This window comes from Nocardioides sp. IC4_145, assembly GCF_011250565.1.
GTDB lineage: Bacteria > Actinomycetota > Actinomycetes > Propionibacteriales > Nocardioidaceae > Nocardioides.
On sequence record NZ_JAANMS010000036.1, the window covers coordinates 1 to 48,945 of the forward strand.

Below are 48,945 nucleotides of genomic sequence, written 5' to 3' on the forward strand. Positions count from 1 at the left end.
GACGTCGCTGCCGATCGCCTCGAGCCGCTTGTCCACCTCGGCGTCCACGCGGGAGACGAAGAACGACGCCACCGAGCGGATCGTCGACAGGTCGTGACCGGCGTCGCGGGCCTGCTCGAGGCCGGTGCGGCGTACGGAGTTGGGGGCGCCGGCGGTGTGGCCGGCGGTGTTGGTGGCGGCGGCCCAGTTGAGGGGGTCGTTGTTGTCGAGGGTGGGGTCGATGAGCTCGAGGGAGGGGCCGGTGCCGTCGGCGCGGACGGGCCAGGGGTCGTCGGTGGCGTAGGTGACGGTGTCGATGGTGGTGCCGGTGGCGTCCTTGAGGGCGACGGTCTCGCCGCTGTTGGAGAGGTTGCCGCCGTAGCCGGCGGCGGGTGCGAAGCCGTAGCGGGTCTGGAACTGGGTGGGGTCCTTGGCCATGACGAGGCGGGCGCCGGGGGCGATGGTGGTGCCGGTGGGGACGGTGAGGGTGATGCCGGAGAAGGTCCAGCCGGAGAGGTCGACCGGTGTGGTGCCGGTGTTGGTGAGCTCGAGGAAGTCGTCGCCGTCGAGGTCGGAGGCGGCGTGGTACATGAGCTCGGTGATGACCACGTCGGTGGCGGCTGCGTGGGCTGGTGGTCCGGTGAGGGTGACGGTGCCGAGGGTGGCGGTGACGGTGGCGGCGGTGGCTGCGAGTGCGGCGAGCCGGGTGCGTGGTGTGGTCATCGGGGTCCCCCGGGGAGTGGCTGGTGGCGGGCTGGTGGTGGGTGGCGGCTGGTGGTGGGTGCGTGCCGCGGCTGCCCTGGTGTCGGCGACGCTAGGCGCGGGCCGGCCCGCCCACATGCCCGATATCGATGAGGTCCGCGGGGCGGTCAGGCCGCCGCGGCGGTCCGGGGCGCAGCGACCGCCGCGCGTCGACGCAGCACCGAGGTGAAGACCTCCAGGCCCAGCACCCGCCGCAGCCGCCAGGTCCCGAACGCGTGGACCGGGACGGCGACCCCCAGCAGGGCCAGGCCGACGAGCGTCCCGGCGCCGGTCGCCAGCACGACGACGTCCGCGGCGCCGTAGCAGGCGAGCGCCAGCAGCATCACCCTCGTCGTCGGCCCGGTCACCGGCCACAGCCCGAGGTCGCGACGCACCTGGAGCAGCGGCAGCAGGTTGCGCACCACGATCGCCACGGACCAGGCGACCGCGGCTCCGCGGATGCCGTGGGAAGGGATGAGGACGAGGTTGAGGCCGATGTTCACCGCGAGCGCGACGACGCTGTTGCGCAGGCTCAGCCAGCTGCGGCCGGCCATCAGCAGCACCGAGTCCACGGGGCCGCAGGCGGTGGCGAGCAGCATGGTGAGCGACAGGACGACGACGACGTCGGACGCGACGTCGTACCCCTCGCCGAAGACGCGCATCAGCACCGGCGAGAAGCCGGCGAGCACCAGGTAGAACGGCCAGGCGGCGACCACGCTCCAGGTCGTCGCCGCCCGGAACACCGAGCCGGCGGCGTCGCGGTCCCCGCGGGCGAGGAGCGCGCTGACGTGGGGCGACAGCGCCTGCTGCACCGACTGCACGAAGAGCTGGCCCACGACGATCAGCCTGGTCGCCGCCGTGTAGAGCGCCGCCTGGGCGGGTGAGGACAGCGCCGCCACCAGGACGATGTCGGAGCGCTTCAGGGCGGTCTGGGTGATCCGGGCGATCGCGCGGGGAGCGGTGAAGGACCAGAACTCGACGGCGACGGGCCGCCAGCCGCCGTCGTCCCCGCCGGCCGGCGGGTCTGCGGCCGACCGGGGGCCGACCAGGGACCGCAGCCAGGCGGCGGCGGCGACCAGGCCGAGCAGGTAGGGCAGCGCCCAGGCCAGGGCCAGCGCGGATGGGCCGCCGCCGGCGAGCAGGACGCCCAGGACCGCGACCGCCTGCAGGCCGAGGCGACCGATGTTCTCGACCACCACGGTGGGACGCATCGACCCGGTCCCGCGGGTGGCCGCCACGACGAGGTCGTGCAGGGCCGCGACGGGCAGCAGGGGGGCCAGCGCGTGCAGCATGCCGGTCATCGCGGTCGCCGAGGCGGAGCCGACGAGGTACGGCGACAGCTGCTCCGCCGACGCGTGCAGGACGACCGCGGCCGCGATCGAGGTGGCCGCGACCGGCGCCGCCGCGACCGCGAGCGTCCGCGGCACCTCGTGGCCCCGACCGGACGCGAGCTGCGCGGGCAGCTGCTTGACCAGGCCGGTGTCGGTGCCGAGCAGCGCGACCGACTCCAGCACGAGGAACACCGAGGTCGCCGCGAAGAGGGTGCCGGCCGTGCTCGCCGGGAAGCCGTTCGTGACGACGACGACGAGCAGGACGCCGAAGACCGCGCTGCACGCCGCTCCGGCGACGCTCGCCGTCCCGTGGCGGGCGAGCCGCTCCAGGTGGCCTCGCACGGGGGCCCGCGCCGGCCCGCCGACCGCTGCCCCGCCCGGCGTCATCGCCCGGCGCTGCTCGTGGTGTGGACGGCGGACGTGTCGGCGTGCCGCGGGCCGGCCTCCGCGGTGGAGAGCTGGTCGCGCCGCGCTGCCGACCCCGGGGCCAGGACGACCGCGCCGACCGGGGTGGGCGCCGGGGGTGCGCTGCGGACGACCCCCGCCACCACCGATCGGCGGGTGCGACCGATGGTCGCCACGACGAGGGTGAGGTCCGCAGCCGCGGTGACGACCTGCCCCTCCGCGCTGTCCAGGGCGGGGGACTCCACGACGACGAGGTTGCCGGCGCCGACCAGCTCGGCCACGACCATCCGCAGCCGCTCGACGGTGAACAGCTCCTGGGACGCCGACGTCTGCCGGCCGGCGGGCAGCACGCCGAGCATCGGCTCGACCGTGGGCCGGAGCAGTCCCTGGACACTGAGCCGCTCGTAGGTCAAGGCCTGCGCGAGGCCCTCCTCGACCACCAGGTCGTCCGAGTCGGCCTCGGCACAGGTGCGGACCAGGACCACCCGGTGGCCGCCGCGGGCGAAGGACTCGGCCAGTGCCTCGGCGACGGCGGCGACCGGCTCGCCGGGCCCGGCTGGGGCGACGGCGACGCTGTCCGGCCGGGGGTCGAGGCCGAGGAGCGTGCCCCGCAGCCGGCGGACCATCTGCTCGAGCTGGTCGGGCTGGTCGCCGCGGCCGCGTCGGAGCACGGCGGTCGGCACCGCTGGGGTGACCCGGGCCACGACCGGGACGCCGAGCTCCTCGACCTCCGCGGCGGACCGGACGCGGCCGCGGGTGCGCTCCAGCAGCACCGCGAGCAGGCAGGCCAGCGCGAGCCCGGCCAGCGCCCCGCCGACCGGCGCGACGGTGGCCACGAGGTCCGCGGGTCGCTGGGCCGCCGTCGCGGGGGCGATGACGGAGTCGGCAGGCGCCTCGCTCGTCTCCAGAGCGGACCGCTGCGCCCGCAGGTTGACCAGCTGGTTGCGCAGGGCGGTCGCCAGCTGGGACTGGAAGAGCCGCTCGGCGGCGCTGCCCCGCTGCGCGGCGGCCGTCGCGGTCTTCAGGTCGGCGAGCACCCCGATGGTCTGGTCCTCGACCTGCTCGACCCGCCCGGCGGTCACCGCATCCGAGCGCCGTTCGCGGTTGGCCAGGTAGGCGCGCGCGACCTCCCCCGCGACCCGCTCGGCCGCCCGGGGGGACGACGAGGTGAAGGTGATCTGCAGGACCTGGGTGTTCGGCGGGACGGTGACCTGCAGGCCGCGCTCGATCTCGCGCAGGTCGAGGTCCGGCTCCTTCTCGTCGACCGCGGCCAGGACCTCCGCGGACCGCGCCACCTGGGCCTCGGTCTCCAGGCTCGTGGGCTCGTCCTGGCGCACGGCGGACGGCGTAGGGACGAACGGGTTGCCGCTCGCCGGGTTGATCAACACGCTGGCCGAGCTGGACCAGGCGGCGGTGGCGGAGCCGGCGTACCACCAGCCCCCGGCCGCTCCCAGCACCACGAGCAGCACCACGAGGACGAGGTGGTGCCGGACGGCGCGGCTGGTCGGGACGGCGGGCGCGGTGCTCTCATGCGACATGGCGGTGGTCCTGGTTCTGGTCGAGGACGCGCGGCAGGCCGCCGCGTCGGGGGTCGGTGGACGAGGTGGCCCCGGCGCGGCGGCCGGCACGGTCGGAGGCGGCGCCGGCGAGGCAGCCGACGAGCAGGCCGAGCATCGCGCCGGAGACGAGGGGCACCTCGGTGTTGGCGTAGTCGGCGCGCTGGGGGGCCTCGGCCGGCGTGATCGCCTCGAGCGGGCGGTCACGTCCCTCCTCGAGCTGGGCGAGACCGGCATCGAGCTCGAGGAGCTGGGCGGTGAGGTCGTCGTAGGCCGGGACGACGACCTCGTCCGCCCGAGTGCTCGCGAGGTCCTGCTCGTGCTCACGGACCAGGCCCTGCAGCCGGCGTACCTGGTCGTCCGCGAGCGACCCCAGGACCTCGCGGCGCACCTCGCCGAGGGCCGCGACCGCGGCGTCCGCCCCGGCTGCCGCGGCACCGGGGGAGGACGCGGAGACCGTGACGTGCAGGACGCGGGTGCGCGGGGAGGCGGTGACGCCGATGTGCTCGGCGGCGGAGCCCAGCGGCACGCCGGCCGCGTCGGCGACGGCTCCGAGCACCGGGGGCGACCGCAGCAGCTGGGCGTCGGTGTCGATCGTCACCGCCGGCGCGACGAGCTCGATGGTCGAGGCCGTGACGTACTTGGGCACGGGGGTCAGCACGACCGAGGCGGTGGCGGAGTACGACGGCGGCCGGCCGAGCGACCAGCCGAACCCGGCCAGGAGCCCCACCGCGACGAGCGCACCCAGCAGTGCCCGGTGGCGCCGCACGAACGCCGGGTAGTCCGACCAGGGGGGCAGGCCCGGCGGTGCGGCGGCCCGGCTCATGCGTGCCACGCCGGCCGGCGGCCGAGCATCTCGGCCAGTGCGTCGTCGTGGGCGGCGAAGTGCTCCCGCAGCCGCCCTCGGGTCTCGTCGGCCATCGGCGCGCTCGGACGGCCGTTCCAGCGGTCGAACCGCTCGGGCATGACCGGGGGCAGTCCGAGGAAGTCGAGGAGGGCGCGGTACGTCGGCTCGGGGTCGGTGAAGAACGACTCGCTCTCCACGACGTGGATGTGCTCGGCAGGGAAGTGCTCGCGCAACCGCAGCAGCTGCTCGTGGTACTGGCCGCGCCGCACGTAGGCGTGGTGCCGGTGGTGGGTGCTCTGGTAGCCGGGGTACGTCGTCATCCGCTCGACCTCGCCCTCGAGCCGGTTGTCCTCGAGGTCGAGCGCGGCCTGGAAGCTCGCCCACTCGAAGCCGCGGGCGTGCTCGTGCTTCCAGGCCGAGTAGGCGCGCTCGACCGGGTCGCGCAGCATCGCGACGATGCGGACGTCCGGCAGGTGCTGCGCCATGCGCGCGGCGGCGCGGGGGTGGAACATGTAGTAGCCGCTGGCCTCGAACGTCACCGGGTCGCCCTCGACGCCGTGGGCCCGTGCCCGGCGCTGCAGGTGGCCGGTCGTCGGGAAGTGCCCCTGGTACCACGCGGGGCCGCGGTGGTGGTTGACGTCGAAGTAGTTGACGCCCTTGTGGTAGTTCGCGCCGTGGACGAGCGGGTGGGACACCAGCGCACGGAAGAGGGAGGTCGTGCCCGCCCGCTGCGCGCCGACCAGGACGAACGACGGCAGCTGACGGCGGTCCGCCGTGGCGGAGCCGACCCGGATGGACACGGCACGCCCGATCGTCTTGACGGGGTGCGGGGCAGCGGAGCGAACAGTCATCGTCGGCCTTCCAGGAGGGAGTGGGACGAGGGCTCGGCGAGCCTCTCGAGCAGGGACAGCACCCACGAGGTGCGGCGGCGCAGGGCCGGGGTGTCGCCGTGGGTGAGGGCGTCGAGGTAGCGGACGGCGACCTCGAGCAGGTAGAGGCGCAGGGTGAGCGCGTGGTGCCGCGTCGGCACGTCGGCGGTGGCGAGGACGGTGGGCACTGCCTCGAGGAACGTCCGCTCCTGCCGCGCGGCGTCGCGCTGGCCGGGCCGGACGGCCTGGGCGGCGAAGTGCAGGCCGTCGAACCCCAGGGGGACGGCGGGGTCGTAGCGCTCCCAGTCCCAGACGTTCAGCACGCCGTCGCCGAGCCCCATGTTCCAGGCCCCCCAGTCGCCGTGCCACCCGCCGAGGCGCACCGGCTCGGCGCCGTCGGAGGCGGCGACCGCCTCGAGGGCCGCGGCGACCCGGTCGCCCCCGGGCTGCGCGGGCAGCACGGCCGCGGACGCACTGAGCCGCTGCCAGAACGGCCCGGCGGCCAACCGGGGCGCGCTGGTGCCGGCGAGCCCGGCGAGCTCGTGGGCGGCGGCGTCCCGGACACGGGCGGGCACCGGTCCGTGCCCGACGGTGAGGGGGGAGAGGACCAGCACCTCCAGCCCGGCCCAGGTGCCGTGGTGCAGCAGCTCGGGGACGCGGAACGTCCTCGGTCGGCACCCGGCGAGCGCAGCCAGCGCAGCCGCCTCGCGGCGGACGAGCCCGGCGGTCAGCGGGTTGTGCCCGACCTTCGCGTAGGCGCACAGCCGTCCGTCGGCGCGGTAGACCTGCAGCACCGGCTTCTGGTTGACCCGCCGGGTGCCCAGGAGCACCCCGACCCGCACCGGCTGCTGCAGGCAGCGGGACAGGTGGTCCTCCACCGAGTCGATGCCCCCCGCTGCCGGCACGCGCACGACGGGCCAGCGGAGCAGCGGCAGGACACCGGCCCGCACCGAGCCCTCGAGCACCCGGCGCGCGGGTCGGGCCAGCGTGGACCCGCCGCCCAGTCGCCGGACCATCGGCGCGGACCCGGGCACGTCCGCCGGCACCAGCATCCGCGGCCGCCGACCGCTCGGCAGCACGAGCACGTCCCGGGAGCCGGCACCGCGGACGTCCCGGGTGCGGGTGAGGTACGGCGTCGGGCGCGGCGCCGGCCACAGCAGGCGCGCGACCTCCACGGCGTACGACGCGTCGGTGGTGGCGGTCATGTCGCCACCTCCCGGTGGGACACGTCGGGCAGGTCGGCCCGTGCCATCAGCCCGACGGCGATCATCACGGTGAACATCGCCGAGCCGAGCGAGTCGTAGACGAAGAAGCACAGGACCGCGACGAGCAGCACCGTGCAGGTGGTGACGTCGAGGGGGTCCGGCCCCCGGGCGCGGCGGAGGAACTGCACGACGAAGAACGACAGGCACAGCAACGTGCCGACGAAGCCGGTGGTCAGCACCAGCCGCCACATGAACCCCTGCGTGCCGAGCGGAGGCGCGGCGCACTGGTGGCAGGACTCGGTCTCGCCGCCGGCGAGGGAGCTGAAGCTGCCCTGCATCGTGCGTGTCGTCCCGTAGCCGACGAGGGGCGATCCCGCCGCCGTCGTGGCGATGACGGTCTGCGCCGTGCCGGCCCGCCGGTCGTTGCTGTGCGGGGTCTCGACGCGCAGCTGCAACGTGTCGTAGAGCGGGGAGGACACGAACGCGATGCCGCCGACGACGACCGCGGCCGTCAGCGCCTGCAGGGCCCGCCCGCGACCGTTGACCGCGAGCCGGACCGCGGCGTAGACCGCGGCGAGCGCCAGCGACAGCCACAGGCCGCGGTTGAGGGAGAACGTGATCGGGAAGATCGCGGCGGCGAGCACCACGACGCCCACCGGTCGGCGCCAGCCGGCGCCCCGGCCGAACCAGGCCAGGACGAAGAACGGCAGGTACAGCGCGAGGTTGTTGCCCCAGGCGTTCGAGTAGGGGAACGGCGCGGTCGGGCGCGGCTGGACGTAGCCGAGGAAGTCGCTGGAGGACGACAACGACGGGTGGACCAGGGTGCGGACGAAGTTGGTCGAGACCAGCGACTGGGGCAGGACCGCCTCCACCGGCGACTCGAACTCCAGCGTCGGCGCGATCACGGCGAGGACGCCGAAGGTGGTCGTGACGACGAACATGTAGGCCAGCAACCGGACGACCCGCTGGGTCGGGACCTCACGGGCCGTGTTGGCGACGTAGAGCATCGCCACGGTCGCGGTGACGTACCACAGCGCCCAGACCGAGAAGTTGGCCAGGCGCCCGATGCCGCCGCCCGGCACGGTGCCGGGCGCGGTCGCGTGGAAGAGCAGCGCTCCGGCGCACATCCAGACGAGGAACAGCAGCCAGGGCGTGAAGCCGCGCGGCACGAGCAGCGAGCCCTGGCGGCGCAGGATGACCGCCATCGCGAGAGCCATCGCGAAGAAGATGACCTGCGCCAGGCCCAGCGCCCACCACAGCGGGAAGCCGATGAACAGGACGCTCAGCGGCCAGCCCGGCCCGAGCAGCCGCCTCGGCGTCCGGGTGGGGGCGAGGGGCCGCAGCAGGGCGGCGTCGGTGGCCGACGACATCAGGCCGCCCGTCCCGCGACGTGGCGGCGACCGACGTACCCGTGCCCGATCAGCTGCGGCAGCGTCAGGGCGGTCACGACGCGGCGGGCGCCGGTCGGCATGGCCGAGCGCCACGCGTCGTCGGGGCGCAACGCGATGTGGCCGGCCACGAACCGGGTGCGGCTGCCGGCCACCCCGTGGCTGCGGCCCAGGACCACGCTGCGCCGGCCCACGTGGACGAGGTCCCCCTCGTCGGCGGGCAGGCCCACCTCGCCGAGCGCCTGCCGGAGCGTCGCCCGCGGTCGGTCGACGAGGTCCTCGTAGCGGACGTGGGCGGTGCGTGGGGAGGAGGCGGCGAGGACGCTGCACTCCAGCTCGAGCGCGGTCCAGAGCGCGGCGAGCCTGGGCGGGGAGTAGGTGCCCATGGCGTCCCCGGTCCGGGACTGCGGCTTGCGGATCCCCTGCTTGCCCCACGAGTGCGCGACGCCGCGCGGGTCGCGCACCAGGTGCAAGATGCGCAGGTCGAGGTCCGGCACCCGCCGGAGGGCGAACAGCTGCGCGGTGGACTTGCTGGCGTCCACGACGACCTCGGCGCCCGACACCGCGGCGATGGCGCGGTAGAGGCGGTCGTGGGCGTCGAGGTACTCGTCGAGGTCGCGGAGGTACGCCGCCGGGGCGACGCCGGTCGCGAGCCGGGGCACGTGCCGCTGGCGCACCACCCGGGGCTGGAGCTCCGCCATGCGGGCGCTCACCGCGCCCCAGCCGCCGAACGCCTCCTCGCCGACGGCGGTCCAGAAGCGGCAGCGGCTGATGGGCTGCTCGCAGCCGCACCGCTGGTCCTGCGGGACGACCCGGGAGAAGATCGCGTTGAGCTCGCCGGCGTTGACAGCGCCGGGCAGGGCGCCGAGCATGCGTTCGAGCAAGGTGCTGCCGGAGCGGCCGACACCTGCGATGTACAGCACCTTCACGATGACTCCTGTGAGTTCCTGGACGACGGCCGCCCCACTGGGCCGGTCAGGTGTCGGACGCTAGGTGGGGTCACCCGGGCCACGACCGGGATCGCCGGAGCCGTCCCCAAATCGGGGTAGGAGGGCGGCGACCACGCTGAGGACGGAGGACACGTGCGACGGAGAGGATCCTGGCGAGCGCTCGTCCCGACGCCCGTGGCCAGCGGGGTCCTGGTGCTCCTGGTCAGCCTGGCGCCCGCCGTGGTCGGGTGCCGGAGCTCCACCGACCCGGGCGTCGGCCTCGCGCCGACCACCGGCGCCCCGACCGCGACCGGCCCGGCGGCCGCCGCCCTGTGGCTGTCCTTCGACGAGCCGACGACCGGCTACGACGGCTCGACCGCGTACGCCGACGCGCAGGGCGGGCCGCTCGCCGGCCGGGTGGTGACCGGATCCCGCGGCGGCGTACGACGCGTGGCGGGGCCACCCGGCCGCGGTTCCGCCCTGGCTTTCCCGCCGCGCTGCTCCGCCTCGACCGGGTGCCCGCGGGCGATGGTGGAGGTGCCGCCGAGCCCGTTGCTCGACGCGGGGACCGGCGCGCTGCGGTTCGGCGCCACGGTCCGGCTCGCGCCCGGCCAGACGACCGCCGGCTCCAACATCGTCCAGAAGGGCCGCTACGGCACCGCCGGCGGTCAGTGGAAGCTCCAGGTCGACAGCGACGAGGGGTTCCCCAGCTGCATGGTCCGCACCGCGGAGGAGGTGCTCACGGTGCGCTCGCGCGTCTCGGTCTCCGACGCGTCCTGGCACCGGGTCTCCTGCCGACGCGACGCCGACGGCCTGGTGATCGAGGTGGACGGCACCGCCGACCGGCGGGCCGGTGGCGTCGGGTCGGTCGACAACGACGAGCCCGTGCGGATCGGCAGCCCCGGGGTCGGCGACGACGACGACCAGTTCCACGGCAGCATCGACGACGTCTTCGTCCGCGTCGGCGGTTGAGCGGCCCCGGCCGTCTTCAAGTCACCCGCGCCACCCACGGCGCGGCGAGCAGCTCGGCGAAGGTCCGCTCGGTGTCGCCCTGGAGCTCGAGCGTGCCGTCGGGGGCGTTGACGCCGGAGTTGAAGTAGGACATCGACACGATGGGGCGCCGGCGCGCGTAGTCGACCGCCGACCGCAGCCAGTCGCTCGCGACGCCGGGGTTGTCGGGGTCGTCGCGACAGCCGAACTCGCCGATCGCGAGGGGACGCTCGCCGATCCAGGCGAAGACCTCGTCGATCCGCGCGCCGAAGCTCAGCCAGCGCTTGCCGTTCGTCGGCGACCACGGGTTGTAGACGTCGACCCCGAGGACGGCTGCCTCGTCCACCACCCAGGCCATCGGGTCGATGCGGCCCCGCAGCGGCTCGAAGCTCCAGTGCTGGATGACCGGGACGACGGTGACGAGGGGGGCCGCGCGGCTGGCGGCGTCGATCACGCGGCGCTGCATGGCGACGAAGTCGGGCGCCTCCATCGCGACGCCGCCGGCGTCGTTCTCCGGCTCGTGGTGGACGGTCAGGAAGACCGGCGCCTCCACCCGGCCCAGCGCTCGCACGGTCTGCGTCAACCAGTCGTCGTGGTAGCCGGTCGCGACGTCCCGCCACGATCCCGGCGTCTTGGTGGAGACGTGCGGGAGGCGGTGATGGGCGTGGTCCGCGCGGCAGCGGCGCAGCATCTGCACGGTCTCGTTGGCGTCGGGCCGGAAGTAGGACCGGTGGACCGACAAGGTGGTGCCCAACGAGCGCTCCCACGGGCGCAGCGGCCGGTGGTAGGGCAGCGACGCCCCGAAGTAGAGGTGGCCCGGCGCCGGCTCGCCCGGGTACGCCGCCCGTCGGGGCGAGTGCGACGGCGACGGCGAGGGGTCGGCGATCGCGGAGCGGGAGCCGGACGCGGACGGCGCGGTGCGAGGCGGGTCCTGCGCGGATCGACACGACGACGTCGCCGCGGACAGCGCGGCGGCGGCGCCGAGGCCCAGGAGGGTGCGGCGGGAGGGCATGCCGAGGAACCTAGGTGGGCCTCGGGCCGCCGCGGGCGGCTGAGCGGACGTCGTACCCGATCCGGGGGAGGCGCACCCTGACAGCTCCCTGCGTCGGTCGGTGTGCACGGCCCACCCCCCAATTTTGGGGGAAGGCCGTCGGGTTGCGCCGGGCCGCTCCGGCCGCGACACCACGATCCGGGGCATGACGACTTCCACCCCGCCCGTGCCGACCGGGTCCGCGGGCCCCGGCCCGGTGCTGCTGGTGACCACGCAGGGAGGGCACCTCGCACACCTGCTCGCGCTGCGTTCCTGGTGGACCCGGCACGACCGGGTCTGGGTCTGCCCCCGGACGCCGGACGTGGAGGATCGCTTGGCGGGCGAGCGCGCGATCTGGTCCCACTCGCCGACGACGCGCAACCTCCCCAACCTGGCTCGCAACTCCGTGCTGGCGCTGCGGCTGATGAGGCAGGAGCGACCCGCGATCGTCGTGAGCGCGGGCGCCGGGGTGGCGGTGCCGTTCTTCGCGGCTGCCTGGGCACTCGGCGTCCCCACCGTCTTCATCGAGGTCTACGACCGCGTCGACACCCCGACGATGACCGGTCGCCTGTGCGGCCCGTTCACGACCCGGCGCATGGTGCAGTGGCAGAGCCAGCTCGCGTTCTACCCGGACGCGCACCTCGTGGGACCCCTGCTGTGAACGCCCTCGTGGTCGCGATGGTCGGCACCGACCACCACCCTTTCGAGCGGCTCGTGACGTGGATGGACGCGGCCGCGGTGCAGCACCCCGACGTCCACTTCGTCGTCCAGCACGGCGTGTCACCGGCACCGGTCGTCGCCGAGGGGCGCGCCTACCTCGCGCACGGCGAGCTGGAACGACTGCTCGCCCGCGCCTCGGTCGTCGTCTGCCACGGCGGTCCGGGGATCGTGACCGAAGCGCGCGAGGCCGGCCACCTCCCGCTGTGCGTGCCCCGGGACCCCGGGTTCGGCGAGCACGTCGACGACCACCAGCAGCGCTTCGCCGACCTCGTCGGCAGGGTCGGCGTCGTCCGGGTGGCTCGGACGTTCCAGGACTTCGGCCGGGAGCTCGACCAGGCCCTGGCCGGCCCTCCCGGCCTCGGCGACGACCTGGCCGGTCGCGACGCCCGCGACGCCGCCCGGGCGCGGGCGGCCGCCGGGCTGGAGGAGCTGTTCACGGCGGGACGCCAGCACGTCCTGGGACGGCGCAGCCATGCGCGCTCCTGACCGCACCGGCGCGTCCACCGGCTCCACGACGTACGCCGCGACACCTCACGCGTCCGCCGCCACTCCGACCGACCGGCCTACCGTCGTCTACCTCGGCGGGTTCGGCAGGTCGGGCTCGACGCTCGTCGAGCGCGTGCTCGGCGCGGTGCCCGGATGGGTCAACGTCGGCGAGCTGGTCGACCTCGCCCGCTCGGTCGCGCCCGCCGACGAGCGCTGCGGGTGCGGGGAGCCGTTCTCCCGCTGCCCGGTGTGGCGCACGGTCGGCGAGGAGGCGTTCGGCGGGTGGACCGAGCAGGTCCTCGAGCGCCTGGTGGCCGCGCACCGCGCCGCCGCCCGGCAGCGGCACCTGCCCCGGCTGCTGCGCGGCGGGGCGAGGCCGTCACCGGCCCTGGCCGAGCTGCGCGAGCTGCACACCCGGCTCTACCGCGCGATCGCGGCCGTCACCGGCGCCTCCGTCGTGGTCGACGCGTCCAAGGGGCCTGCCCTCGGACAGGCCCTCGCCGGCGCGTCCGACCTCGACGTGCGGCTGCTCAACGTCGTGCGCGACCCCCGCGCGGTCGCCTGGTCGTGGAGCCGCAGGGTGGAGCGCCCGCACGCCACGGCGGGGACGGCAGAGATGTGGCGCATCCCCGCGTCCCGCTCGGCCGCCCAGTGGGCCGCGCTGCAGCTGGAGATGGGCGCGATCGCGGCCTGGGGTGGTGTCCCCGCGGCCCGGCTGCGCTACGAGGACTTCGCCGCCGACCCCGTCGCGGCGCTCGTGGCCGCGACCGCGGCGATCGGCCTGCCCCTGCGCCCCGCCGACCTCCGCGCCGTCGCCGCGGGCCGCGTGCGGCTGGGCCCGAGCCACGGGTTGTCCGGCAACCCCGGGCGCTTCCGCTCCGGCCTGGTGACCGTCCGGCGCGACGACCGGTGGGTCGACGAGATGCCCGTCCGGGACCGCGCCCTCGTCACCGCCCTGACCGCCCCGCTGCTCCTGACCTACGGCTACCCCGCGACCGGCCCGACCGGTCGCCACGACATCGAGAGGCACTCGTGAACACACCCGGAGGAACCACCGGCGAGCCGCCCACGGCGAGCCAGCGACCACTCGTCAGCGTCGTCGTCCCGACGCGCGGGCGACCCGCCCTGCTGCTGGAGACCCTGGCCTCGATCGTCGACCAGGACTACCCGGGCCCGATGGAGGTCTTCGTGGTCCACGACCGGGAGGCGGTCGACGGCTCCCTCGCCGAGCTCTCCCGCCCGGACCGTCGGGTCGTCCCGATCGTCAACAGCCGCACCGGCGGGCTCTGCGGGGCGCGCAACACCGGCGTGCTGGCCTCGCACGGGATCTTCGTCGCAAGCTGCGACGACGACGACCTGTGGCACCCCACGAAGGTCCGGCTCCAGGTCGACCGCCTCCTCGCCGATCCCGAGCTGCTGGCCGTCGGCGCGGGCATCCGCCTGCTCATGGGCAAGCGCGGCATCGTCGACTGGCCCGCCCGGGACGAGGTCGTCCCGCGTGAGCGGCTGCTGCGCAACCGGGTGAAGGAGCTGCACAGCTCGACGCTGATGATGGGCCGCAACGCCTTCGAGGTGGCCGGGCTGTACGACGAGCACCTGCCGCACGGGTACGGCGAGGACTACGACTGGCTGCTCCGCGCGAGCAGGGTCGGTCGGGTCGGGGCCGTGCCGGTGATCCTGGCCGACATCCGCAAGGACGTGCCGTCCTGGTTCCGCGACCGTTCGCTCAACACCGCCGACGCCCTGGAGTACCTCCTCGGCAAGCACCCGGACCTCCGCCGCGACCGCCGCGGCCACGCGAGGGTGCTCGGGCAGATCGCCTACGCCCTGGCGACCGCCGGCCGGCGGCGCACCGCGCTCGGGGTCGTCGGCCGCGCCCTCCGCCGCGACCCCGTCGCCCCCCACGTCTGGCTCGCGCTCGTCGCCGTCGTCGCCGGGCCTCGGATCGAGCCCCAGCGCATGCTCGCCGCGGCGCGCCTCGTCGGTCGGGGGCTGTCATGAGCCGGCTGCCGAACTTCCTCTACGTCGGGCCGGACAAGGCCGGGTCCTCGTGGCTCCACGAGGTGCTCGTCAAGCACCCCGAGGTCTACCTGACGCCGGCGAAGGACCTCTACTACTTCGACCGCTACCACGATCGCGGGATCGAGTGGTATGCCTCGCAGTTCCGCGACGCGCGCGGCGAGTCGGTCGTCGGCGAGGTCTGCCAGGACTACCTGTTCCACCCCGAGGCGGCCGCCCGGATCCACGACACGCTCGGCCCGGTCAAGGTGATGGTGTGCCTGCGCGACCCGGTCGACCGGGCGTGGTCGTCGTACCTCTACATGCGCAAGCACGGCATCGGCCCCGACACGTTCGCCGAGGCCCTCGCCAGCCGGCCCGAGCTGCTCGAGCACGGCCGGTACGCCACCGGGCTCGACCGGTTCCTGAGCCGCTTCCCGCGCCACCTCGTGCACGTGGCGGTCTTCGACGACCTCGTGGCCGACCCGCAGGGGTTCCTCGACGCGGTCACCGACTTCCTCGACGTGGACCCCCTGCCCCTGTCGCCCAAGGACCTCGCGGCCCGGCTGCCCGCGGCGAAGGCCCGGTCGGTGCGGCTCGCGTCGGCCGCGCGGCGCAGCGCGGACTGGGTCCGCGAGCACGACGGCGCCCGGCTGGTCGGTCGCGTGAAGCGCTCGCCGCTGGTGCAGCGAGCGCTCTACCAGCCGATCGACCGGCGCGCGGTCCGTCCGCCGGCGGAGGACGTGGTCGCCGTGCGCAGCGCGCTCGAGCCCGAGGTCGACGCCCTGGAGCAGACCTTCGGGCTGCCGTTGCGGCAGTCGTGGGGCTGGTCGTGATCCCGGTCGTGATCCCGGTCGTGATCCCGGTCGTCACGAGGTCCGGGGCGTCCAGCCTTAGGGTGGCGCCCGTGACCTTCGACGCCGGTGCCCCGCCCGAGTCCGCTGCCCACGACGACCACGTCCTGGCGACGTGGCTGGCCACGGTGGCCGGTGAGCGGCTGCTGGAGGTGCGCGGCGAGGGGCTGGATGGCAAGGAGCTCAAGGACGCGGGCGACCGCGCCGCGCACGAGCTGCTGATGCAGCTCATCGCCGAGCACCGGCCCGACGACGCGGTGCTCTCGGAGGAGGGCAAGGACGACAAGGCCCGCCTGCAGCAGGACCGGGTCTGGATCGTCGACCCGCTCGACGGGACGCGCGAGTTCTCCGAGGTGCCGCGCGACGACTGGGCCGTCCACGTCGCGCTGTGGCAGGACGGCGACCTGGTGGCCGGCGCGGTCGCGCAGCCGGCGCTGGGGGAGACGTTCAACACCGGCCAGCCGCCGGTCGTGCCGGCACGCACGAGCGAGCGGCCGCGGATCGCGGTCTCGCGCAGCCGCCCCCCGGAGTTCGTCCACGCGCTCGCGCAGGAGATCGACGCCGAGCTGGTGCCGATGGGCTCCGCGGGCGTGAAGGTCATCAGCGTCGCGCGGGACGTCACCGACGCCTACGTGCACGCCGGCGGCCAGTACGAGTGGGACTCCGCGGCCCCGGTCGCCGTGGCCCGCGCGGCCGGCCTGTTCACCAGCCGCGTCGACGGCACGCCGTTGGCGTACAACCAGGAGGACGTCTACCTCCCCGACCTCATCGTCTGCCGGCCCGAGCTGGCCGAGCAGATCGTGGAGTTCGTCAAGCGGCACGGCGTCGCCTGACCGGTCCGCCTGACCGGTCCGGCTGACCGGCCCGGGCGCACACTGGCCGGGTGGAGCAGGTCGAGGTCCTCGAGCAGCCCGGCCGCGCGCCGGTGCGACGGCGTACGCGTTGGTTGCTGGCCGGCGCCGGGGTGCTCCTGCTGCTCGGGTGGGCCGGTGACCGCGAGCTTCGCGAGCGCGAGGAGCGGGCGGTCGAGGACTGCCGGGACGCGGCGACCGCCGCGACCGCACGCACGGACGCCTCGATGGCGATGATCCGCGCCTACGTCCAGCCGGCGCTGCTGTCGGTGCCGGCGGGCAGCAGCCAGGACGGGTTCTTCGCGCTGGTGGCGGAGGAGGCCGCCGAGGCGGAGCCGACGGTGCGCGGGGCGCTGGAAGAGTGCCGCGAGGTCGACGTGCTGCCCGTGCACCGCGGCCTGCGCCGGCGCAACGACGCGTACGTCGCCCACCTGACCGCCCGCGCCGACTGGCTCGCGGAGATCGCCGCGGACGGCCGCGCCTACTACCGCGACCGCCCGGAGCTCGCCCGCCTGCGGACGGCCGCGTTCGGGGACCGGTCGTAGGATCGGGTACCGCCCCCGTGCCACCCCGGCCCGGGGCGTTCGTGCTGCACGGCCCCGCGGGCCGCGCGCGCAGCCGCCCGAGAACCACCCTTCAGGAGCACCGTGAGCCTCACCGGCCTGGCCGACGTCGTCCTCGCCGACCCCACCCTCGCCGCCGCGGTGGAGGACGCCCGCGGCGGAGCCGTGCGGGCGCTGGACCTGACCGGTCCGGAGGCGCTGCGGCCGTTCGTGGTGACCGGGCTGGTCCGCGCCGGCCGCACGGTCCTGGCGGTCACCGCGACCTCCCGCGAGGCCGAGGACCTGGTCGAGGCGCTCGGCTGCTTCCTCGACCCGAGCACCGTCGCCTACTACCCGAGCTGGGAGACGCTGCCGCACGAGCGGCTCAGCCCCCGCAGCGACACCGTCGGCCGCCGGCTGGCCGTGCTGCGCCGCCTGGTCCACCCCGGCGACGACGCCACCAACGGCCCGCTGCAGGTGGTCGTGGCGCCGGTGCGCAGCGTGCTGCAGCCGCAGGTCAAGGGGCTCGCCGACCTCGAGCCGGTCGAGCTGGTGCCCGGTGACACGGCCCCCCTCGACGACGTGGTGCGGCGCCTGGCGGACGCGGCGTACACGCGCGTCGACCTGGTGGAGAAGCGCGGCGAGTTCGCCGTGCGCGGCGGCATCGTCGACGTCTTCCCGCCGACCGAGGAGCACCCGCTGCGGGTGGAGTTCTGGGGCGACGACGTGGAGGAGATCCGCAGCTTCTCCGTCGCCGACCAGCGCACCATGGACAAGGCCGACCGGCTCTGGGCGCCGCCGTGCCGCGAGCTGCTGCTCACCGACGAGGTCCGCGCGCGGGCGGCCGAGCTCGGCCGGCAGCACCCGACGCTCGTCGAGCTCACCGACAAGATCGCCGCCGGCATCGCCGTGGACGGCATGGAGTCGCTGGCGCCGGTGCTCGTCGACGAGATGGAGCTGCTCGTCGACCTGATGCCCGTCGACACCCACGTGCTGGTGCTCGACCCGGAGCGGGCGCGGGGCCGGGCGCACGACCTGGTCGCGACGAGCGAGGAGTTCCTCGGCGCGAGCTGGGCGGCGGCCGCCAGCGGCGGCACCGCGCCGATCGACCTCGGCGCGGCGTCGTACCGCTCGCTCTCCGACGTCCGCGAGCACGCCCTGGACCAGCACAAGCCGTGGTGGACGATGAGCCCCTTCGGCATCGGCGACGACACGAGCGGCCCGGTGACCGACGTCGACGCGATCGACGGCGCGGTGCCGAGCCGGGCACTGCCGATGCACCCGGTCGACGCCTACCGTGGCGACCTGGAGCGCGCGGTCAAGGACATCGGGACCTGGCTCGCCGAGGGCTACCGCACCGTCGTCGCGCACCCGGGCCACGGCCCCGCGAACCGGATGGTCGAGGTGCTCGCCGAGCACGACGTGCCCGCCCGGCTGGTCGAGGACCTCTCCGAGCCGCCCGCGACCGACGTCGTCACCGTCACCTGCGCCTCGGCCGCGCACGGCTTCGTCGACGAGCTCGGCCGCACGGTGCTGCTCACGGGCGAGGACCTCACCGGCCAGAAGTCCTCCACGCGCGACATGCGCAAGATGCCCGCGCGCCGCAAGAAGCAGATCGACCCGCTGGAGCTCAAGGCCGGTGACCACGTCGTCCACGAGCAGCACGGCGTGGGCCGGTTCGTGGAGATGAAGCAGCGCGAGGTCGGCGGCGCGGTCCGCGAGTACCTCGTGCTGGAGTACGGCGCCTCCAAGCGGGGCGGCCCGGCCGACCGGCTCTACGTGCCGGCCGACGCGCTCGACCAGGTCACCCGCTACGTCGGCGGCGAGCAGCCGAGCCTGGACCGCCTCGGCGGGGCCGACTGGGCCAAGCGCAAGGGCCGCGCCCGCAAGGCGGTGCGCGAGATCGCGGCCGAGCTGATCAAGCTCTACGCCGCGCGCCAGGCCACGCAGGGCTACGCCTTCGGGCCGGACACGCCGTGGCAGCGCGAGCTCGAGGACGCCTTCCCGTTCCAGGAGACGCCCGACCAGCTCAGCACGGTCGACGAGGTCAAGGAGGACATGCGCCGCACGATCCCGATGGACCGGTTGATCTGCGGCGACGTCGGCTACGGCAAGACCGAGATCGCGGTGCGCGCGGCGTTCAAGGCGGTGCAGGACGGCAAGCAGGTGGCCGTCCTGGTGCCGACCACGCTGCTGGTCACCCAGCACCTGTCGACCTTCGCCGAGCGGATGGCCGGCTTCCCGGTCGTGCTCAAGGCGCTCTCCCGCTTCCAGAGCGACAAGGAGGCCGCCGAGGTGCTGGCCGGCGCCGCCGACGGCAGCATCGACATCGTCGTCGGCACCCACCGGCTGCTCAACCCCGACATCCGGTTCAAGGACCTCGGGCTGATCATCGTCGACGAGGAGCAGCGCTTCGGTGTCGAGCACAAGGAGCAGATGAAGCGGCTCCGCACGTCCGTCGACGTGCTGTCGATGTCGGCCACGCCGATCCCGCGCACGCTCGAGATGGCGATCACCGGCATCCGCGAGATGTCGACGATCACCACCCCGCCGGAGGAGCGGCACCCGGTGCTCACCTACGTCGGCGCCTACGAGGACCGCCAGGTCGTCGCCGCCGTACGCCGTGAGCTGCTGCGCGAGGGCCAGGTCTTCTACATCCACAACCGGGTCAACTCCATCGAGAAGGCGGCCGCGAGGATCCGCGAGCTCGTCCCCGAGGCGCGGGTGGCCACCGCGCACGGCCAGATGAACGAGAAGCAGCTCGAGCAGGTCATGCTCGACTTCTGGGAGAAGCGCTTCGACGTGCTGGTCTGCACGACGCTGGTCGAGTCCGGCCTGGACGTCTCGAACGCCAACACGATGATCATCGAGCGCGCCGACACCCTCGGCCTCTCCCAGCTGCACCAGCTGCGCGGTCGTGTCGGCCGGTCCCGCGAGCGGGCCTACGCCTACTTCCTCTACCCGGCCGAGAAGCCGCTGACCGAGACCGCCCACGAGCGGCTCGCGACGCTGGCGCAGCACTCCGACCTCGGCGGCGGCATGGCGATCGCGATGAAGGACCTCGAGATCCGCGGGGCGGGCAACCTGCTCGGCGGCGAGCAGTCCGGCCACATCGCCGACGTCGGCTTCGACCTCTACGTCCGCCTCGTCGGCGAGGCGGTCACGGAGTTCAAGGGCGAGGCGGAGCCGGAGCTCAACGAGGTCCGCATCGAGCTGCCGGTCGACGCCCATCTGCCGCACGACTACATCCCCAGCGAGCGGCTGCGGCTGGAGGTCTACAAGCGGCTCGCGGAGGTCCGCAGCGACGAGGACGTCGACCAGATCAACGAGGAGCTCGTCGACCGCTACGGCGAGCCGCCGGAGGTCGTCGCCTCGCTGCTGCTCGTCGCGCGGTTCCGCGCCCGGGCTCGCAAGGCCGGGATCGGGGAGGTCACGGTCGCCGGCAAGAACGTCCGGTTCGCGCCGGTCAGCCTGCCGGAGTCGCGGGTCGTCCGGCTCAACCGGATGTACCCGCGGTCGATCGTCAAGGCCAACCTCGACACGATCCTCGTGCCGCGCCCGCAGACCGCGGTCGTGGGTGGCAAGCCCATCGCCGGCATCGCCCTGCTTCAATGGGCCCACGGTGTGATCGACGCCATCATCGACCCGCCGGAGAGCAGCAGCTCGACGACCAGCTGACCCCACGACCGGGCCCCCGGTCCACCTCGCAGGAGACGCCGTGAAGCGAACCCGTCCCCTCCTCGGCCTCGCCGCCGCCACCCTGCTCGCCTCGGGCGCGCTCACCGGCTGCGGCGTCACAGGCACCGGCTTCTCGCCGGGCGTCGCCGCCGAGGTCGGGGACACCTCGATCACGACCGACCGCGTGGACGCCGTCGCGGCGTCGTACTGCGACGCGCTCCGCCCCCAGCTCGAGGGCCAGGTCGTGCCGCAGCGCTACCTCAACGGCAGCGTCGCCGGCCAGCTCGCGCTCGCCGCCGCCGCGGAGCAGCTCGCGGCGGAGCACGGCGTCGAGGCGGGGGAGCAGCACGCCGCGCAGGTCACCCAGCTCCGCCGGGCCGTCGCCGAGCTGCCCGAGGACCAGCAGGACGCCGTCCTCGAGGTCGAGTCCGCCGGCAGCCTGGTCAGCGACCTGGTGATCGGCGTCGGCCGGGCGCTGGCCGCCGACGAGGGGCTCGCGGACCCGACCGACGAGCAGGTCGCGGAGCTCGGCAACCAGGCGCTCGTCGACTGGATCGGGGAGCACGACGTCGACGTCAACCCGCGCTACGGCGTGGACCTGAGCGACGGCCAGCCGGTCCGCACCGACACCGAGACCTCCGTCGCGGTCAGCGACCTCGCCGCCGCGGCGACGGCCGAGTCGCCCGACCAGGAGTACGCCGCCACGCTGCCCGAGTCGCAGCGCTGCGGCTGACCCGCCCCGTGCCCGAGCCCGCCGAACCGGCCGAGCCGCTCCTGGAGTTCCTGGCCGTCATGCGGCGGCTGCGCGCCGAGTGCGGCTGGAAGCGGGCCCAGACCCACCGGTCGCTCGCGCGGTACCTCCTCGAGGAGACCCACGAGACGCTCGAGGCGATCGACGTCGGCGAGGAGACCGGCGACTGGTCGCACCTGCGCGAGGAGCTCGGCGACCTGCTGCTCCAGGTGTACTTCCACGCCGTCGTCGCCGAGGAGCGCGGGGCCTTCACGATCGACGACGTGGCCGCCGACGTGACCGCGAAGATGCACCGGCGCAACCCGCACGTCTTCGGGTCGACGGCCGACGCCGCGGGCGTCGACGCCGACGACCCGACGGCGGTCAACGACGCCTGGGAGGCGGCGAAGGCGGCCGAGAAGCAGCGGACCTCGGTCACCGAGGGGCTCCCGCCGGGGCTGCCCGCACTGCTGCTGGCCGACAAGGTGCTCGACCGGCTCGAGCGGGCCGGCGCGCCGGCGGCGTACGACGACGGGGCGGGCGCCGACCTCGGCGACCGGCTGCTGGCGCTCGTCGCCGAGGCGCGGGCGACCGGCACCGACCCCGAGCAGGCGCTGCGGGACGCGGTGCGGCGGGTCGTCGGCCGGTCCTAGGCCATCGCGCGCACGGCGTCCCAGGGCGCGGCCTGCTCGAGCTGGCGGGCGAGCCGCAGCAGCAGGGCGTCGTCGCCGAGCCGGCCGACCAGCTGGGCGCCGATGGGCAGGCCGTCGGCGGTCCGGTGCAGCGGCACGCTCATCGCCGGGCGCCCGGTGAGGTTGGCCAGCTGGGTGTAGGGCACCCAGCCGAGGTTCTGGTCGATCATCTGCTGGACGATCGGCGTGAACCGCAGCAGCCCGCCGCCCCGCGCGGTCAGCAGCGCCTTCTGCAGGAGCGCCACCGGCGCCGGCAGGTCGAACGCGCCGATCCGCGGCGGGGGAGTCGCGGTGGTGGGGGTCAGCAGCAGGTCGTGCTCGGCGTGGAACGCCGCCAGGCGGCGTACGTGCTCGTGGCGGCCCTCGACGGCACGGATGAAGTCGGTCGCGGTCGTGGCGCGGCCGAGCGCGGCCATCACGCGGGTGTCGGGCTCGAAGGCGTCCTCGCCGGCGCCGGTGAGCCGGCGGGCCTCGTCGACCGAGACCGCGCAGTGGGCGAACCACGTGGTGAGGAAGTCCTGGGCGAGCTTCGCGTCGTCGACCGGCATCGGCACCTCGACGACCTCGTGGCCCAGGTCGCTGAGCAGGTCGGCGGCGCGCTGCACCGCGGCGCGCGACTCCGGGTGCGGGTCGGGGTTGATCGAGCTGCGCCAGGCCATGCCGATCCGCAGCCGCGCCGGCGCCTCGTCGAGGCCGGCGGCGAACCCGTCCGCGGGCAGCCCGCCGGGGAGGTACGGCGAGACGTCGGTCGGGCCGGCGAGCACGTCGAGCATCGCGGCGGTGTCGCGCACGCTGCGGGAGACGACGCCGTCGACGCCGGTGCCGCCCAGCGACTCCCCGCGGGCCGGGCCGGAGGGGAGCAGGCCGCGGCTGGCCTTGAGGCCGAAGAGGCCGCACGCGGAGGCAGGGATGCGGATCGACCCGCCGCCGTCGCTGGCGGCCGCGCACGGCACGATCCCGGCGGCCACCGCCGCCGCGCTGCCGCCCGACGAGCCGCCCGGCGTGTGGTCGGTGCCCCACGGGTTGCGGGTGGGGCCGAAGGCGTGCGGCTCGGTGATGCCCTTGGCGCCGAACTCGGGGCTGTTGGTCTTGCCGAAGACGACCAGGCCGGCGTCGAGCCACCGCTGCACGACCGTGGCCGTCTCGGCGGCCGGGTGGTCCTTCAGCGCGCGGCTGCCGCCGCTCGTCGGCAGCCCGGCGACGTCCTGGCCCAGGTCCTTGAGCAGGAACGGCACGCCCGCGAAGGGCCGGCCGCCCTCGGGCTCGGGGCCGGCCGGCGCGGGCAGCGCGGTCGGAGCGACGTCGCGGACGATCGCGTTGAGCCGGGGGTTCACCTCCGCCGCGCGAGCGCGGGCCGCGGCCAGCAGCTCCTCGGGGGTGACGTCTCCGGAGCGCACCAGGGCGGCCAGCCCCGTGGCGTCGTGGTCGCGGTAGCTCTGCACGCGCCGAACACTAGCCAGAGGTCCCCGGGGCATCCCCTAGGCTCGGCGCCGTTCGTCCGACCCTCCCTCCCCGTCCCTCAGGAGCAGCCCCGTGGCATCCATCGAAGCTGTCGGCGCCCGCGAGATCCTCGACTCGCGCGGCAACCCCACGGTCGAGGTCGAGGTGCTCCTCGACGACGGCGCGTTCGCCCGCGCCGCGGTCCCCAGCGGCGCCTCGACCGGCGCCTTCGAGGCGGTCGAGCTGCGCGACGGCGGCGACCGGTACCTCGGCAAGGGCGTCGAGAAGGCCGTCGAAGCCGTGATCCAGACCATCGGCCCCGCCATCGAGGGCCTCGACGCCGACGACCAGCGCGTCGTCGACCAGACCATGCTGGACGCCGACGGCACGCCCAACAAGGCGACGCTCGGCGCCAACGCGATCCTCGGCGTCTCGCTCGCGGTCGCCCGTGCGGCCGCGGACTCCGCCGGCCTCCCGCTCTACCGCTACGTCGGCGGGCCCAACGCCCACCTGCTGCCGGTGCCGATGATGAACATCCTCAACGGCGGCGCCCACGCGGACACCAACGTCGACATCCAGGAGTTCATGATCGCACCGATCGGCGCGCCGACCTTCCGCGAGGCGCTGCGCACCGGCGCGGAGGTCTACCACGCGCTGAAGTCGGTGCTGAAGAAGCGCGGCCTGGCCACCGGCGTCGGCGACGAGGGCGGCTTCGCCCCGGACCTGGAGTCCAACCGCGCCGCGCTCGACCTCATCGCCGAGGCCGTCGGCGCCGCGGGCCTCACCCTCGGCCGCGACGTCGTGCTGGCGCTCGACGTCGCCGCCTCGGAGTTCTGCACCGACGGGTCCTACACCTTCGAGGGCCAGCAGAAGACCGCCGAGCAGATGACGGCCTACTACGCCGACCTCGTCTCCTCCTACCCGATCGTCTCCATCGAGGACCCGCTCGACGAGGACGACTGGGACGGCTGGAAGGCCATCACCGACCAGCTCGGCTCGAGGACCCAGCTCGTCGGCGACGACCTGTTCGTCACCAACGTCGAGCGGCTCCAGCGCGGCATCACCGGCGGCCAGGCCAACGCGCTGCTGGTCAAGGTCAACCAGATCGGCTCGCTCACCGAGACCCTCGACTCCGTCGAGCTGGCCCACCGCAACGGCTACCGCTCGATGATGAGCCACCGCTCCGGCGAGACCGAGGACACGACGATCGCCGACCTCGCGGTCGCCATCAACTGCGGCCAGATCAAGACGGGCGCCCCGGCCCGCTCCGAGCGCGTCGCGAAGTACAACCAGCTCCTGCGCATCGAGGACGAGCTCGGCGACGCGGCCCGGTACGCCGGCCCCGGCGCGTTCCCCCGCTACCAGGGCTGATCGTCGGGCAGGCTTGGCCCCATGGCCGACGACCGACGCGACCCCCGCGGGGCACGACGCCCGCGGGGGCGCACCGGACCGGGTCGCGCGACGCCGGGCTCCGGCCGCGCCGCGCGCCTCGCGGCCGGCCGGACCGCCGACGCGCCGCCCCGACGGCCGCGGCTGACCGGTCGCGCCGCCGTGCTGGTGCTCGTGCTGGCGGTGCTCGCGGTGTCGTACGCCTCCTCGATGCGCGCCTTCCTGCACCAGCGCTCCGAGATCGCCGAGCTCAAGGCGCAGATCGCCGAGCGCAAGGCGGCGATCGACGACCTGGAGCGGGAGAAGAAGCGCTGGCAGGACCCGGCCTTCGTGCAGGCGCAGGCGCGGGCGCGGCTGGGGTACGTCATGCAGGGCGAGACGCCGTTCGTCGTGCTCCGCGACGGCGAGCCGCTCACCACCGGCGCCCGGCTGAGCGACCCCGACGACCTGCCGCAGAAGGCACCGGAGGCATGGTGGGTCGACGCGTGGGAGTCGGTCGAGCTGGCCGGCCACCCGCCCAAGGACGAACCGCCGCCGGCGAGCGAGATCGACGGCACCACCGAGCAGGACGACTGAGCAGGACGACTGAGGAGCACCAGTGATCGAGCCCCGCGACGAGGCGGCCATCGCCTCGCAGCTGGGACGTGAGCCGCGCGGCATCCACGAGGTCGGGCACCGCTGCCCCTGCGGCAACCCCGACGTCGTGACCACCGAGCCGCGGCTGCCGAACGGGACCCCGTTCCCGACGACGTTCTACCTGACCTGCCCGCGCGCCGCCTCCCGCATCGGCACCCTCGAGGGCTCCGGCCTGATGAAGGAGATGCAGGACCGCCTCGCCACCGACCCCGAGCTGGCGCAGCAGTACGCCGCGGCGCACGAGCGCTACCTCGAGGCGCGCGACGCCATCGGCCGCGAGGCCGGGCTCGACGTCCCCGAGATCGCCGGCATCTCCGCCGGCGGCATGCCCGACCGGGTCAAGTGCCTGCACGTCCTCGCCGGCCAGTCGCTCGCCCAGGGCCGCGGCGTCAATCCGCTCGGCGACGAGGTGCTCGACGCCCTCGGCGAGTGGTGGTCGACCGGTCCGTGCGTGGAGCAGGAGAGCCCGGGTGGTTGAGGCGGGCGGGCAGCGCCCGTCTCGAGACCTCCCGGGCCCCGTCGCCGCCATCGACTGCGGCACCAACTCCATCCGCCTGCTGGTCTGCGAGACGCCGGCCGAGCCGCTGGTCCGCGAGATGCGCGTGGTGCGGCTGGGGGAGGGCATCGACGCGACCGGCCGGATGTCGGAGGCGGCGCTCGAGCGGACCTTCGCCGCGCTGGACGACTACGCGGCGCTGGTCCGCGAGCACGGCGCCACCCGCGTCCGGCTGTGCGCGACGTCGGCGACCCGGGACGCGACGAACGCCGAGGTGTTCACCACCGGCGTCCGCGAACGGATCGGCGTGGACCCCGACGTGGTGACCGGCGCCGAGGAGGCCGAGCTGTCCTTCGCCGGCGCGGCGCGCGGGCTGCGGGACCAGCCGGAGTGGCCGGTGCTCGTCGTCGACCTCGGCGGCGGCTCGACCGAGCTCGTCCTGGGCGGCCCGGACGGGGTGTCGGCCGGCCACTCGATGGACGTCGGCTCGGTCCGCCTGCACGAGCGCCACCTCCACTCCGACCCGCCGACCGCCGGCGAGGTCGAGGCGTGCCTCCGCGACGTCGACGCCCACCTCGCCGCGTGCCCGGTCGACCCGGCGGACGCCGCGACGGTCGTCGGCGTGGCCGGCACGATCACCACCGTCGCCGCGGCGGCGCTCGATCTCCCGGCGTACGACGCCGGCGCGATCGACCAGCAGGTGCTGCCCGTCGCGGAGGTGCACGCCGCGATCGACCGCCTCGTCGCGATGACCGTCGCGGAGCGCCGCGCCCTGCCGTACCTGCACCCCGGCCGGGCCGACGTCATCGGCGCCGGGGCGCTCATCCTGCGCCGGGTGCTCGAGCGGGCCGGCGTCGACCGGCTCGTCGTCTCCGAGTCCGACATCCTCGACGGGATCGCCTGGTCGCTGCTCGACTGACCCGGCCGGGTCCGCGGGGCCGCCGGGCGCGGGAAGGGCCACTCCACGGCCTTTCTTACCGCTCCGCGGCTGTTGCGATGGCCGCGAAGCGTCAGCATCCCAAGTTCACTTGGGATGCTGACCACCCCGCCAGCCCCGTTTCGCCGACCCGCCGACCGGCAACCGGAGCAGGCACGGGCCACCGACGACCGCGGCGGCCAGCACGCAACCCCAAGGAGCATCCCGTGAAGAAGCTCATCCTCCTCGCCGGCATCGGCATCGGCTACGTCCTCGGCTCGGCGGCCGGCCGCGAGCGCTTCGAGCAGATCCGCGCCGGCGCCAAGAAGGTCGCGGAGAACCCCACCGTGCAGTCCGCCGCCGCGAAGGCGACCGAGCAGGCCGCCGCCGCCGCCGAGCAGGCCAAGGAGAAGGCGACCGAGGCCGCCTCGAACGTCGCCGACAAGGCCCGGCGCGAGGCCTCGATCCAGCCGGCGCCCTGATCATCGATTGAGCGCCGACCCCGGCGGGCTGCTGCCGCACCCCGCCACCGGCCGGCTGTTCCCCTCGCCGGTGCCGCCCGGCACCGGCTGGCCGGGGGACCCGGCCGACGCGACGACACCGGTGGCCGCGACCCCGGCCGCGGTCCGACGCCTCGCGCGCGACGCCGGCCTCCACGACGTGGAGGCCGGCGTCAGCGTGTGCCGGGCCTGCCCGCGCCTGGTGCGCTGGCGCGAGGACGTCGCGCACGCCAAGCGCGCGTCGTTCGCCGGTGAGCCCTACTGGGGTCGGCCGATCCCCGGGTTCGGCGCCGAGCACCCGACGATCCTGGTCGTCGGCCTCGCACCGGCCGCCAACGGCGCCAACCGCACCGGCCGGGTCTTCACCGGCGACCGCTCCGGCGACTGGCTCTTCGCGAGCCTGCACCGCGTCGGGCTCGCCACCCAGCCGACCAGCGTCCATGCCGACGACGGGCTCGAGCTGGTCGACACCCGGCTCGTCGCCACCGTCCGGTGTGCCCCGCCGCTGAACAAGCCCACGCCGGAGGAGCGCGACACCTGCGCCCCGTGGCTGGACCGCGAGGTCGCGCTCGTCGCGGACTCGGTGCGCGTCGTCGTGGCGCTGGGGTCGTTCGGCTGGGACGCCGCGCTGCGCACCTACCGCCGCGCGGGGCACGTCGTACCCGTCCCCAAGCCGCGGTTCGGCCACGGCGCCGAGGCGCACCTGGCTCGACCGGGCGGGGCGCACGAGGACGGCCCGGGCGTCACGCTGCTCGGCAGCTACCACCCCAGCCAGCAGAACACCTTCACCGGCAAGCTCACCGAGCCGATGCTGGATCGGGTGCTCGGCCGCGCGGCGGCCCTTGCGAGAATGCCCGGGTGAGCAGCCCCGCACCCCTCCACGCCGTCACCGTCCTGGGCCACGACCGCCCCGGCATCATCGCCGAGACCACCGGTCGTCTCGCCGACCTCGGGCTCAACCTCGAGGACTCGACGATGACCCTGCTGCGGGGCCACTTCGCGATGATGCTGCTGTGCGCCGGCGACGCCGACGCGCCCGCGATCGAGGCGGCGCTCCAGCCGCTCACCGCCGACGGCACGCTCACCGTGACCGTCCGCGACGTGCCCCAGGAGGACGCCGCCGCGCCGGCCGGTACGTCGTGGGTGCTCACCGTCCACGGCGGCGACCGCCCCGGCATCGTCTCCTCGGTCGTCGCGCGCGTCGCCGAGGTCGGCGGCAACATCACCGACCTCACCACCCGCCTGGCCGGCGACCTCTACCTCCTCGTCGCCGAGATCGACCTGCCCGGGAGCGCCGACGTGCCGGCCCTCGAGGCCGCCGTCACCGCCGCTGCGAGCGACCTCGGTGTCGGCGCGACGCTGCGCGCGGTGGAGGCCGACGACCTGTGAGCACCACCCCCACCGCCGTCAACGAGGTCCTCCTCGGCTGGTCGGAGCGGGACCTCGGCGTCGAGGGCCGCGTGCTCGACGTCGTCCGCGCGCCCGACCCGGTGCTCTCGACCCGCGGCGCCGACGTCGACCCGACCGACCCCGCGACCGTGCAGCTGGCCGCCGACCTCGTGGCCACCATGCGGGTCAGCCCCGGTTGCGTGGGCCTGGCGGCCAACCAGGTCGGCGTCTCGGCCCGCGTCTTCTGCGTCGACGTGTCCGAGCACCCCAAGACCCGCGACCACCACGGCACGTTCGTGCTGTGCAACGCCGAGGTCGTCGAGTCCAGCCGCAACGAGAAGGCCCGCGAGGGCTGCATGAGCGTCCCCGACCTCACCGGCGACGTGAAGCGTGCCTCCCGCGTCGTCGTCCGCGGGCAGCTTCCCGGCTCCGGCGAGGAGGTCACCCTCCAGGCCAACGCGTTCGAGGCGCGCGCCCTCCAGCACGAGATCGACCACACCGACGGGTACCTCTTCCTCGACCGGGTCGCCGGGGCGCACGCGATCCACCCGCGCAAGACTTACCTCTGAGCACACCTGCGCGACGCGGCCCCCGTGTCCCAACCGGCAGAGGAAGCCGCCTTAAAAGCGGCGAGGTGCGGGTTCGAGTCCCGCCGGGGGCACCCGTGGTCGCCCGCCGTGGCCAGCTGTCGCCCGCTGCGGGCGGGTTGACTTCAGGTCGACCTGAAGCGGCACGCTGGTCGGCATGAACGAGCACACCGACCACGACCATCACCACGACCACCAGCTGCACGGCCAGGTCGCACGCCAGGCCGCGGCCGTCGCCGACGGCACCATGTGGACCGCCGGCTTCTGGGACGAGCGGTACGCCGGCACCGACGCGGTCTGGTCGGGCAACCCCAACCAGCGGCTCGTCGAGCAGGTCACCGGCCTCACCCCGGGCACGGCGCTCGACGTCGGCTGCGGCGAGGGCGCCGACGCCGTCTGGCTGGCGCGGCAGGGCTGGCGCACCACCGGCGTCGACGTCTCGCAGGTCGCGCTGGACCGCGCGGCCGGCCACGCCGCGGCGGCCGGGGTCGAGGTCGAGTGGCGGCTCGTGGACGTCGTCGCCGGCGAGGCGTTCCCGGCGACGTACGACCTGGTCAGCGCGCACTTCCTGCACCCGCCCGCCGACCTCCTCGGCGACGTCGTACGCCGCCTGGGCGCCGCGGTCGCACCGGGCGGCACGCTGCTGCACGTCGCCCACGACCCGCGCGACTCCCACGCCCTGCACCGCGACCCCGAGCTCACCCGGCTGATGCCGACCCTCGAGCAGGTCGTCGAGCTGCTCGACCCGGCCGGGTGGGACGTCCGGGTCGCCGAGGTGCAGGCGCGGCGACAGGTCCACCAGGGTGAGGAGCGGCTGCTGCACGACACCGTGGTGCGCGCCGTGAAGGTTTCCTGAGAAAACACCTTCGGCGGGAACGCGGCGCGGCCGTCCGGCGTTGACCCTGCACAGGCCCCACTAGGGTGGGCCCACCAGATCCACGGCCTCCAAGGAGAGACCATGCAGAGCAACAACCCGGTGTTCCGTCGCTCGGAGGAGTTCAACCGCGGCGGCGCGAACGCCTACGGCAACCAGACGTACGCCGGGAACGGAGCCACCTACCCCGGCTACGGCACCGACCCGTCCGCGTGGGGCACCGGCACGCCCGGCGCGCCCACCACCCCGCAGGCCACCGGCGCTCCGATGACGATCGACTCGGTCGTCCAGAAGACCGCGCTCACCCTCGGCACCGTCATCGTTGCCGCGTTCGCGACCTGGGTGCTCACCCCGGACATCAGCGGCACCGTGTCCCCGGAGGCCATGGCGACGCTCACCGGTGCGGTCATGATCGGTGCCCTCGGCGCCTTCGTGCTGTCGATGGTCAACTCGTTCAAGCGCGTGATCAGCCCGGCCCTGGTGCTGGCGTTCGCGGTGCTCGAGGGCGTCGCGCTCGGCGGCCTGAGCAAGCTGTTCGACGCGCAGTTCGGCGGCGGCATCGTCACCCAGGCCGTCATCGGCACCTTCGCGGCCTTCGCCGGCACGCTCGCGGCGTACAAGTTCTTCAACATCCAGGTCGGCCAGAAGTTCCGCACGTTCGTCGTCGCGGCGGTCTTCGGCATGATCGCGCTGAGCCTGATGGAGATCGTGCTCGGCATGTTCGGCAACGCCATCGGCCTCCACGGCTTCGGCGCCATGGGCCTGCTGTTCTCGGTCGCCGGCCTCGTGCTCGGTGTCTTCATGCTGATCCTCGACTTCGACTTCGTCGAGCAGGGCGTCGCCAACGCGATCCCCGAGCGCGAGTCGTGGCGCGCGGCCTTCGCGATGACCGTGAGCCTGGTCTGGATCTACACCAACCTGCTGCGCCTGCTGGCGATCTTCAACCAGGACTGACCCGGCTCGCAGCACCACGGTCTCCGACCCCCGCAACGGTCGGCGCCACAAGCGAACGGCCCCGGACCTCTCGGTCCGGGGCCGTTCGTGCGTCTCGGGGCGAGGCGCGCGGCCCGCGCTTGTCACGCGCCGCTGGAGGGACTACCAGGCCGTCGACCCACCTACCGCGCCGTTTGCCGACTACCGCGTCGTCGGCCCGACTACCGCGCCGTTCGAACGGCGCGGTAGTCGACCGGACAGCGCGTTACGAGCGACGCCGGGCCGCTCAGGCGTCGGCAGTCGCCGGCTGGGCGTCGTCGTCGGCCTCCTCCGGCGCGGTGCCGTCGGTGGCGGGCTGGCGGCGGCGGTGCCGCAGCTCGACCCACAGGCCGCGCACGCCGCGGCGGTTGCCGGCGACCTCGGTGCCGCCGAGCTCGGTGCCCGGCGTGTTGACGGCCTGCAGAGCGGCCGCGGTGATCGGCAGGACGCCCTCGCCGCGGTAGGGCTCGACCTCGACCTCGTCGAGCGCGAGCAGGTCCAGGGCGGCGAGCGTGGAGGGCAGCAGGACCGAGGCCAGGGAGCGGTAGCCCTGGGCGGAGGGGTGGAACTGGTCGGGCCCGAAGAGCAGCGCCGGGGCCGCGGCGAACTCCGGCCCGAGGATCGAGGCCAGCGACACGGTGCGGCCGCCCTCCTCGACGACCGCGATCGTCTGCCCGGCGGCGAGCCGGCGCGACCAGGCGCGGGCGACCTGCTTGAGCGGGGGAGCGATCGGCTTGATCGTGCCGAGGTCGGGGCACGTGCCCACCAGCACCTCGACGCCCGCCTCGCGCAGGCGGCGTACGCCCTCGGCCAGGTGGCGCACCGAGTGCGACGGCATGACGGTGTGGGTGACGTCGTTGGCGCCGATGAGGATGACCGCGACGTCGGGCTCGATCGGCAGGGCGCGCGAGATCTGCTCGTCGAGGTCGGAGGACTTCGCGCCGACCACGGCGAAGCTGCGCAGGTAGACCCGACGGTCCGCCCGCTCGGCCACGCCGCTGGCGAGCAGCGCGCCGGGGGTCTCCTCGACCCGCTCCACGCCGTAGCCCGCCGCGCTCGAGTCGCCGAGCAGCGCGACCTTGACCGCCGGGCCCGGACGGCCGCGGCCGTACCACCCCGTCGCGTCCGGGGGCGGCTCCTCGCGCGGGTCGCCGATGGTCTTGCGCGCCAGCTTCGCCTCGACGCGCATGACCCCGTAGAGCGCGCCGCCGAGCACGGACAGGCCGCCCCCGCCGAACGCCGCGGCGCCGGCGAGCTTGCGTGCTGCAGCTGCTTTCCCCACGGCCGCACTCTACGGACGGCCCGGCCGGGTCCCACGCCGGGTTTCGACCGGGCGTGCGCACCGGGCCTAGCCTGGGCCGGTGCAGTACGTGAACTCGCTCCTGGACCTCATCGGCAACACCCCGCTCCTGCGCCTGCGGCGCTCGCTGGACGAGCTCGACGGCGCCGAGGGCCCGCTCGTCCTGGCGAAGGTGGAGTACCTCAACCCCGGCGGGTCGGTGAAGGACCGCATCGCCGAGCGGATGATCGACGCGGCGGAGGCCTCCGGCGAGCTCCAGCCCGGCGGCACGATCGTCGAGCCGACCTCCGGCAACACCGGCGTCGGCCTGGCGATGGTCGCCCAGGAGCGCGGCTACAAGTGCGTCTTCGTGCTGCCCGACAAGGTCAGCGAGGACAAGCGCAACGTGCTGCGGGCGTACGGCGCCGAGGTGGTCGTCTGCCCGACCGCCGTCGACCCCGAGCACCCGGACTCCTACTACAACGTCTCCGACCGGCTCTCCAGCCAGCCGGGCGCGTGGAAGCCGAACCAGTACGCCAACCCCAACAACCCCCGGTCCCACTACGAGACCACCGGTCCGGAGATCTGGGCGCAGACCGAGGGGCGGATCACCCACTTCGTGACCGGCATGGGCACCGGCGGCACGATCAGCGGCGTCGGTCGCTACCTCAAGGAGCAGAACCCCGAGATCCAGGTCGTCGGGGCGGACCCGTCCGGCTCGGTCTACTCCGGCGGCTCCGGCCGCCCCTACCTCGTCGAGGGCGTCGGCGAGGACTTCTGGCCCGAGACCTACGACCGCACCGTCGCGGACCGGGTCATCGAGGTCTCCGACGCCGACTCGTTCGCGTTCACCCGCCGTCTGGCCCGCGAGGAGGCCCTGCTCGTCGGCGGCTCGGCCGGCATGGCGGCGTACGCCGCGAAGCAGCTCGCGCAGGAGCTGGCCGCCGAGGGCCGCACCGACGCGGTGATCGTCGTGCTGCTGCCCGACTCCGGCCGCGGCTACCTCGGCAAGATCTTCAACGACCAGTGGCTCTCGCAGTACGGCTTCGGCGGCGAGCAGGCCGCCCAGACCGTCGGCGAGGTGCTGCGCGGCAAGGACGGCCGCCTGCCCGACCTCGTCCACACCCACCCGGGCGAGACCCTGGCCGAGGCGGTCCAGATCCTCCAGGAGTACGGCGTGTCCCAAATGCCCGTGGTCCGCGCGGAGCCGCCGCTGGTCGCCGCCGAGGTCGCGGGGTCGGTCTCGACCCGCACGCTGCTCGACGCGCTCTTCGCCGGCCACGCCAAGCTGACCGACCCGGTCGAGCAGCACATGTCGCCCGCGCTGCCGACGATCGGCGCCAACGCCGACGCCCACGACGCGGTCGCGCTGCTGGGGAGCGCCGACGCGCTGCTCGTCCAGGAGGAGGGCAAGCCGGTCGGCGTCGTCACCCGGCAGGACCTGCTGAGCTTCCTCGCGGGCGCCTGACGCGGGCGCCTGCCGCGGGCTGGGACTCGGCGCCGCCCGACCGGCCGTCCGGGGCTAGGATCAGAACACGTTCTAGTTTCGGAGGCCGGATGTCAGCGACCGCCACACCCGCGATCGACGGGTGGTTCACCACGGGGCCGGAGCCGGCCCTGGTCGGCTCCCGGTGCACGGCGTGCACCACCGTCTACTTCCCGCCGACGAGCGGCTTCTGCCGCAACCCCGCCTGCTCGGGCGAGGAGTTCGAGCGGGTCGAGCTCTCGCGGCGGGGGACCGTCTGGTCCTACACCGACGCGCAGTACCAGCCACCGGCGCCGTACATCCCCGCCGCCGACCCCTACGTCCCCTTCGCCCTCGCCGCCGTCGAGCTGCCCGAGGGCCTGACGGTGCTCGGCCAGGTCGCCGAGGGCTACGGCGTCGCCGACCTCCGCGTCGGCGCCGAGGTCGAGCTGGTCGTGGAGATGCTGTACGCCGACGAGACCGGCGAGCGCTCCATCTGGCGCTGGAAGCCGGTAGCTGAGCTGGGCGAGGAGGCCGACCAGTGAGCGCGCGCGAGGTGGCCGTGCTCGGCGTCGGCATGCACCCGTGGGGCAAGTGGGGCAAGCCGTTCGTGGAGTACGGCGTGCACGCCGCCCGCGCTGCGCTCGCCGACGCCGGCGTGGCGTGGACCGACGTCGACCTCGTGGTCGGGGGCGAGACGGTCCGCAACGGCTACGGGGGCTACGTCGCCGGCGCGACCTTCGCCCAGGCGCTCGGCTGGAACGGCGCCCGCGTCGCCACGTCGTACGCCGCGTGCGCCACCGGCGCCCAGGCGCTCGACACCGCGCGGGCCCGCATCCTGGCCGGCCTGTCGGAGGTGGCGCTCGTCGTCGGCGCGGACACCACGCCCAAGGGCTTCCTCGCCCCCAACGCCGGCGAGCGCTGGGACGACCCGGACTGGCTCCGCTTCCGCCTGCTCGGCATGACGAACCCGGCCTACTTCGCGCTCTACGCCCGCCGGCGGATGGACCTCTTCGGCGCCACCAGCGAGGACTTCGCCCAGGTGAAGGTCAAGAACGCCAAGCACGGGCTGGCCAACCCGTACGCGCGCTACCGCAAGGAGGTGTCGGTCGCGGACGTGCTCGGCTCGGCGGTCGTCTCCGACCCGCTGCACCTGCTCGACATCTGCGCCACCTCCGACGGCGCGGCGGCGGTGCTGGTGACCAGCACGGAGTACGCCGCCCGCCACGGGCTGCGCAGCGGGGGAGGCGACGTCGTGCGGATCGCCGGCATCTCGACGGTCACCCCGACCTTCCCGAACACGGTCATGGACATGCCGAACCTCTCCACCGACTCCTCCCTCGCCGTCGGTGAGCCGGAGCGCACGTTCAAGGCCTCCATCGGCCACGCGGCGTACGAGGAGGCCGGCGTGAGCCCGGCCGACGTCGACGTGGCGGAGGTCTACGACCTCTCGACCGCGCTGGAGCTGGACTGGATCGAGGACCTCGCGCTGTGCGGCCCCGGCGAGGCCGAGAAGCTGCTCCGTGCCGGGGACACGACCATCGGCGGCCGGATCCCGGTCAACCCGTCGGGCGGGCTGGCCTGCTTCGGCGAGGCCGTCCCCGCCCAGGCGCTCGCCCAGGTCTGCGAGCTCACCTGGCAGCTGCGCGGCCAGGCCGAGGGCCGCCAGGTCGAGGGTGCCCGCGTCGGCATCACCGCCAACCAGGGCCTCTTCGGCCACGGCTCGTCCGTCGTCCTCACCCGCTGAGGCGCCGGGCCGGACGGTCGCACGTTTCATCGGCTGGCCGATGAACCTCCCGGTGCGCCGATGAAACTTCAGCGGCCCACCGGCAGTTTCATCGGGTGGCCGATGAAGTTCCCACGCGCCGCGGACCTGTTCTCCACAGGCTCGGCGCGGGCGGACGGTCACTGCGGGCCGTCGGCGGAGTCCGCGAGGTCGCCGTCGACGTAGACCCAGCGGCCGCCGCGCTGCTCGAAGCGGGAGCGCTCGGACTGCTCGCCGGGGCCGGTGGGGGTGTCGTAGGACGCGACGAACTCGACCCAGTCCTCGCCGGAGCCGAGCACCCGCAGGCCGGTCCAGGTCCGGGTGGCGTCGAGCTCGAGGTCGTCGGGGCGGGTGCGGGGGTGCCAGGTGCGCCAGAGGTACGCCGTGTCCCCGACCGCGAAGGCGGCGTACCGCGAGCGCATCAGCTCCTCGGCGCTCGCCGCGTGGCCGGCCCCGCGGTGGAAGCGGCCGCAGCAGGCGTCGTACGCGTCGCCGGAGCCGCAGGGACACGAGGGGCGCAGCGGCGGGACGGTCACGCGCCCGACCGTAACGCGGACGCGGTCGCGCAGGTTGGCCTGCTGAGTAGCGTGAGCACGTGACTTCCGCTCCTGCGATCTCCACCGTCGGCGAGCTGCGCGCGGCCGGCCACGTCAGCAAGCCGGTGCGGGTCGAGATCCGCGACAACCTGCTCGCCGCGCTGCGGGAGGGCCGGGACCCGTGGCCGGGGCTGCACGGGTTCGAGGACACCGTCGTGCCACAGCTGGAGCGGGCGCTCATCGCGGGCCACGACGTCGTCCTCCTCGGCGAGCGCGGCCAGGGCAAGACCCGGCTGCTGCGCACGATGGTCGGCCTGCTCGACGAGTGGACGCCGGTCATCGCGGGCTCCGAGCTCGGCGAGCACCCCTTCGAGCCGATCACCCACGTCTCCCGTCGCCGCGCGGCCGAGCTCGGCGACGAGCTGCCGGTGGAGTGGCGCCACCGCGACGAGCGGTACGCCGAGAAGCTGGCCACCCCGGACACCAGCGTCGCGGACCTGATCGGCGACGTCGACCCGATGAAGGTCGCGGAGGGTCGCAGCCTGGGCGACCCGGAGACGATCCACTTCGGGCTGATCCCGCGCAGCCACCGCGGCATCGTGGCGATCAACGAGCTGCCCGACCTCGCCGAGCGGATCCAGGTGGCGATGCTCAACGTGATGGAGGAGCGCGACATCCAGATCCGCGGTTACGTGCTGCGGCTGCCGCTGGACGTGCTCGTCGTCGCCAGCGCCAACCCCGAGGACTACACCAACCGCGGCCGGATCATCACCCCGCTCAAGGACCGCTTCGGCGCGGAGATCCGCACGCACTACCCGACCGCGCTCGAGGACGAGGTCGCGGTGATCCGCCAGGAGGCCGACCTCGTCGCGGACGTGCCGGACCACCTGGTCGAGATCCTCGCCCGGTTCACCCGCAACCTGCGCGAGTCCACCGCGGTCGACCAGCGCTCGGGCGTCTCGGCCCGGTTCGCGATCGCCGGCGCGGAGACCATCGCCGCGGCCGCCATCCACCGCGCGACCAGCCGGGGCGAGGACGAGGCGGTCGCCCGGGTCGTCGACCTCGAGACGGCCGTCGAGGTGCTCGGCGGCAAGGTCGAGTTCGAGTCCGGCGAGGAGGGCCGCGAGGCCGAGATCCTCACCCACCTGCTGCGGACCGCCACCGCCGAGACCGTCCGGACGCACCTGCGCGGGCTCGACATGAGCCTGCTCGTCGACGCGATCGAGGCCGGCGCGATGATCACCACCGGCGAGCGGGTCACCGCCCGCGACTTCCTCAGCGGCCTCCCGGTGCTGGGCGAGTCGGAGCTGTACGACGACATCTGCGACCGGCTCGGCGCCACGAACGACGGCCAGCGCGCCGGCGCGATCGAGCTGGCCCTCGAGGGGCTCTACCTGGCCCGCAAGGTCGGCAAGGACTCCGACGGGGCCGAGACGGTCTACGGCTGATGAAGGACCGCACGCGGTTCCGCCGCTACGAGGGGGGCGACCCGCTCGCCCCGCCGGTCGACCTCGCCGAGGCGCTGGACGCCATCGGCGAGGACGTCATGGCCGGCTACTCCCCGGAGCGGGCGATGCAGGAGTTCCTGCGCCGCGGCGGCCAGGACCAGCGCGGGCTCGACGACCTCGCGCGCCGGGTGGCCGAGCGGCGGCGCGAGCTGCTGCGGCGGCACAACCTCGACGGGACGCTCCAGGAGGTCAAGGAGCTGCTCGACCGGGCGGTGCTCGAGGAGCGCAAGCAGCTGGCCCGCGACGCGATGATGGACGACGCGGACCGGGCGTTCCGCGAGATGCAGCTGGACGCGGCCTGGGGCGAGGGCCGGCCCAGCCCGGCCGCGGCGGTGACCGAGCTGTCGTCGTACGACTGGCAGAGCCGGCAGGCGCGTGAGGACTTCGAGAAGATCAAGGACCTGCTCGGGCGAGAGATGCTCGACCAGCGGTTCGCCGGGATGAAGCAGGCGCTGGAGAGCGCGACGGACGAGGACCGGGCGCGCGTCAACGAGATGCTCCAGGACCTCAACCGGTTGCTCGAGGACCACCGCCGCGGCGAGGACACCGACGAGCAGTTCGCGGAGTTCATGGACAAGCACGGGGACTTCTTCCCCGAGCGTCCCTCGAACGTCGACGAGCTGCTCGACTCCCTCGCCCAGCGCGCGGCCGCCGCCCAGCGGATGCGCAACTCGATGACCCAGGAGCAGCGCGACGAGCTCGACGCGCTCGCCGCCCAGGCCTTCGGCAGCCCCGAGCTGATGCAGTCGCTGGACCAGCTCGACGCCAACCTCCAGTCGCTGCGCCCGGGCGAGGACTGGGGCGGCTCGGAGCGCATGGACGGCCAGGAGGGGCTCGGCCTCGGCGACGGCACCGGCGTCTTCCAGGACCTCGCCGACCTGGACCAGCTCTCCGAGCAGCTCGCGCAGTCCTACGGCGGCGCCCGGATGGACGACCTCGACCTCGACGCGCTCTCGCGCCAGCTCGGTGACCAGGCCGCTGTGGACGCCCGGACCCTCCAGCGGCTGGAGAAGGCGCTGCGCGACTCCGGGACGCTCAAGCGGGACTCCTCGGGGCAGCTCAGGCTGACGCCGAAGGCGATGCGCCAGCTCGGCAAGGCGCTGCTGCGCGACGTCGCCCAGCGGCTCTCGGGCCGCCAGGGCCAGCGCGACATGGACAAGGCGGGCGCGGCCGGTGAACGCTCCGGAGCCACCCGCGAGTGGGCGTTCGGCGACACCGAGCCGTGGGACGTCACCCGCACCGTGCTCAACGGCGTGCTGCGCCGCGCCGGCGACCCGACCGGCCCGCTGGTGGAGATCGGCGACGTCGAGGTGCAGGAGACCGAGGCGCGCACGCAGGCGGCTGTCGCGCTGCTCGTCGACACGTCGTTCTCGATGGCGATGGACGGCCGGTGGGTGCCGATGAAGCGCACCGCGCTCGCGCTGCACACGCTCATCCGCTCGCGCTTCCGCGGCGACCACCTCCAGCTGATCGGCTTCGGCCGGCACGCGGAGGTGATGGAGATCGAGCAGCTCACCGCGCTCGACGCGATGTGGGACAAGGGCACCAACCTGCACCACGCGCTGCTGCTGGCCAACCGCCACTTCCGCAAGCACCCCAACGCCCAGCCGGTGCTGCTCATCGTCACCGACGGCGAGCCGACCTCCCACCTCGAGCCGGACGGCGAGGTGTGGTTCAGCTACCCGCCGCACCCGCTGACGGTCGCGTACGCCGTCCGCGAGCTCGACAACGCCCGCCGGCTCGGCGCGCAGACGACGTTCTTCCGGCTCGGCGAGGACCCGGGGCTGGCGCGCTTCATCGACTCGATGGCGCGACGGGTCGACGGCCGCGTGGTCGCGCCGGAGCTGGACGACCTGGGCGCCGCCGTCGTCGGCTCCTACCTCGGCTCGCGACGCGGCTCGGGCGGCGTCGGCGGTGCCGGCGGGCGCGACCTCGGCGGGTGGTTCGGCAGCCGGGGGTTCTGGGTCGGCTGACCGGTCCCGCGGAGGTCAGCGGCGGTAGGCGAGCACGACCTTGTCGTAGCGGGGGCGGCACGAGTGGCCGCGCCGGTTGACCAGCGCGACGTGGCCGCCGGCGCTCGCGGCGGTGATCTCGCTGGAGCCGCAGTCGTTGTCGTAGCCGGGCGCCTCGATGATGCGCTTGGGACGCGAGACGCGTCGGCCGTCCCAGGTCCGGGCGGAGACGTGGTGGTCCATCCAGGTGTCGACCAGCGACAGGAGCACGACCCGGTCGCGGGCCACCGCGACCACCCGGTCGTACCCGGGGAGCAGTGCCGGCCCCAGTCGGAGCCACGGTCCGGGCTCCCGCGGGACGACCCCGCCGCGGACGTCCGCGTAGCCGCCGCGGCGGCTGCGGAACGCCGCCAGCACCCGACCGTCGGGCAGGGCGGCGAGGTCCAGGTCGCGGCCCGCCCGGACGACTCCGCTGAGGCCCCGGACCCGCGACACGGTGCCGGTCGGGGCGACCTGGAGCGTCCGCAGCCGGCGCTCCCGTCGCGGTCCCTCCCACCACGCGACCACGACGGTGCCGTCGGTGCGGACGGCGAGGTCAGCAGCGACGGGGGAGCTGCCGACCGTCTGCTCGGAGGCGATCGTCCCGTCGAGGACGTGGCGCAGACCTAGGACCCCGGCGCGGTCACGGTCGAGCAACCAGAAGCCGCCGTCCGCGGCGGGCTCGACGACGGTCTCCGCCGCGAGGGGGACCCCCGGACCCAGGGCGCCGTCGGCGCCGAGCACCCGCAGCCACTTCCGGTCCTGGTCCCACATCTCCACGGCGAGGTCGCCCGTCCGCGAGACCGTCGACGCGACCACGTCGGCCTGCTCCGCGAGCAGGACCGGGTTGCCGACCGGGCCGCTCGGCCGCAGCCGCTGGGCGACGTGCACCCAGCCGTCCTCGCGCTCCACCCGGTGCACCAGGGTCGCCGTGCCGTCGCCGGCGAGGGCGACGTTGTACGAGATGACGTTCGTGGAGGGGACCTGGACCGTTCGCCCGAGGGCGCCCCCGGGGCTGCGTCGCCGGACGCAGATCGAGTAGTCGCACGACCACGCGAGCACCGTCACCCCGGCGGTGTTCACGGCGACCCTCGGGGCGTATCCGTCCCGGCCGACCACCACGGGCGGCGACCAGACGGGACCGGGAGCCTGCGCCGCGGGGGCGGGCACCGCACTGAGCACGCTGAGCCCCAACCCGCCGACGACCGCTCCGAGCAGCGCGCGGGCCCTCATCGCCGCACCGTGACCCACATGGTGGCGAAGGCGTCGCGGCCACGGTGGGAGTGGACCATCTCGCGGTGGTTGACGAGCACGACCGGTCCGCCCGCAGAGGCGGCGGAGAGCTCGGTGAGGCCGAGCTCCTTGCGGTAGCGCGGGTCGACGAGGACGAACCCGCGCTGCGACGCCTCGCCCCGCCCGTTCCACGTCCGCACCGCGACGCGGTGGGGACGGTCCGAGGACTGCAGGAGGACGAGCCGGTTGCGGGCGGTGTGGATGCCCACGTGCTTGCTGCTGATCCGACGGAAGGTGAAGGGGGCGTCCGCAGCGACCGGCAGGAGGCCGGCCCGCAGGCCCTGGTTGCGGGCCCAGGTCACGACGACCCGGCCGTCGCCGAGCATGTGCAGCCGCAGGTCGCGGAGCTGCGCCTGGTCGGCCGCAAGCACCGTCGGCTCGTCGAGACCGGCCCCCGGCGTCCAGCGGCGGACGATGAGGTCGTCGCCGGACGGCGTGCGCTGCCACCAGAGGAAGGCGAGCGTGCCGTCGGCGAGGAACACCGCATCGGCGTACCCGGTCCGCCGCTCGGTCGGCGTCACGGGGTCGCCGACCACGCCGTCGACGACCGGTCGCAGCCAGAGGCGCTCGTCGGTCCGGCCCAGGATCACGAACGACCCGTCCGGCGACGCGACGACCCGCTCGGGCGGGTCCGGCAGCGTGCCGGCCGGGCCGAGGCTGCCGTCGGGGCGCATCACGCGGACCCGGTGCTCGTCGCCGGCCGTCCACGCGACCAGGACGTCCCCGGTCGGGCCGGCCTCGGCGACCACCCGGCCGGCCTCGTCCGCGTCGATGACGACCTCGTCGCGGAGGTCGCCGGCGGCGGTCATCCGGTACGCCGTGAACGGGCCGCCGGCGGCGTACCCCGACGCCAGCACGGTGATGTTCCCGAGGTCGTCGACCACGGGCTGACGAGCCCAGTGGTAGCGGCTGTCGTCGTCGGTGCGCAGCAGCGGGCCGAGCCGGCCGTCGGGCGTCCGCACCCGCAGGCAGAGCCCGTCGCAGTCCCAGCTGATGACCGCGAGCCCGTGCCGGTTCACCGCGACCCGCGGTTCCACGAACCCGAACCCGGTCCGCATGTCGTCCACGACCACCTGCGGCCGGGTCCAGCCGGGTGCCGCGTCGGCCGGCGCGGCGAGCGCGACCGCGGCCGTCGCGGCGGCGAGGAGGCCGGCGAGACCGGCGCGCAGACGCTTCACCGCGTGACCCTAACCCGGTCCCAGTTCGCGCACGGGCGGGTCGAGGTGGCGCCCACCCCGGCGCAGCGCGGCGCCTCGGGCGGCGGCTCTAGCTCGTCGGTGCGCACGTCGCGCACGAGCAGGTGCCGCGCGAGCGTCCAGCGCGCGAGCGTGGCGCAGTCGCACGCTCCGACGCGCTTCTCCAGGCCGGTCGCGGTGGGCGACCGCAGCTCGCGGAACAGCTCGACCCACCGCAGCGTGTCGTCGCAGCCCTCGTCGGCGACCTGGCGGGTGGTGAAGCAGAGGAGGCACTCGGCACGCACGTCGCGATCCTGGCTCCGACCACCGACGGTGCGGGCACCCCGAGCGGGACATACCGGGGGAGTCCTGCACATATCGGGGTAGATCTACCCCGATATGTGCAGGGGTCACCGGTTAACCGGTGACCCCTGCAGCCCGCCGCCTACCCGTGGAGGTACGCCGCCAGCTCCTCGATCCCGTCGACGAGCCGGGTGCCGGGGCGGGCCCAGGAGGCGTTGGCGTCGACGGCCAGCACGCGCGCCCCGGGCGGCACCAACCCCTGCGCGAGGAGCGCATCGGCCTGCGCCTGCGCGCCGTCGCGGTCGAAGCCGCAGGGCGCGACGACGTACACCTCGGCCGCGGCGGCGTGCACGGTCTCCCAGGTGACCCGCGTCGAGGGGGCGCCGGCCGTGCCCAGGACGCACTCGCCGCCCGCGATGTCGACCATCTCGGGGATCCAGTGCCCGGGTGCGTAGGGCGGGTCGGTCCACTCGAGCACGGCGACCCGCGGCCGGGGCCGGCCGGCGACGCGGGAGCGCACGGCCTCGAGCCGGTCGCGGGTCGACGCGACCAGCGCCTCCGCGGCGGCGGTCCGGCCGGTCGCGGCGCCGAGCCGCAGCACGGCGTCGTCGACCTCGGCCAGCGTGTGGGGATCGAGGGTCAGCACGTCGGCCGTGCAGCCGAGGTGGGCCAGAGCGTCGTCGACCACCGAGACGTCGACGGCGCAGACCGCGCAGAGGTCCTGGGTGACGACGAGGTCGGCGTCGAGACCGGCCAGCGCGCCGGCGTCGAGGCGGTAGAGGTCCTCGCCGGCGGCGACCGCGGCGGCGACGTACGCGTCGATCTCGGGCGGGGTGAGCCCCTCGGGCATCGCGGAGGTCGACACGATCGGGCGGCTGCGGGCCTCGACGGGGTGGTCGCACTCGAAGGTCACGCCGACGACGTCGTCACCGGCGCCGATCGCGAAGAGCACCTCGGTGTGGGCCGGCAGGAGGGAGACGATGCGCACCTGCGCCAGACTAGGACCGAGGCCGACGTCACACCCGATTGTGGGGTGACGGCTACCACAGGGTAACTTTCCGCCTCGAGGGTTCGAGGGAGAGGTACGGAGACAAACGTGCGTGTGATCGTGGGACGAGTTCTGCTGGGGCTGGGTGCCTTCCTGCTGGTGGCCGGGATCCTGGGCGTCGCCTGGGCGCCGGGCTCGGTGAAGAAGACGCCGGTCGAGGTGGACCAGAAGACCGACCTGACCGGCACCGCGCTGCGTCTGGACACCTCGACCGGGGAGACCCGCGAGCTCGAGGTGAAGTACACGAGCATCACGAAGTCCGACACCGAGGCCTCGGACGACGACACCGTCTACTTCAAGCAGGCGACCTGCCTGGTCGAGGTCGACGGGGAGACCCCCGACTGCGTCGACGAGAACGACGACCGGCTGATCTCGGCCGGTGAGGCGACCTTCGCGACCGACCGCGAGACCGCGATGGCCGTCGACGGCTCGAAGCTGCCCGACGACGTCGAGCCCTACGAGGGCCTGGTCAACAAGTGGCCCTTCGACGCGGAGAAGAAGGACTACGAGGTCTACGACAACGTCATCGGCGAGCCGGTGACCGCGCGCTACGAGACCACCGACGAGATCGACGGCCTCGAGGTCCACGTCTACGTGACCGAGACCGTCGACGCGCCGATCGACCTCGGCAGCGACATCGACGGTCTCTACAGCGACCGCAAGGAGTACTCGGTCGACCCGCGGACCGGCGCGATCATCAAGCAGGTCGTCGACCAGCAGCGCTCGCTCGCCGACGGCACCCAGGTGCTCGACCTCCAGGTGGAGTACACCGACGAGGAGGTCGCCGACAACGTGGCCGACGCCGAGGACAACATCGCCAGCCTCGACCTGCTGACCAAGACGGTCCCGCTGGTCGGCTTCATCGGTGGCGCCCTGTGCATCCTCGCCGGCATCGCGCTGATCCTCACCGGTCGCCGCACGCGGACCACGAAGGCCGCCCACAGCAGCTGACCGGTCGACGGCTAGCGTCCTCCCGGTGGAGGACCCGACGCTGACCGTGCTGGCCCTCCTGGGGCTGGCCGCGCTGACCGCCGGGTTCGTCGACGCCGTCGTGGGCGGCGGCGGGCTCATCCAGCTCCCTGCGCTGCTGGTGGGCCTGCCGGCCGCCTCGCCGGTCGAGGTCCTGGCGACCAACAAGCTGGCCTCGATCTGCGGCACGACGGTCAGCTCGGCGACGTACTACCGCCGCGTCCGCCCCGACCCGCGCACCTTCCTGCCCCTCATGGGGCTGGCGCTGCTCGGCTCGTTCGGCGGTGCGTTCGTCGCCTCGCAGGTGCCGCGCGAGGCCTTCGAGCCGATCGTGCTGGTGGCGCTGGTCGCCGTGGGGGCGTACGTCCTGCTCAAGCCGTCGCTCGGCGACGCCACCGCCCTGCGCTTCACCGGCCGCCGCCACCTCGGGCTCGCCATGCTGGTCGGCGTCGCGATCGGCTTCTACGACGGCGCGCTCGGCCCCGGCACCGGCAGCTTCTTCGTCTTCGCGCTGGTCGGGCTGCTCGGCTACGGCTTCCTCGAGGCCTCCGCGAAGGCGCGGATGGCCAACTGGGCCACCAACCTCGGCGCGCTGCTGCTGTTCGTCCCGCAGGGCGCGGTGCTGTGGAAGACCGGCCTCGTCATGGGCCTGTGCAACCTGCTCGGGGGGTACGTCGGCGCCCGCACCGCCGTCGCGCGCGGCTCGGGTTTCGTGCGGGTCTTCTTCGTGCTGGTCGTCGCGGCGTTCGTCGTGCGGATCGGCGGCGAGGTCCTCGGCCTGTGGTCCTGAGCTACCTCGCGCTCGCTCGCGACGCCGAGGCCGAGATCGAGGTCAAGCGCTCGCGGTTCCTGTGCACGCTGCGCCGGGTCGAGGACGAGGCGGCCGCCCGCCCCGTCGTCGAGCGGCTGCGCAAGGAGCACTGGGACGCCCGCCACCACTGCAGCGCGTTCGTGCTGGGACCGCCGCCCTCGCCGGTCGAGCGCTCGAGCGACGACGGCGAGCCCGCCGGCACGGCCGGCGCGCCGATGCTCGAGGTGCTGCGCGGCCACGGGCTCTCCGACGTGGTTGCGGTGGTGACCCGCTGGTTCGGCGGGACGCTGCTCGGTGCCGGGGGCCTGGTCCGCGCGTACGGCGACGCGGTGCGCGCCGCCCTCGAGGAGGCCGGCACCGTGCGGCGCGAGCTGCGTCGGGAGCTGGTGGTCGAGGTCGGCCACGCCGAGGCCGGCCGGGTCGAGACCGAGCTGCGCTCGCGCGGCGTGGCGGTGCTCGACGCGACGTACGGCTCCGTGGTCGGGCTGCGCGTCGGCGTGGCGCCCGCGGAGGAGGACCGCCTCCACGCGGCGCTCGCCGAGCTGACCCACGGGGCCGCCTCGGCCCGGAACGTGGGTGAACGCTGGGTCGACGGTCCGTAGGCTTGCTGGGGTGCACCCGTTCTGGATCACCGCGTTCCTCGACCTCGCCCCCGACGACCTGGCGCCGACCGTCACCCACTGGGCGGCCGTGACCGGCTACGGCGTCTCGACCACCCGCGGCGACGACGGCGAGTTCGCCACGCTGCTCCCCGCCGACGGCGACCCGCACCTGAAGGTGCAGCGGCTGGGGGAGGGGCCCACGCGGATCCACCTCGACCTCCACGTCGCCGAGGTCGCGCCGGCCGTCGAGCGCGCGGTCGGGCTCGGCGCGAGGCTCCTGGCCGACGGGGAGCACGCCGTCCTGGAGTCCCCCGGCGGGTTCGTGCTGTGCTTCGTCACCCACCGGGCCGTGGTGCGCCCGGCCGCCGTCGACTGGGGCGGGCACACCTCGCTCGTGGACCAGGTCTGCCTCGACGTGCCGCCGCGGCTGCTCGACCGCGAGGTGGCGTTCTGGTCGGAGGTGACCGACTGGCCGGTGCAGCCGCCGAGCGAGGAGTTCCGGCGGTTGTCCTCGCCGCCGCAGCTCCCGTTGCAGCTGCTCGTCCAGCGCCTCGACGACGACCAGGAGCGGGTCACCGCCCACCTGGACCTGTCCAGCAGCGACCGGGCCGCCGAGACCGCCCGCCACGAGGCGCTGGGCGCGGTCGTGGACGGCGTCTTCGACGAGTGGACGGCGATGCGGCCGCCCGCCGGTCCGGCGTACTGCATCACCGACCGGGTGCCCGCGACCTGAGCCCGGGTCAGCCGGCGAAGCCGGGCAGGTGCTCCTCGAGGATCGCGCGGAACGGCGCCTCGGCCTCGAGCTGGCTGAGCACGCCGACGCCGCCGAGCCAGGTGCGGTGGATGAGGAGGTAAGACGGCGGCAGGTTGAGCTTCATCGCCATCGTGTACGTCGGCGAGCGGGGGTCGTTGATGCGCTGGAACTGCTCGCGCATCCACTCCCGCGAGAACCGGAACCGTTCGACCTGGGTCGGCTCGACGAACGGCGCGAGGTACTCCAGCACCAGGTCGGGGTCGACCGTGATGCCCGGCCGCACGAACCCCTCCGCCCGCAGGCCCTCGACCAGGCCGGTCGTGTCGCCCGCCGCCGCGAGCCGGATGAGGGAGCCCATCGCCTCGGGCAGCCCCCGGGAGGGCAGCCGCGCGACGGCGCCGTAGTCGAGGACGCCCATCCGGGCGGGGCCGCCGTCGGGGTCGCGGACGACACGGAAGTTGCCCGGGTGCGGGTCGGCGTGGAGCATCCCGGTGCGCTCCGGCCCGGCGAAGAGGAACCGGGCGAAGAGCTCGCCGAAGCGGTCCCGGTCCTCCTGGGTGCCGTCGGCGATCACCGCCGCCAGCGACGACTCGCTCTCGAGCCACTCGGTGACCAGCACCGTCTCGCCCACGGCGACCACGGCCGGTACGACGATGTCGGGGTCGCCGGCGAACGCCTCGGCGTACACCTGCTGCGCCTCGGCCTCGAGGCGGTAGTCCAGCTCGTCGACCGCGCGGGCCTGCAGCTCCTCGATGAGCGGCTTGATGTCCACGCCCGGCACGAGCGAGCCCACGGTGCGGGCCAGCCGCGCGAGCTGGCGCAGGTCGGAGCGGAGCGCCTCGCCGGCGCCCGGGTACTGCACCTTGACCGCCACCTCGCGGCCGTCGACCCAGCGCCCGCGGTGGACCTGCCCGATCGACGCCGCCGCGGTCGGGCCGCCGTCGAGCCACACCAGCTGCTCGCGCCAGTCCGGCCCGAGGTCGCGAGCGAGCGCCTCGCGGACCGTCGAGGTGGGCATCGGCGGCGCGGAGTCCTGCAGCAGCGTCAGCTGCTCGCGGTAGGGGCCGGCCAGCTCGTCGGGCAGCGCCGCCTCGAGCACCGAGAGCGCCTGGCCGAACTTCATGGCGCCGCCCTTGAGCTCCCCCAGCGTCCGGAACAGCTGCTCGGCCGTGCGCTGCTGGATCTCGGTCATCACGGTCTCGGCCGGGCGGCCCCCCAGCCGCTTGCCCAGCCCGATCGCGTTGCGGCCCGCGAAGCCCAGCGGCAGCGCCGCGAGCCGGGCGGTGCGGGCGACCGCCTTGCGAGGGAGCTCGGTCATGCCCCCATCATGCCGCCGGGGTGGGCACCTGCCCCGCGCGTCGGTGGGACCACGCCGCCGAGGCGTGCCGACTTGTGGGTGGACAGGCGAGCCGAGGACAGGTCAGCGGCGCGCGGTCTTCCGGCCGCCGCTGAGGCCCTCGGCGACGCCGATGAGCAGGACGGCGGCGACCACCGCGAGGACGAACCCGAGGATGTTGAGCTCCCAGATGTCACCGGTGCCGAGCGCGCTGGCGATGAGCCCGCCGATCACCGATCCGGCGAGGCCGAGGAGCAGGGTCCACAGCAGGGACAGGTTCTGCTTCCCGGGCTTGACGAGGCGCGCGAGCGCACCGATGACGAGGCCGGCGACGAGGAATCCGATCATGACGGTCAGGTACCCCCGACCCTCCGGACGTACGCCGGTCACCCCGGCCGCAGGACGCTCCACACCGCGACGTCGTGCCGCTCGGTGCCGACCTGGGAGGCGTTGCGCAGCGTGCCCTCGTGGACCATGCCGAGCCGCTCGTTGAGCACCCGTGTCCGCGGGTTGTGCGCGGAGGTGCGTGCCTCGACCCGCGCGACGAGGTGGTCGTCGAAGAGGTGCTCGACCATCCGCCGCATCGCCCGCAGCACGAGCCCGCGGCCCTCGTGGGCGGCGTCGATCCAGCAGCCAATCTCGGCGGTGTTGTCCCAGCGGTCGATCCGCGCGCCGACCGAGCCGACCAGCTCGCCGCCGCACTCGATCGCGAACGGCACCGCGCGCCCGTCGACCCAGTCGAGCAGCTGCTGGCGGGTGTAGGCCTGCTGCGAGCGGAGGGTCTGCTCGGCGTGCGCCCAGTGCTCGAACGCGCGCAGCCGGTCGAGGTTCGCCACCGTCAGCCGGTGCATCGCCGGCGCGGTCCACATCTCCCGCAGCACGAGCGTGGCGTCGGGATCGGCGGGGCGGCCGGGGAGCGGGATCGAGAGGGGCGTCGGCACGGCCCCGAGGCTAGTGCCGAGCCTCACTGGTGGACGTTGGGTGCAGACAGGAGTAGGTCTCTTGTCTGCACCCCGGGTCTGCCGGGTCACTGCCGAGCTGAGCCAGTCGCTCTTCGGGGATGACCTGCCTGAGAGTTGCAGGGCCCGGC

49 protein-coding genes and 1 tRNA gene are annotated in these 48,945 nt (G+C 74.5%); 31 read left to right on the forward strand and 19 right to left on the reverse strand.

Features of this window, described 5'->3' with window-relative positions; genetic code table 11:
- From G6553_RS14790 to G6553_RS14825, 8 genes are all read right to left on the reverse strand, one after another.
- On the reverse strand, positions 1–702 hold a 702-nt coding region (locus G6553_RS14790), incomplete at its 3' end, for a lamin tail domain-containing protein (RefSeq protein WP_207619817.1).
- Positions 703–848: 146 nt separating this feature from the next.
- Positions 849–2,393: a polysaccharide biosynthesis C-terminal domain-containing protein gene (locus G6553_RS14795; protein WP_166194481.1), complete on the reverse strand. Its 1,545-nt coding sequence runs from the start codon at positions 2,391–2,393 to the stop codon at positions 849–851.
- 41 nt (positions 2,394–2,434) lie between these two features.
- Positions 2,435–3,994 (reverse strand): hypothetical protein, encoded by a 1,560-nt coding sequence (locus G6553_RS21835; RefSeq protein ID WP_166194484.1) that lies wholly within the window; start codon positions 3,992–3,994, stop codon positions 2,435–2,437.
- Positions 3,984–4,838: a hypothetical protein gene (locus G6553_RS21840; RefSeq protein ID WP_166194487.1), complete on the reverse strand. Its 855-nt coding sequence runs from the start codon at positions 4,836–4,838 to the stop codon at positions 3,984–3,986. Before G6553_RS21840 ends, G6553_RS21835 begins: the two co-directional genes overlap by 11 nt.
- A complete protein-coding gene (locus G6553_RS14810) occupies positions 4,835–5,659 on the reverse strand; it encodes a sulfotransferase (RefSeq protein WP_347565727.1) in 825 nt (274 codons plus the stop codon). The genes G6553_RS21840 and G6553_RS14810 overlap by 4 nt, the downstream gene beginning before the upstream one ends.
- Positions 5,660–5,706: 47 nt before the next feature.
- A complete protein-coding gene (locus G6553_RS14815; RefSeq protein WP_166194493.1) occupies positions 5,707–6,933 on the reverse strand; it encodes a hypothetical protein in 1,227 nt (408 codons plus the stop codon).
- Positions 6,930–8,303 (reverse strand): hypothetical protein, encoded by a 1,374-nt coding sequence (locus tag G6553_RS14820; RefSeq protein ID WP_166194496.1) that lies wholly within the window; start codon positions 8,301–8,303, stop codon positions 6,930–6,932. The genes G6553_RS14815 and G6553_RS14820 overlap by 4 nt, the downstream gene beginning before the upstream one ends.
- On the reverse strand, positions 8,303–9,250 hold the full coding sequence (locus tag G6553_RS14825; RefSeq protein WP_166194499.1) for a sulfotransferase: 948 nt from the start codon (positions 9,248–9,250) through the stop codon (positions 8,303–8,305). The genes G6553_RS14820 and G6553_RS14825 overlap by 1 nt, the downstream gene beginning before the upstream one ends.
- Before the next feature lie 195 nt (positions 9,251–9,445).
- Here G6553_RS14825 and G6553_RS22230 point away from each other — a divergent pair, with 195 nt between their 5' ends.
- Positions 9,446–10,222 carry a LamG-like jellyroll fold domain-containing protein gene (locus G6553_RS22230; protein ID WP_166194502.1) on the forward strand — a complete coding sequence of 259 codons (777 nt, stop codon included), beginning with the start codon at positions 9,446–9,448 and terminating at the stop codon, positions 10,220–10,222.
- Between the two features lie 16 nt (positions 10,223–10,238).
- Here the strand turns inward: G6553_RS22230 and G6553_RS14835 are convergent, their stop codons facing one another.
- Positions 10,239–11,252 carry a hypothetical protein gene (locus tag G6553_RS14835; protein WP_166194505.1) on the reverse strand — a complete coding sequence of 338 codons (1,014 nt, stop codon included), beginning with the start codon at positions 11,250–11,252 and terminating at the stop codon, positions 10,239–10,241.
- Positions 11,253–11,436: 184 nt separating this feature from the next.
- Between G6553_RS14835 and G6553_RS14840 the strand changes: the two genes are divergently transcribed.
- The 10 genes from G6553_RS14840 to G6553_RS14885 all read left to right on the forward strand — a co-directional run bounded on the left by G6553_RS14840 (position 11,437) and on the right by G6553_RS14885 (position 21,782).
- Positions 11,437–11,931 carry a UDP-N-acetylglucosamine--LPS N-acetylglucosamine transferase gene (locus G6553_RS14840; protein WP_166194508.1) on the forward strand — a complete coding sequence of 165 codons (495 nt, stop codon included), beginning with the start codon at positions 11,437–11,439 and terminating at the stop codon, positions 11,929–11,931.
- Positions 11,928–12,476, forward strand: a complete 549-nt coding sequence (locus tag G6553_RS14845) for a glycosyltransferase (RefSeq protein ID WP_207619818.1) — start codon at positions 11,928–11,930, stop codon at positions 12,474–12,476. The genes G6553_RS14840 and G6553_RS14845 overlap by 4 nt, the downstream gene beginning before the upstream one ends.
- Complete coding sequence (locus tag G6553_RS14850) at positions 12,463–13,512, forward strand: sulfotransferase (RefSeq protein WP_166194511.1); 1,050 nt, start codon at positions 12,463–12,465, stop codon at positions 13,510–13,512. The genes G6553_RS14845 and G6553_RS14850 overlap by 14 nt, the downstream gene beginning before the upstream one ends.
- Positions 13,509–14,477: a glycosyltransferase family A protein gene (locus tag G6553_RS21845; RefSeq protein ID WP_166194514.1), complete on the forward strand. Its 969-nt coding sequence runs from the start codon at positions 13,509–13,511 to the stop codon at positions 14,475–14,477. The genes G6553_RS14850 and G6553_RS21845 overlap by 4 nt, the downstream gene beginning before the upstream one ends.
- Entirely contained in the window at positions 14,474–15,310 is an 837-nt protein-coding gene (locus G6553_RS14860) for a sulfotransferase (RefSeq protein ID WP_166194517.1), read from the forward strand. The genes G6553_RS21845 and G6553_RS14860 overlap by 4 nt, the downstream gene beginning before the upstream one ends.
- Before the next feature lie 71 nt (positions 15,311–15,381).
- Positions 15,382–16,161, forward strand: a complete 780-nt coding sequence (locus tag G6553_RS14865; RefSeq protein ID WP_166194520.1) for a 3'(2'),5'-bisphosphate nucleotidase CysQ — start codon at positions 15,382–15,384, stop codon at positions 16,159–16,161.
- A 50-nt stretch (positions 16,162–16,211) separates the two neighbouring features.
- Positions 16,212–16,724 carry a hypothetical protein gene (locus G6553_RS14870; RefSeq protein WP_166194523.1) on the forward strand — a complete coding sequence of 171 codons (513 nt, stop codon included), beginning with the start codon at positions 16,212–16,214 and terminating at the stop codon, positions 16,722–16,724.
- A 102-nt stretch (positions 16,725–16,826) separates the two neighbouring features.
- Positions 16,827–20,399, forward strand: a complete 3,573-nt coding sequence (gene mfd, locus G6553_RS14875) for a transcription-repair coupling factor (RefSeq protein ID WP_166194526.1) — start codon at positions 16,827–16,829, stop codon at positions 20,397–20,399.
- A gap of 40 nt (positions 20,400–20,439) precedes the next feature.
- Positions 20,440–21,132: a hypothetical protein gene (locus G6553_RS14880; RefSeq protein ID WP_166194529.1), complete on the forward strand. Its 693-nt coding sequence runs from the start codon at positions 20,440–20,442 to the stop codon at positions 21,130–21,132.
- A gap of 8 nt (positions 21,133–21,140) precedes the next feature.
- Entirely contained in the window at positions 21,141–21,782 is a 642-nt protein-coding gene (locus G6553_RS14885) for a MazG nucleotide pyrophosphohydrolase domain-containing protein (RefSeq protein ID WP_347565728.1), read from the forward strand.
- On the opposite strand, the gene G6553_RS14890 is transcribed toward G6553_RS14885, so the two are convergent.
- Positions 21,779–23,263, reverse strand: coding sequence for an amidase (locus G6553_RS14890; protein WP_347565729.1), 1,485 nt, complete (start codon positions 23,261–23,263; stop codon positions 21,779–21,781). The two genes, G6553_RS14885 and G6553_RS14890, sit on opposite strands and share 4 nt — an antisense overlap.
- Positions 23,264–23,354: 91 nt before the next feature.
- On the opposite strand from G6553_RS14890, the gene eno reads away from it, so the two are divergent.
- The 11 genes from eno (at position 23,355) to G6553_RS14945 (ending at position 31,002) form a co-directional block, all read left to right on the forward strand.
- On the forward strand, positions 23,355–24,632 hold the full coding sequence (gene eno, locus G6553_RS14895; RefSeq protein WP_166194535.1) for a phosphopyruvate hydratase: 1,278 nt from the start codon (positions 23,355–23,357) through the stop codon (positions 24,630–24,632).
- Positions 24,633–24,653: 21 nt separating this feature from the next.
- Positions 24,654–25,226 carry a septum formation initiator family protein gene (locus G6553_RS14900; protein WP_166194538.1) on the forward strand — a complete coding sequence of 191 codons (573 nt, stop codon included), beginning with the start codon at positions 24,654–24,656 and terminating at the stop codon, positions 25,224–25,226.
- A 22-nt stretch (positions 25,227–25,248) separates the two neighbouring features.
- Positions 25,249–25,764, forward strand: coding sequence for a DUF501 domain-containing protein (locus G6553_RS14905; protein ID WP_166194541.1), 516 nt, complete (start codon positions 25,249–25,251; stop codon positions 25,762–25,764).
- Positions 25,757–26,701, forward strand: a complete 945-nt coding sequence (locus G6553_RS14910) for a Ppx/GppA phosphatase family protein (RefSeq protein ID WP_347565730.1) — start codon at positions 25,757–25,759, stop codon at positions 26,699–26,701. Before G6553_RS14905 ends, G6553_RS14910 begins: the two co-directional genes overlap by 8 nt.
- A gap of 224 nt (positions 26,702–26,925) precedes the next feature.
- Positions 26,926–27,180, forward strand: coding sequence for a hypothetical protein (locus tag G6553_RS14915; protein WP_166194544.1), 255 nt, complete (start codon positions 26,926–26,928; stop codon positions 27,178–27,180).
- Positions 27,181–27,187: 7 nt separating this feature from the next.
- Positions 27,188–28,060, forward strand: a complete 873-nt coding sequence (locus tag G6553_RS14920) for a uracil-DNA glycosylase (protein WP_278249607.1) — start codon at positions 27,188–27,190, stop codon at positions 28,058–28,060.
- Complete coding sequence (locus G6553_RS14925) at positions 28,057–28,587, forward strand: ACT domain-containing protein (RefSeq protein ID WP_166194546.1); 531 nt, start codon at positions 28,057–28,059, stop codon at positions 28,585–28,587. The genes G6553_RS14920 and G6553_RS14925 overlap by 4 nt, the downstream gene beginning before the upstream one ends.
- Complete coding sequence (def, locus tag G6553_RS14930; protein ID WP_166194549.1) at positions 28,584–29,156, forward strand: peptide deformylase; 573 nt, start codon at positions 28,584–28,586, stop codon at positions 29,154–29,156. Before G6553_RS14925 ends, def begins: the two co-directional genes overlap by 4 nt.
- Before the next feature lie 18 nt (positions 29,157–29,174).
- Positions 29,175–29,248: transfer RNA gene (locus G6553_RS14935), tRNA-Leu, on the forward strand.
- Between the two features lie 83 nt (positions 29,249–29,331).
- Positions 29,332–30,030, forward strand: coding sequence for a class I SAM-dependent methyltransferase (locus tag G6553_RS14940; protein WP_207619819.1), 699 nt, complete (start codon positions 29,332–29,334; stop codon positions 30,028–30,030).
- Between the two features lie 102 nt (positions 30,031–30,132).
- Entirely contained in the window at positions 30,133–31,002 is an 870-nt protein-coding gene (locus tag G6553_RS14945) for a Bax inhibitor-1/YccA family protein (protein WP_166194551.1), read from the forward strand.
- Positions 31,003–31,267: 265 nt separating this feature from the next.
- On the opposite strand, the gene G6553_RS14950 is transcribed toward G6553_RS14945, so the two are convergent.
- Positions 31,268–32,302, reverse strand: a complete 1,035-nt coding sequence (locus G6553_RS14950) for an SGNH/GDSL hydrolase family protein (protein ID WP_166194554.1) — start codon at positions 32,300–32,302, stop codon at positions 31,268–31,270.
- A 79-nt stretch (positions 32,303–32,381) separates the two neighbouring features.
- Here G6553_RS14950 and G6553_RS14955 point away from each other — a divergent pair, with 79 nt between their 5' ends.
- The 3 genes from G6553_RS14955 (at position 32,382) to G6553_RS14965 (ending at position 35,511) form a co-directional block, all read left to right on the forward strand.
- Positions 32,382–33,767, forward strand: a complete 1,386-nt coding sequence (locus G6553_RS14955; protein WP_166194557.1) for a cystathionine beta-synthase — start codon at positions 32,382–32,384, stop codon at positions 33,765–33,767.
- A gap of 89 nt (positions 33,768–33,856) precedes the next feature.
- A complete protein-coding gene (locus G6553_RS14960) occupies positions 33,857–34,309 on the forward strand; it encodes an OB-fold domain-containing protein (RefSeq protein ID WP_166194560.1) in 453 nt (150 codons plus the stop codon).
- Entirely contained in the window at positions 34,306–35,511 is a 1,206-nt protein-coding gene (locus tag G6553_RS14965; protein ID WP_166194563.1) for a lipid-transfer protein, read from the forward strand. Before G6553_RS14960 ends, G6553_RS14965 begins: the two co-directional genes overlap by 4 nt.
- Positions 35,512–35,669: 158 nt before the next feature.
- Here G6553_RS14965 and G6553_RS14970 read toward each other — a convergent pair whose 3' ends face one another.
- The gene (locus G6553_RS14970) at positions 35,670–36,065 is read right to left on the reverse strand and encodes a YchJ family metal-binding protein (RefSeq protein ID WP_347565731.1); all 396 of its coding nucleotides are present in this window, start codon (positions 36,063–36,065) and stop codon (positions 35,670–35,672) included.
- 59 nt (positions 36,066–36,124) lie between these two features.
- On the opposite strand from G6553_RS14970, the gene G6553_RS14975 reads away from it, so the two are divergent.
- Both G6553_RS14975 and G6553_RS14980 read left to right on the forward strand, forming a co-directional pair.
- Complete coding sequence (locus tag G6553_RS14975; RefSeq protein ID WP_166194566.1) at positions 36,125–37,513, forward strand: magnesium chelatase; 1,389 nt, start codon at positions 36,125–36,127, stop codon at positions 37,511–37,513.
- Positions 37,513–39,546 carry a VWA domain-containing protein gene (locus G6553_RS14980; protein ID WP_166194569.1) on the forward strand — a complete coding sequence of 678 codons (2,034 nt, stop codon included), beginning with the start codon at positions 37,513–37,515 and terminating at the stop codon, positions 39,544–39,546. Before G6553_RS14975 ends, G6553_RS14980 begins: the two co-directional genes overlap by 1 nt.
- Before the next feature lie 15 nt (positions 39,547–39,561).
- On the opposite strand, the gene G6553_RS14985 is transcribed toward G6553_RS14980, so the two are convergent.
- The 4 genes from G6553_RS14985 to G6553_RS15000 form a co-directional block, all read right to left on the reverse strand.
- Positions 39,562–40,797 (reverse strand): hypothetical protein, encoded by a 1,236-nt coding sequence (locus tag G6553_RS14985; RefSeq protein ID WP_166194572.1) that lies wholly within the window; start codon positions 40,795–40,797, stop codon positions 39,562–39,564.
- The gene (locus tag G6553_RS14990; protein WP_166194575.1) at positions 40,794–42,035 is read right to left on the reverse strand and encodes a hypothetical protein; all 1,242 of its coding nucleotides are present in this window, start codon (positions 42,033–42,035) and stop codon (positions 40,794–40,796) included. Before G6553_RS14990 ends, G6553_RS14985 begins: the two co-directional genes overlap by 4 nt.
- Positions 42,032–42,337, reverse strand: coding sequence for a DUF2695 domain-containing protein (locus G6553_RS14995; RefSeq protein ID WP_347565732.1), 306 nt, complete (start codon positions 42,335–42,337; stop codon positions 42,032–42,034). Before G6553_RS14995 ends, G6553_RS14990 begins: the two co-directional genes overlap by 4 nt.
- A gap of 140 nt (positions 42,338–42,477) precedes the next feature.
- On the reverse strand, positions 42,478–43,323 hold the full coding sequence (locus tag G6553_RS15000; RefSeq protein WP_166194581.1) for an ABC transporter substrate-binding protein: 846 nt from the start codon (positions 43,321–43,323) through the stop codon (positions 42,478–42,480).
- A gap of 108 nt (positions 43,324–43,431) precedes the next feature.
- On the opposite strand from G6553_RS15000, the gene G6553_RS15005 reads away from it, so the two are divergent.
- From G6553_RS15005 to G6553_RS15020, 4 genes are read left to right on the forward strand one after another with little or no spacing between them, the layout of a single operon-like run.
- A complete protein-coding gene (locus G6553_RS15005; RefSeq protein ID WP_166194583.1) occupies positions 43,432–44,334 on the forward strand; it encodes a DUF3068 domain-containing protein in 903 nt (300 codons plus the stop codon).
- Positions 44,335–44,359: 25 nt separating this feature from the next.
- On the forward strand, positions 44,360–45,142 hold the full coding sequence (locus tag G6553_RS15010) for a TSUP family transporter (RefSeq protein WP_166194586.1): 783 nt from the start codon (positions 44,360–44,362) through the stop codon (positions 45,140–45,142).
- Complete coding sequence (locus G6553_RS15015) at positions 45,133–45,765, forward strand: YigZ family protein (RefSeq protein WP_166194588.1); 633 nt, start codon at positions 45,133–45,135, stop codon at positions 45,763–45,765. Before G6553_RS15010 ends, G6553_RS15015 begins: the two co-directional genes overlap by 10 nt.
- A gap of 10 nt (positions 45,766–45,775) precedes the next feature.
- The gene (locus G6553_RS15020) at positions 45,776–46,498 is read left to right on the forward strand and encodes a VOC family protein (protein ID WP_166194591.1); all 723 of its coding nucleotides are present in this window, start codon (positions 45,776–45,778) and stop codon (positions 46,496–46,498) included.
- A 7-nt stretch (positions 46,499–46,505) separates the two neighbouring features.
- On the opposite strand, the gene G6553_RS15025 is transcribed toward G6553_RS15020, so the two are convergent.
- From G6553_RS15025 to G6553_RS15035, 3 genes are all read right to left on the reverse strand, one after another.
- Positions 46,506–47,837: an AarF/ABC1/UbiB kinase family protein gene (locus tag G6553_RS15025; protein WP_166194593.1), complete on the reverse strand. Its 1,332-nt coding sequence runs from the start codon at positions 47,835–47,837 to the stop codon at positions 46,506–46,508.
- A gap of 102 nt (positions 47,838–47,939) precedes the next feature.
- Positions 47,940–48,203, reverse strand: a complete 264-nt coding sequence (locus G6553_RS15030) for a hypothetical protein (RefSeq protein ID WP_166194595.1) — start codon at positions 48,201–48,203, stop codon at positions 47,940–47,942.
- A 38-nt stretch (positions 48,204–48,241) separates the two neighbouring features.
- Positions 48,242–48,796 (reverse strand): GNAT family protein, encoded by a 555-nt coding sequence (locus G6553_RS15035; protein ID WP_166194598.1) that lies wholly within the window; start codon positions 48,794–48,796, stop codon positions 48,242–48,244.
- Positions 48,797–48,945 lie beyond the last annotated feature (149 nt).

Excerpts from the sequence above, each read along its gene's own strand:
- G6553_RS21835 (WP_166194484.1), bottom strand. The coding sequence starts at position 3,994 with ATGTCGCATGAGAGCACCGCGCCCGCCGTCCCGACCAGCCGCGCCGTC.
- G6553_RS21840 (WP_166194487.1), bottom strand. The coding sequence starts at position 4,838 with ATGAGCCGGGCCGCCGCACCGCCGGGCCTGCCCCCCTGGTCGGACTAC.
- G6553_RS14815 (WP_166194493.1), bottom strand. The coding sequence starts at position 6,933 with ATGACCGCCACCACCGACGCGTCGTACGCCGTGGAGGTCGCGCGCCTG.
- G6553_RS14820 (WP_166194496.1), bottom strand. The coding sequence starts at position 8,303 with ATGTCGTCGGCCACCGACGCCGCCCTGCTGCGGCCCCTCGCCCCCACC.
- G6553_RS14835 (WP_166194505.1), bottom strand. The coding sequence starts at position 11,252 with ATGCCCTCCCGCCGCACCCTCCTGGGCCTCGGCGCCGCCGCCGCGCTG.
- G6553_RS14840 (WP_166194508.1), top strand. The coding sequence starts at position 11,437 with ATGACGACTTCCACCCCGCCCGTGCCGACCGGGTCCGCGGGCCCCGGC.
- G6553_RS14850 (WP_166194511.1), top strand. The coding sequence starts at position 12,463 with ATGCGCGCTCCTGACCGCACCGGCGCGTCCACCGGCTCCACGACGTAC.
- G6553_RS14860 (WP_166194517.1), top strand. The coding sequence starts at position 14,474 with ATGAGCCGGCTGCCGAACTTCCTCTACGTCGGGCCGGACAAGGCCGGG.
- G6553_RS14900 (WP_166194538.1), top strand. The coding sequence starts at position 24,654 with ATGGCCGACGACCGACGCGACCCCCGCGGGGCACGACGCCCGCGGGGG.
- G6553_RS14940 (WP_207619819.1), top strand. The coding sequence starts at position 29,332 with ATGAACGAGCACACCGACCACGACCATCACCACGACCACCAGCTGCAC.
- G6553_RS14945 (WP_166194551.1), top strand. The coding sequence starts at position 30,133 with ATGCAGAGCAACAACCCGGTGTTCCGTCGCTCGGAGGAGTTCAACCGC.
- G6553_RS14960 (WP_166194560.1), top strand. The coding sequence starts at position 33,857 with ATGTCAGCGACCGCCACACCCGCGATCGACGGGTGGTTCACCACGGGG.
- G6553_RS14980 (WP_166194569.1), top strand. The coding sequence starts at position 37,513 with ATGAAGGACCGCACGCGGTTCCGCCGCTACGAGGGGGGCGACCCGCTC.
- G6553_RS14985 (WP_166194572.1), bottom strand. The coding sequence starts at position 40,797 with ATGAGGGCCCGCGCGCTGCTCGGAGCGGTCGTCGGCGGGTTGGGGCTC.
- G6553_RS15025 (WP_166194593.1), bottom strand. The coding sequence starts at position 47,837 with ATGACCGAGCTCCCTCGCAAGGCGGTCGCCCGCACCGCCCGGCTCGCG.
- G6553_RS15030 (WP_166194595.1), bottom strand. The coding sequence starts at position 48,203 with ATGATCGGATTCCTCGTCGCCGGCCTCGTCATCGGTGCGCTCGCGCGC.